Annotated in this window: 50 protein-coding genes, 2 tRNA genes and 7 pseudogenes; 34 read left to right on the top strand and 25 right to left on the bottom strand. The window is 42.2% G+C overall.

The features are described 5' to 3' along the window. Positions 1–137 precede the first annotated feature (137 nt). The 9 genes from AAC853_RS10015 (at position 138) to AAC853_RS09975 (ending at position 6,996) form a co-directional block, all read left to right on the top strand. The gene (locus tag AAC853_RS10015; RefSeq protein WP_340614508.1) at positions 138–929 is read left to right on the top strand and encodes an acetaldehyde dehydrogenase (acetylating); all 792 of its coding nucleotides are present in this window, start codon (positions 138–140) and stop codon (positions 927–929) included. Continuing rightward, positions 926–1,927, top strand: coding sequence for a 4-hydroxy-2-oxovalerate aldolase (gene dmpG / locus AAC853_RS10010; protein WP_340614484.1), 1,002 nt, complete (start codon positions 926–928; stop codon positions 1,925–1,927). Before AAC853_RS10015 ends, dmpG begins: the two co-directional genes overlap by 4 nt. A 33-nt stretch (positions 1,928–1,960) precedes the next feature. Next, positions 1,961–3,508, top strand: a complete 1,548-nt coding sequence (locus tag AAC853_RS10005; RefSeq protein WP_340614483.1) for an amino acid adenylation domain-containing protein — start codon at positions 1,961–1,963, stop codon at positions 3,506–3,508. Positions 3,509–3,541: 33 nt separating this feature from the next. Further along, positions 3,542–4,474 carry a chlorinating enzyme gene (locus AAC853_RS10000; protein ID WP_340614482.1) on the top strand — a complete coding sequence of 311 codons (933 nt, stop codon included), beginning with the start codon at positions 3,542–3,544 and terminating at the stop codon, positions 4,472–4,474. 19 nt (positions 4,475–4,493) lie between these two features. Continuing rightward, the gene (locus AAC853_RS09995; protein ID WP_340614481.1) at positions 4,494–4,700 is read left to right on the top strand and encodes a phosphopantetheine-binding protein; all 207 of its coding nucleotides are present in this window, start codon (positions 4,494–4,496) and stop codon (positions 4,698–4,700) included. Positions 4,701–4,997: 297 nt separating this feature from the next. Continuing rightward, positions 4,998–5,609 (top strand): LysE family translocator, encoded by a 612-nt coding sequence (locus AAC853_RS09990; RefSeq protein ID WP_340614479.1) that lies wholly within the window; start codon positions 4,998–5,000, stop codon positions 5,607–5,609. Positions 5,610–5,621: 12 nt separating this feature from the next. Then, positions 5,622–6,017, top strand: a complete 396-nt coding sequence (locus AAC853_RS09985) for a cupin domain-containing protein (protein WP_340614478.1) — start codon at positions 5,622–5,624, stop codon at positions 6,015–6,017. Further along, a complete protein-coding gene (locus AAC853_RS09980; RefSeq protein ID WP_340614477.1) occupies positions 6,017–6,781 on the top strand; it encodes a thioesterase II family protein in 765 nt (254 codons plus the stop codon). The genes AAC853_RS09985 and AAC853_RS09980 overlap by 1 nt, the downstream gene beginning before the upstream one ends. A gap of 14 nt (positions 6,782–6,795) precedes the next feature. Beyond that, positions 6,796–6,996 (top strand): hypothetical protein, encoded by a 201-nt coding sequence (locus AAC853_RS09975; RefSeq protein WP_340614476.1) that lies wholly within the window; start codon positions 6,796–6,798, stop codon positions 6,994–6,996. Between the two features lie 96 nt (positions 6,997–7,092). Here the strand turns inward: AAC853_RS09975 and AAC853_RS09970 are convergent, their stop codons facing one another. Both AAC853_RS09970 and AAC853_RS09965 read right to left on the bottom strand, forming a co-directional pair. Further along, positions 7,093–7,236, bottom strand: coding sequence for a hypothetical protein (locus AAC853_RS09970; protein WP_340614475.1), 144 nt, complete (start codon positions 7,234–7,236; stop codon positions 7,093–7,095). A gap of 195 nt (positions 7,237–7,431) precedes the next feature. Then, positions 7,432–8,253, bottom strand: a complete 822-nt coding sequence (locus AAC853_RS09965) for an AraC family transcriptional regulator (RefSeq protein ID WP_340614474.1) — start codon at positions 8,251–8,253, stop codon at positions 7,432–7,434. Positions 8,254–8,618: 365 nt separating this feature from the next. Between AAC853_RS09965 and AAC853_RS09960 the strand changes: the two are divergent. Together AAC853_RS09960 and AAC853_RS09955 are read left to right on the top strand one after the other, a co-directional pair. Next, positions 8,619–9,134, top strand: a pseudogene (locus tag AAC853_RS09960) (IS110 family transposase); the annotation flags it as partial. Then, positions 9,121–9,552 (top strand): hypothetical protein, encoded by a 432-nt coding sequence (locus tag AAC853_RS09955; protein WP_340614473.1) that lies wholly within the window; start codon positions 9,121–9,123, stop codon positions 9,550–9,552. The pseudogene AAC853_RS09960 and the gene AAC853_RS09955, both read left to right, overlap by 14 nt. Here AAC853_RS09955 and AAC853_RS09950 read toward each other — a convergent pair. The 6 genes and pseudogenes from AAC853_RS09950 to AAC853_RS09925 all read right to left on the bottom strand — a co-directional run. Continuing rightward, positions 9,498–9,793: pseudogene (locus tag AAC853_RS09950) on the bottom strand (IS982 family transposase); the annotation flags it as partial. The gene AAC853_RS09955 and the pseudogene AAC853_RS09950 sit on opposite strands and share 55 nt — an antisense overlap. A 103-nt stretch (positions 9,794–9,896) precedes the next feature. Then, positions 9,897–10,859 (bottom strand): IS110 family RNA-guided transposase, encoded by a 963-nt coding sequence (locus AAC853_RS09945; protein ID WP_340614230.1) that lies wholly within the window; start codon positions 10,857–10,859, stop codon positions 9,897–9,899. Positions 10,860–11,113: 254 nt separating this feature from the next. Further along, positions 11,114–12,097: a quinone oxidoreductase gene (locus AAC853_RS09940; RefSeq protein WP_340614471.1), complete on the bottom strand. Its 984-nt coding sequence runs from the start codon at positions 12,095–12,097 to the stop codon at positions 11,114–11,116. Between the two features lie 295 nt (positions 12,098–12,392). Beyond that, complete coding sequence (locus AAC853_RS17845; RefSeq protein WP_422824204.1) at positions 12,393–12,488, bottom strand: hypothetical protein; 96 nt, start codon at positions 12,486–12,488, stop codon at positions 12,393–12,395. A 308-nt stretch (positions 12,489–12,796) separates the two neighbouring features. Then, positions 12,797–13,204 (bottom strand): DUF2000 family protein, encoded by a 408-nt coding sequence (locus AAC853_RS09930; protein WP_340614469.1) that lies wholly within the window; start codon positions 13,202–13,204, stop codon positions 12,797–12,799. 565 nt (positions 13,205–13,769) lie between these two features. Beyond that, positions 13,770–13,856: pseudogene (locus tag AAC853_RS09925) on the bottom strand (alkaline phosphatase); the annotation flags it as partial. 71 nt (positions 13,857–13,927) lie between these two features. Between AAC853_RS09925 and AAC853_RS17840 the strand changes: the two are divergent. Beyond that, positions 13,928–14,166 (top strand): annotated as a pseudogene (locus AAC853_RS17840) (IS630 transposase-related protein); the annotation flags it as partial. Between the two features lie 362 nt (positions 14,167–14,528). Beyond that, entirely contained in the window at positions 14,529–14,762 is a 234-nt protein-coding gene (locus AAC853_RS09920) for a DUF1435 family protein (protein WP_340614468.1), read from the top strand. 32 nt (positions 14,763–14,794) lie between these two features. Here the strand turns inward: AAC853_RS09920 and AAC853_RS09915 are convergent. The 3 genes from AAC853_RS09915 to rsmC all read right to left on the bottom strand — a co-directional run bounded on the left by AAC853_RS09915 (position 14,795) and on the right by rsmC (position 16,245). Then, positions 14,795–14,881: transfer RNA gene (locus AAC853_RS09915), tRNA-Leu, on the bottom strand. A 46-nt stretch (positions 14,882–14,927) separates the two neighbouring features. Beyond that, positions 14,928–15,014, bottom strand: a tRNA-Leu gene (locus tag AAC853_RS09910). A 217-nt stretch (positions 15,015–15,231) separates the two neighbouring features. Further along, positions 15,232–16,245: a 16S rRNA (guanine(1207)-N(2))-methyltransferase RsmC gene (gene rsmC / locus AAC853_RS09905; protein ID WP_340614467.1), complete on the bottom strand. Its 1,014-nt coding sequence runs from the start codon at positions 16,243–16,245 to the stop codon at positions 15,232–15,234. Positions 16,246–16,380: 135 nt separating this feature from the next. On the opposite strand from rsmC, the gene AAC853_RS09900 reads away from it, so the two are divergent. Both AAC853_RS09900 and rimI read left to right on the top strand, forming a co-directional pair. Further along, positions 16,381–16,791 carry a DNA polymerase III subunit psi gene (locus tag AAC853_RS09900; protein WP_338883397.1) on the top strand — a complete coding sequence of 137 codons (411 nt, stop codon included), beginning with the start codon at positions 16,381–16,383 and terminating at the stop codon, positions 16,789–16,791. Next, positions 16,760–17,212, top strand: coding sequence for a ribosomal protein S18-alanine N-acetyltransferase (rimI, locus tag AAC853_RS09895; RefSeq protein ID WP_340614466.1), 453 nt, complete (start codon positions 16,760–16,762; stop codon positions 17,210–17,212). The genes AAC853_RS09900 and rimI overlap by 32 nt, the downstream gene beginning before the upstream one ends. A gap of 70 nt (positions 17,213–17,282) precedes the next feature. Here the strand turns inward: rimI and AAC853_RS09890 are convergent, their stop codons facing one another. Next, on the bottom strand, positions 17,283–17,846 hold the full coding sequence (locus AAC853_RS09890) for a hypothetical protein (RefSeq protein ID WP_273558084.1): 564 nt from the start codon (positions 17,844–17,846) through the stop codon (positions 17,283–17,285). A 500-nt stretch (positions 17,847–18,346) separates the two neighbouring features. Between AAC853_RS09890 and prfC the strand changes: the two genes are divergently transcribed. The 15 genes from prfC to AAC853_RS09815 all read left to right on the top strand — a co-directional run bounded on the left by prfC (position 18,347) and on the right by AAC853_RS09815 (position 35,837). Next, positions 18,347–19,936, top strand: coding sequence for a peptide chain release factor 3 (gene prfC / locus AAC853_RS09885; protein WP_273558083.1), 1,590 nt, complete (start codon positions 18,347–18,349; stop codon positions 19,934–19,936). 207 nt (positions 19,937–20,143) lie between these two features. Then, a complete protein-coding gene (locus tag AAC853_RS09880; protein ID WP_340614465.1) occupies positions 20,144–20,542 on the top strand; it encodes a BON domain-containing protein in 399 nt (132 codons plus the stop codon). A gap of 269 nt (positions 20,543–20,811) precedes the next feature. After that, on the top strand, positions 20,812–21,930 hold the full coding sequence (locus AAC853_RS09875) for a patatin-like phospholipase family protein (protein ID WP_338883391.1): 1,119 nt from the start codon (positions 20,812–20,814) through the stop codon (positions 21,928–21,930). Beyond that, entirely contained in the window at positions 21,931–22,701 is a 771-nt protein-coding gene (locus AAC853_RS09870) for a TatD family hydrolase (RefSeq protein WP_340614464.1), read from the top strand. Between the two features lie 300 nt (positions 22,702–23,001). Then, entirely contained in the window at positions 23,002–24,267 is a 1,266-nt protein-coding gene (locus AAC853_RS09865; RefSeq protein ID WP_338885617.1) for a NupC/NupG family nucleoside CNT transporter, read from the top strand. 108 nt (positions 24,268–24,375) lie between these two features. Further along, positions 24,376–25,155, top strand: coding sequence for a deoxyribose-phosphate aldolase (gene deoC / locus AAC853_RS09860; protein WP_340614463.1), 780 nt, complete (start codon positions 24,376–24,378; stop codon positions 25,153–25,155). Positions 25,156–25,239: 84 nt separating this feature from the next. Beyond that, positions 25,240–26,607: a thymidine phosphorylase gene (gene deoA, locus AAC853_RS09855; RefSeq protein ID WP_340614462.1), complete on the top strand. Its 1,368-nt coding sequence runs from the start codon at positions 25,240–25,242 to the stop codon at positions 26,605–26,607. 77 nt (positions 26,608–26,684) lie between these two features. Next, the gene (gene deoB, locus AAC853_RS09850; RefSeq protein WP_338883384.1) at positions 26,685–27,908 is read left to right on the top strand and encodes a phosphopentomutase; all 1,224 of its coding nucleotides are present in this window, start codon (positions 26,685–26,687) and stop codon (positions 27,906–27,908) included. A 73-nt stretch (positions 27,909–27,981) separates the two neighbouring features. Further along, complete coding sequence (gene deoD / locus AAC853_RS09845; protein ID WP_340614461.1) at positions 27,982–28,698, top strand: purine-nucleoside phosphorylase; 717 nt, start codon at positions 27,982–27,984, stop codon at positions 28,696–28,698. A gap of 711 nt (positions 28,699–29,409) precedes the next feature. Further along, the gene (locus AAC853_RS09840; protein ID WP_340614460.1) at positions 29,410–29,949 is read left to right on the top strand and encodes a fimbrial protein; all 540 of its coding nucleotides are present in this window, start codon (positions 29,410–29,412) and stop codon (positions 29,947–29,949) included. A gap of 472 nt (positions 29,950–30,421) precedes the next feature. Continuing rightward, positions 30,422–33,067 carry an outer membrane usher protein gene (locus tag AAC853_RS09835; protein WP_340614459.1) on the top strand — a complete coding sequence of 882 codons (2,646 nt, stop codon included), beginning with the start codon at positions 30,422–30,424 and terminating at the stop codon, positions 33,065–33,067. A gap of 130 nt (positions 33,068–33,197) precedes the next feature. Then, entirely contained in the window at positions 33,198–33,950 is a 753-nt protein-coding gene (locus tag AAC853_RS09830) for a fimbria/pilus periplasmic chaperone (RefSeq protein ID WP_340614458.1), read from the top strand. A gap of 128 nt (positions 33,951–34,078) precedes the next feature. Further along, complete coding sequence (locus AAC853_RS09825; protein ID WP_340614457.1) at positions 34,079–34,642, top strand: fimbrial protein; 564 nt, start codon at positions 34,079–34,081, stop codon at positions 34,640–34,642. Positions 34,643–34,706: 64 nt separating this feature from the next. Then, positions 34,707–35,543: an MrpH family fimbial adhesin gene (locus AAC853_RS09820; RefSeq protein WP_340614456.1), complete on the top strand. Its 837-nt coding sequence runs from the start codon at positions 34,707–34,709 to the stop codon at positions 35,541–35,543. A 54-nt stretch (positions 35,544–35,597) separates the two neighbouring features. Next, positions 35,598–35,837 carry a helix-turn-helix domain-containing protein gene (locus AAC853_RS09815; protein ID WP_422824203.1) on the top strand — a complete coding sequence of 80 codons (240 nt, stop codon included), beginning with the start codon at positions 35,598–35,600 and terminating at the stop codon, positions 35,835–35,837. 152 nt (positions 35,838–35,989) lie between these two features. Here AAC853_RS09815 and carB read toward each other — a convergent pair. The 4 genes and pseudogenes from carB to AAC853_RS09795 form a co-directional block, all read right to left on the bottom strand. After that, positions 35,990–39,213: pseudogene (gene carB / locus AAC853_RS09810) on the bottom strand (carbamoyl-phosphate synthase large subunit). A gap of 17 nt (positions 39,214–39,230) precedes the next feature. Continuing rightward, the gene (gene carA, locus AAC853_RS09805; protein WP_340614454.1) at positions 39,231–40,391 is read right to left on the bottom strand and encodes a glutamine-hydrolyzing carbamoyl-phosphate synthase small subunit; all 1,161 of its coding nucleotides are present in this window, start codon (positions 40,389–40,391) and stop codon (positions 39,231–39,233) included. A gap of 438 nt (positions 40,392–40,829) precedes the next feature. After that, on the bottom strand, positions 40,830–41,651 hold the full coding sequence (gene dapB, locus AAC853_RS09800) for a 4-hydroxy-tetrahydrodipicolinate reductase (RefSeq protein WP_340614453.1): 822 nt from the start codon (positions 41,649–41,651) through the stop codon (positions 40,830–40,832). 142 nt (positions 41,652–41,793) lie between these two features. Continuing rightward, on the bottom strand, positions 41,794–42,777 hold the full coding sequence (locus AAC853_RS09795) for a LysR family transcriptional regulator (RefSeq protein WP_340614452.1): 984 nt from the start codon (positions 42,775–42,777) through the stop codon (positions 41,794–41,796). Positions 42,778–42,870: 93 nt separating this feature from the next. Here AAC853_RS09795 and AAC853_RS09790 point away from each other — a divergent pair, with 93 nt between their 5' ends. After that, positions 42,871–43,512: an alanyl-tRNA editing protein gene (locus tag AAC853_RS09790; protein ID WP_338883368.1), complete on the top strand. Its 642-nt coding sequence runs from the start codon at positions 42,871–42,873 to the stop codon at positions 43,510–43,512. Positions 43,513–43,657: 145 nt separating this feature from the next. Here AAC853_RS09790 and ispH read toward each other — a convergent pair whose 3' ends face one another. The 5 genes from ispH to ribF form a co-directional block, all read right to left on the bottom strand. Beyond that, positions 43,658–44,611 (bottom strand): 4-hydroxy-3-methylbut-2-enyl diphosphate reductase, encoded by a 954-nt coding sequence (gene ispH / locus AAC853_RS09785; protein WP_340614451.1) that lies wholly within the window; start codon positions 44,609–44,611, stop codon positions 43,658–43,660. Further along, the gene (gene fkpB, locus AAC853_RS09780) at positions 44,592–45,062 is read right to left on the bottom strand and encodes an FKBP-type peptidyl-prolyl cis-trans isomerase (RefSeq protein WP_273558062.1); all 471 of its coding nucleotides are present in this window, start codon (positions 45,060–45,062) and stop codon (positions 44,592–44,594) included. The genes ispH and fkpB overlap by 20 nt, the downstream gene beginning before the upstream one ends. 115 nt (positions 45,063–45,177) lie before the next feature. Further along, positions 45,178–45,690, bottom strand: coding sequence for a signal peptidase II (gene lspA / locus AAC853_RS09775; RefSeq protein WP_338803733.1), 513 nt, complete (start codon positions 45,688–45,690; stop codon positions 45,178–45,180). After that, positions 45,690–48,503 carry an isoleucine--tRNA ligase gene (gene ileS, locus AAC853_RS09770; protein ID WP_340614450.1) on the bottom strand — a complete coding sequence of 938 codons (2,814 nt, stop codon included), beginning with the start codon at positions 48,501–48,503 and terminating at the stop codon, positions 45,690–45,692. Before ileS ends, lspA begins: the two co-directional genes overlap by 1 nt. 26 nt (positions 48,504–48,529) lie before the next feature. Next, the gene (gene ribF, locus AAC853_RS09765) at positions 48,530–49,474 is read right to left on the bottom strand and encodes a bifunctional riboflavin kinase/FAD synthetase (protein WP_340614449.1); all 945 of its coding nucleotides are present in this window, start codon (positions 49,472–49,474) and stop codon (positions 48,530–48,532) included. A 348-nt stretch (positions 49,475–49,822) separates the two neighbouring features. Between ribF and rpsT the strand changes: the two genes are divergently transcribed. Beyond that, complete coding sequence (gene rpsT, locus AAC853_RS09760; RefSeq protein WP_038240544.1) at positions 49,823–50,083, top strand: 30S ribosomal protein S20; 261 nt, start codon at positions 49,823–49,825, stop codon at positions 50,081–50,083. A 74-nt stretch (positions 50,084–50,157) separates the two neighbouring features. Here the strand turns inward: rpsT and nhaR are convergent, their stop codons facing one another. Then, positions 50,158–51,084, bottom strand: coding sequence for a transcriptional activator NhaR (nhaR, locus tag AAC853_RS09755; RefSeq protein WP_338883364.1), 927 nt, complete (start codon positions 51,082–51,084; stop codon positions 50,158–50,160). A gap of 213 nt (positions 51,085–51,297) precedes the next feature. Further along, entirely contained in the window at positions 51,298–52,482 is a 1,185-nt protein-coding gene (nhaA, locus tag AAC853_RS09750) for a Na+/H+ antiporter NhaA (protein WP_340614448.1), read from the bottom strand. Positions 52,483–52,689: 207 nt separating this feature from the next. Between nhaA and AAC853_RS09745 the strand changes: the two genes are divergently transcribed. Beyond that, a complete protein-coding gene (locus AAC853_RS09745) occupies positions 52,690–53,535 on the top strand; it encodes an EamA family transporter (protein WP_340614447.1) in 846 nt (281 codons plus the stop codon). Between the two features lie 91 nt (positions 53,536–53,626). Here the strand turns inward: AAC853_RS09745 and dnaJ are convergent, their stop codons facing one another. Beyond that, complete coding sequence (gene dnaJ / locus AAC853_RS09740; protein ID WP_338883360.1) at positions 53,627–54,763, bottom strand: molecular chaperone DnaJ; 1,137 nt, start codon at positions 54,761–54,763, stop codon at positions 53,627–53,629. Between the two features lie 104 nt (positions 54,764–54,867). Next, positions 54,868–56,777: pseudogene (gene dnaK / locus AAC853_RS09735) on the bottom strand (molecular chaperone DnaK). Between the two features lie 343 nt (positions 56,778–57,120). Here dnaK and satP point away from each other — a divergent pair. Next, positions 57,121–57,671 (top strand): annotated as a pseudogene (satP, locus tag AAC853_RS09730) (acetate uptake transporter); the annotation flags it as partial.

Genomic DNA, 57,671 nt, shown 5'->3' with positions numbered 1-57,671 from the left:
ACAGTGATTATTTGAGTTTTTTAAAGGATATCCTATTCGATGAATAAAGAAACGAAAAAACCAAGGATAGCAATAGTCGGTCCTGGTAGTATTGGACTAGACTTAATGTATAAAATAAAAAAAATAACAAATTTGAAATTGCATTCGTTGTTGGAAGGAATAAGAATAGCGAAGGGATAAAAATAGCTCGAAACGAAGGTGTTGAGGTTTCATATGACGGAATTGAATTTATAAAAGAACATATTGATTACTTTGATTTAGTATTTGATGCAACATCAGCTATTTCTCATAGCTATCACAACAAAACATTTTCAGAGCACAATAAATTTGCAATAGATTTAACCCCGGCAAAAATAGGTAAATTATGCGTCCCGGCAATTAATTTAGATGAAACTAAAAATGCACAAAACGTAAATTTAATCACTTGTGGAGGACAGTCCAGTTTACCTATAGCTTGGGCAATATCAAAATTTTCTCAATATATTGATTATATAGAAGTCGTATCTACGATTGCTGCCAAAAGTGCAGGTCTCGCTACAAGACAGAATATTGATGAATATATAACAACAACAGAGTGTGCATTAAAAAAATTCTCAGGTGCTCAAACAGTTAAAGCTATATTGAATATTAACCCGGCAAAACCAGAAATATACATGCAAACGACTTTATACGTAAAAGCAAAGTATGATTGTTTTTCAAAAATAAGTGAAGAGATAAAAAAAATAATAAAGTCTGTCCAATCTTATATACCAGGCTATCAGTTGGAGTACGAACCAATAATTCGTAATGATGAAATTATAATTAATGTTAGTGTCAGAGGTAGTGGTGATTACTTACCGTCTTATGCAGGTAATTTAGACATTATCAATTGTGCAGCTATTTCTGTTGCAGAATATAAGCTCAACCTAAAAAATGAGATCTGCTTATGAAGATATTAATCAGTGACTCCACTTTACGCGATGGCAACCATGCTGTACGTCATCAGTTGACAACCGAGCAGATAAAAGCATATGCAAGGAAAGCTGAAGAATCTCATTTAGATATAGTGGAAGTTGGTCATGGCAATGGTTTAGGGGCCTCATCAAGTTTACTTGGTCATTCCGCAGAATGCGATATTGATATGTTAGCTGCAGCACGTAGTCAGCTAAAAAAAACACTTTTAGGAATTCATTTTATCCCTGGTTTTGGGAAATCATCTGATATAGATGATGCTGTATCGGTTGGAGTAGATGTTCTAAGAATTGCCAGTCATTGTACTGAAGCAAATACCACATTACGATATATAGAACAGGGTAAGAGTAATAACAAACTGGTTTTTGGCGTCTTAATGATGTCCCACATGGCTACCACCGAAATTCTTATCGAACAGGCTTCTTTAATGGAAAAATACGGAGCTGATGGGATTATTTTGATGGACAGTGCTGGGTATTATATTCCTACAATGGTCAGGGAAAGAATTAAGGCATTAGTTAACCATTTAAACGTACAGGTTGGTTTTCATGCTCATAATAATTTAGGCTTGGCTGTAGCAAATTCTTTAGCGGCAGCTGAAGAGGGAGCATCTATTATCGATGCTTGTATTATGGGATTTGGCGCAGGGGCTGGTAATACACAGCTTGAAAATTTAATTGCTGTTTTGGAGCGTTATCACTTTGATATAAACACTTCATTTGAAATAATTACTAAAACATTACCTGATGCAATTAAAATTATATTTCATGAAACTCCTCACATTAAATTTTCTAATATTGCAAGTGGATTATATGGGTTATTCTCAGGTTATGTACCTCATGTTCAACGTGCAGCAAAAGAATTTAACGTAAACGAATTTGATTTATATCGTTCTTTATCAGGGCGAAATTTAATTGCAGGTCAGGAAGATATAATCATAGAAGAGGCAATAAAACTCTCGAATAATAAATCTTAGTATCTATCTGAAAACTGAGTGAGGAGTATAATAATGACTATAGATTTGTTCCAACCAAAGTTAGTTCACTTAATGTTTGAGGAGCAAGCTCTTAAGACGCCACATAGAAATGCAGTCATACAGGGTAGTGAGTCTGTCTCTTATAGAGAATTAAATGAATTATCTAATAAATTGTCTCATCACCTACTAGCCTTAGGTGTTGAAAAAGGTGATAGTATTGGAATTTGTTTTTATCCTTGTATAAATACGTTGGTATGCATCCTTGCTATATTAAAAATCGGTGCGGCATATGTTCCTTTCGACCCCATGAATCCATCTGAAAGATTAATTCTTATTAGCAACCAACTAGATAACTTAAGGTATATTATTACTAATTCCGAAACGCATGATTACTTTAGGTCAGATAAAAAACAAATAATATTGACAGATGATTTGTTTAGCCATATTAAAAGTTGTTCTAATGAAAATCCGGCTATCGATATGGATGAGGATAACATCTGTTATATTGTATTTACTTCAGGAACAACTGGCACACCTAAAGCTGTTGCTGTAAACCATAGTGGTTGGGCGAATCTTTTAAATTGGTTTGAGAAAAAATACAAATTAGATAGCGAATCTGTGAATGTACTAGTCAGTTCATTTGGCTTTGATATTTCTCAACGAAGCATGTTATCTTCACTTTATGTAGGTTCAACTCTTATTATTAGTGAAAGTAAGCACTTTGATCCTATATTAATAGGTGAGTTAATTAATAAGTATCATGCAAAAACATTACATCTTGCACCAAGTTCTCTTTATTCTATTATTGAAGCTTGGGAAGATATTAATAGTTTACCATCCCTACGCCATCTATTTATTGGAGGCGAGGCTCTCTCTGTTCCTCGAATTTCAAATTGGACTGCAAATGAAAACCGACTCCGCAATTTTATTCACCAATATGGTGTTGCAGAATGTACCGATGTAGCAACGTCATATACTATGAATAACTTTAATTCCTATTTGAATAACGGAATACCTTTAGGTGAACCGGTATCTAACTGTAATATATATGTTTTAGACGAAGAACTAAATTCAGTTAATATTGGAGATATTGGCGAGTTAGTGATTACTGGAGATGGTATTGGTGCTGGTTACGTAAATAATAGTGATTTAAACTCAGAGAGATTTATAAAAATTAAAATTAACTCAAAATTAGTCAATGCATATCGCACTGGTGATTTCGCAAGAATAAGGTGCGATGGAGAAATTATTTGCATTGGTAGAAAGGATAATCAGATAAAGATAAGAGGTATCCTTACAAATTTATCAGATATTGAAAGTGTCGTGAAATCATGTAACAGTGAAATTAAAGAAGCCATAGTTGTCCCATATCATGAAAATGAATCGGACATAAGGTTGTGCATTTTTCTTTATACAGATATGAATGAATCTTTAAGGCCAGAAATAAAGAAAATAAAAAATAGCATCATTAATAGATTACCAAAGCACATGCTGCCAAATAAATTTCAATGGCTTGATTCATTTCCTTTGACTACAAATGGGAAAGTGAATAGAAACGCATTATCGAATTTAATAATTTGAACTTAAGACAAACCTAAAAAATGGAAAAATATAATGAATAGTAATAATTTTTCCTCAACAACTGGTCTAGCGAAAAATGCAGAAATTCCAGAAGATATTAAAGAAGATATCGTTAAATTTGAAAAATATGGTTTTATTGGGCCAATAAAACTTTATGAACCGGAAGAGGCTGGAGAAATTCTACGAGCACTCAGATTGGCTAATCATGACCGTTCTCATATTTTGTACGACAACAATATGAATTATGATAGGCATTTTGATATTCCTGAGTTATCAAAACATATCATGCACCCAACAATTGTTAAATACTTAAAGGCTATTCTTGGTCCAGATCTTCTTTGCTGGCGTTCTGAATGGTTTGCAAAGTTCCCAGGTGCAACTGGAACTGAATGGCACCAAGTTCGTGACTATAGCTATACTGATGGTAATCCGTTAATTGTACCTACAGAAACTAGTTGGAACGCATTTATTGATTTAACGGTTTGGACTGCATTTACTCCAGCAAAAATCGAAACTGCTTGCATGCGATTTTTGCCAGGTTCTCATTATAAATATTATTATGATGAGAAAAAGAATGTAAAAACTGGCCGCTCAGGTGACTATAGCCATATGGAAACAGATACGGGTTTCTTTGGTTATGATTTCTCCGAATTTAAGGTTGATCCTTCTTGGGATCCAGAAGGTGCTAACCCCGTCGATATGGAACTTAATGCAGGTGAATGCGTTATTTTTACAGCATCATGTGCTCATGCCTCTCATCCTAATATTACTGACAGGGAAACTCGTTTGGCAATTTCTGGTCGATATGTGCCTACACATGTCAGAGTTTATCCAAATCTAGATTCTTATAATGCTCACGGTGAAACATTTAATCTTGAAAACTATGCAACAGTTTTAGTCAGTGGTGAGGATCGATACGAACACAATAAAATCAGAACTACTAATAATCGTGGTGTTAAATTTTAGTTTAATAAAAGGTTAAATTATGAAAGATAAAATTAAAAAAATATATTCGGAAGAACTCAATTATCCAGAATTATCAGAGCAAGACGATTTTTATGATGTCGGAGGTCATTCTTTAATTATGACTAAGATAAGAAAAAGATTTATATCAGAATTGAATTTAAATGTTCCGATAGATAGTTTATTCAGATATTTGACAGTGGAAAGTTTATATAATCATATAAAATAATGTATGAAAATTGCGGCTTGTCATGCTCAATATACATGCAAGTTGCAATTTTTACTAAATAGCATTTCATAATAGTGAGAGTCTCATTTTTTATGTTTGTTTTAATGTGTCATGTGATTAGTGTTTTAAGAGAATTTTTACATATATGATAAGTGACTAGTTGTGATTAAAAGATTCACAAAAAATACATATGAATTTCAGAGGATTGTTATTATTTTGAAAATATATTTTTGGTAAAATTCTATTTGTAAATTAAATAATTTTTATTGATTTAATCTATTATCTTAGAGAGGTTTTATGGAAATATTTCTTTATACGCTTGGTGTAATGTATAGCCCTGGCCCTGTTAACTTTATGGGTATGAATGCAGGTCTAACAGGTCAATTTAAAAAAACAATTGGTTTTTTTATTGGCGTAGGCTGTGCAATGTTAACGTTATTTATATTGTTGGGGTATGCAGGAGAAGCTATTATCTCTCATAAGTATCTTCCTTATATTTCATTGCTTGGGGCTTTATATACATTTTATCTTTCATTTAAAATGGTGACATCTAATATACAGTTGAATAAAGGAGATGGAAGCATTGGATATGATAAAACTCTGACGTTTTGGAATGGTTTTTTGATTCAAGCGTTAAATCCCAAAGGCGTGCTTGTAGTCTTACCTGTCACTACGATTATGTATCCTGCTGCTCATATTACAGGGCCAATGATATTTTTGGTATCGGTATTGATTTCAATTGGTGGAGCAGGTGCACCTGGACTTTACTCATTCTTTGGAGTAGTTATTGGTAAACAGATAAAAAATGACTCTTGGCTTAATCTTCTAAATAAAGTAATGGGAGCTCTGCTGGCTATTGTTGCCATTTTTATGGCATATGATTTTTTTGTCGGTGTTAACTTAATATAAGGTGTGTGCATCATGTCCTCTATATTTAAAAGTTGCTTGGTTAATTGGGATGACATACCAAGAGAGTATGTTTCAGAATCTATAGGAAGACAAGTTATTCATGGTGACGAATTAACTATTGTTAAACTTTATATGAAATCTGGTGCTTGTGTTCAAACACACTCACATCCAAATGAACAATTTACTTGGATATTAACCGGTTATATTCGGTTTCAGTATGGTGAAGATTTAGAGCATGTTGTTGATTTAAAGTCGGGTGATGTTTTACATTTACCTGCTAATACTCCACATAATGCAACATGTATTGAAGACACGATTGACTTCGATATTTTTACTCCTACACGTGAAGATTGGAAACTTCCGACAGGGAATTGTTATTTTTCATCAACAAAGAATGGTTCAAAATAATGATGCAGAAAAAAAAATGGATTTCACATTTCGATGATGTTAAAAAAATTCGACTTCGAATTATTTGTTTTCCATTTGGAGGTGGAGGTGCTTCATCATATCGTTTGTGGCACGAACTCTTTGATTCCGATGTTGAAATTTGCCCAGTTCACTTACCTGGTCGAGAAAGTCGATATGGTGAAGAACCATGCTTAGATGCAGATATTTTAATCAATAATCTATTACCAGAATTGTTACCATTACTTAATTGCCCTTCTATCTTTTTTGGATATAGCTTAGGTGCAGCATTAGCATATAAAACTATAGTAGAATGTTCAAAAATTGTCAGGGATAATAAAATATTGTCTCTAATATGCTGTGCTAGAACTCCTCCTAGCAAAAAAATTGATAATGAATCTCTTACTCAGTTATCTGAGAAAGAATTCATTGAATATATTATTTCTTTAGGTGGCGTTTCACGTACTACCTTTAATGATCCTGAACTTAGCACAATGGCTTTAAAACTACTGCGTAGCGATTTTATTTTATCTTCAAGCATTATTGAGCCTGAAGATAAAATGGTAAATATCCCTATCTATGCTATTGGTGGGGATGCTGATCCTTCTGTTTCAATTGAGAATTTGCAAGGATGGAAGAGATGTACAAGTGGTGAGTTTAAGTTTTTCACCTTGCCAGGAGGGCATTTCTTCATGAATGAAAACTCTATTAAATTTTATAGATTATTGAATGATATTGTTTCATTTGAAAAGGCAAAGCTAAGTTAGATGTGGAGTTGAATATGATTTTGGTAAATTCTACTTTAACAATGATAACAGGAATTGGTTTTGTTCTTTTAATTCCTGGGCCAACTAATACATTGCTATTGGTTTCAGGGTTGAAAAATGGTGTTTTTAAGGCGTCACCTTTAATTATTGCTGAGGTTTTTGGTTATATTATGGCAATCGGAGTTTGGGGGGGTATCTCTATCTACTATACCTAAAGGTGTGCATTGGGTTCCTGAAATAATTAAGGCTTTATGTTCATTTTATATATTTTACTTGGCAACTAAGGTATGGTCATATGGTCGGACTTCATATTATGAACATAAAATTTCATTCCCACAGATGGTCTTAGCTTCAGCGCTAAATCCAAAAGCTATTTTATTTGTTAGTTTATTTATACCGAAGTATTCATTTAATAGTATAAATGAATTCGCTTTTTTGATTTTTTTATTTATCATGATTGTGATTCCTATCGGTTTCTTATGGATTTCATTAGGTGGAATAATAAGGAAACAATCGTCTCAAAATTTATTATTTATAATATATAAAGTCGCTTCTGTTATTCTTATGGCGTTCAGTTGTATTTTGTTTTTATCTTTATTGGCGTGATAATTCTAAAGCGCCCTGTCAAAAAAGGGCGCAAATTAATTTATTTAAATATACTTTGCTTTATTTACATTTTTCCAATGTGCTGGTGTTATCCCAAATGTTTTTGTGAAATGTCTTGCCATATGACTTTGATCGAAGAAGCCTGCGATCAATGAAGCATCAGTAATGGACTCTCCAACAATTAGACAGGATTTTACTACATCTAACCTTCGCATTGTCATATATCGATGAGGACTGGTTCCAAATAGTAACCTGAAATCTCTCGAAAGACTCCAGCGATCACGATTTGTGTTGCGTTCAAGTTCATCTAATGTTACATTTTTATCTAAATTTGAATGAATATACTCTCTTGCTCTTTCCGCAGCGAAATAATCAAAATTTCTCTTTCTGTTTAAAGGTGCTCCACTTGCTTCAACTAATGAGATAACCAAATCATAAAGAGCATCATCTTCTTCCATAGGGTCTATTCTGCAATCCATATTTTGTAATAATGCGTGTGTAGCCCTAAAAATATTAGGATCTTTGGTTATCCCATTTTTTATAAATGGTAATGGCTTTCCCTTTATTATTTCTTGTATCATTGATGGTTCGATATATATCATTTGATAATGGAAACCAGCACTAGTTCCAGCCTCGCCATCATGAACTTCGTCAGGATGCAATACAATAGTGTTACCAGGAAGGCTGTGTTTCATGCGACCACGATAGTGAAAACTTTGAACTCCAAATAAGGTTTTTCCAATTGCATAGGTGTCGTGTCTGTGAGGGGAATAGGCATGATTTAAAAAATAAGCTTCTATTCTTTCGACTTTCCTAGTCTCGGGTGCCCTGTATACCCAATCTCGTGATGTAGCCAATCCATACATATTAACTCCATATGACAGTTATATTGTAAAATAATTAAAAAAATCACTATTTTTTAATAAATCCCTATTCTAATTACAATACCTTACATGGAGTAATGCTCGGGTCGTTAAGAAGTGAATTGGTTACGGGAACGTCACGCTCAGTGGCACACGTTGTGCAGCATAGGGGTTGTAGATTTTGGCATGAAAAGCAAGTAAAATTATATGGTTATGAAATGAAATATTATATTACCGGCGATTGTGATAAATCGGCAGAATTTATCGCTTATACCATACGCGGTCATTAGGGTGTGTAATGAGATGATCTCTCCCACCCTATAGTAGTAAATTGACAGTGTGTTTTTCTTTTAGAAGAGGCCATCATCATGAACAGTACAGCACTTATCGGTATTGATCTAGGTAAACATATTTTCCACCTGCACTGTTAGGATAAAAATGGAAAAGCGCTTTATCGTAAGAAAATAACCCGAACCAAGCTTCTTGAATTTCTGAACGTGATTCCCTGTGTCACCATCGTCATGGAGGCTTGTGCTGGTGCACATTTCATGGTGCGAAAAATCGCGGCATTAGGCCATGAGACTATATTGATTTCACCGTAGTTTGTCCGGCCGTTTGTCAAAAGCAATAGAAACGATTTCATTGATGCCAAGGCTATTTGTGAAGCTGCCTCTCGGCCTTCCATGCGCTTTGTCCAGCCTCGTACGGAAAACCAGCAAATTATGCGGGCATTACAACATCGTTCGGGAATCTTTATGGGGGATAAAGTGAAAAACACTAACCAGATGCACGTTTTCTTGCTGGAATTTGGCATCAGCATGCCCAAAGGGATCGCGGTGATAAAACGTTTATCTGAGATCATTGCTGAAAATGAATTACCCCCTAACCGATGTCATTAATATTTCAGATCGTAACATGATTTGGTGTTTCGAAAAACGGATGGTTCAGGAAGGTGCCAGGGCATTGTTTGAAGAGGCGAAACATCAGCTTTCTACACAAGGATTTATTCCTGGAGTTGGTCAACTCATTGATGCTACGTTGATTTCAGTTCCTAAGCAGCACAATAAGAAGGAAGAAAATGAACAAATCCGTCAGGGTAAAATCTCTGATAACTGGATAGTAAAGAAACGATGCCAGAAAGACACCGAGGCAACCTGGACGAAAAAGAACGGTAAAAGTTATTTTGGCTGTAAACCGACCATTAATGTCGATACAAAATATAAAGTGATCCGCCACATCGCGACAGGAAACGCACATAAAGGAATCAGTGCCCTTTTCTTCAGGGTGAGCATGCGGGTATAGCTGACTAATCCGGGAAAATCTGCGGTAAGATATTGTTTACATGTTTATTATAAAACGTTTTAAAATCACGATAATGGCTCATATGGAATAAAATGAGGATCATCATGACTTCGCTGAGCGAAAGGGAAGCTTCGCGGTGCCGTTTACGTAATCTGTTTTCAATGAGCTGTTGATGCCAGAGAGGAATAAATTTTTGGCAAAAGTCATCGACGCAGCAGTAAAGTTCTTCTAAATTAGACATGCCTGAGGATCTCCACGATTTTGTTTTCTTTAGCAAAAACTTTGATCGTGCCTCAGGCACTTTAGTTCCCTTCTTAAGCGAAGCTCAGATACCGTCTCCGTCATTAAGCTGCAAGTGGTATTTCTGCGTTAAATAATGTGCCTGATTTCATCACGCCATAGGCCAATCGTAAGAGTTTACGCATCACTGCACAAACACCGACTTTCCCCCCTTTATGGCGTGCTGTCAGCTGTTCCCACTGCTTTTTCACTACTTTATTGCAACTGATCGCTGCCAGTGCAGGCATATAAAGTGCTTTTCGCAGCTCGGCACTTCCCTGCTTCGAGAGATGAGCCCGCCCTTTTAGTTGTCCTGATTCATGTAATTTAGGATTAAGCCCAGCGTAAGCCACCACTTGCCCACTATGATGAAACCGTGAACCATCACCAATATAAGCCAGCAGTGTTGCGCTCAACCGTTCGCCAATACCGGGAATACTTTCCAGTAATCCCTTATTTTTCTTCAGCGAAGGCGAGTCATCAATGTGCTTTTTTATTTTCAATTCGGTGTCTTTGAGCTCTTGCTTTAGCAGGGTGATTATCTTTGCATGAGAATCACAAACAACTTCATCCGCCACGGAGAGGCGATTCTTTTCCGTCAAAAGCATTTCATTCAGCTTATTGCGATGGCGGACTAAAGCCAGTAATTGGCGTTCACAAAGCGGCGCGGGCTGCCATGCCGGTGGATGCTGACTGGCGCAATAACGTGCTATTAGTTTGGCGTCAATTTTATCGGTTTTATTGCGGAGTAATTCCGCTTTACCAAAGGCATGGATTTGTACCGGATTGACAACACTGATAAGAAGCCCCTTATCCGAAAGATAAAGTGCGAGCGGATCCCCATAAATCCCGGTTGCTTCCATGCAAAAATGGTAATTTGAGGCGGGTTTAAGCCAATTAATGAAGGCATCGAATCCCTTAAGGTCATTTGGAAAATGCTTCATTTTGTAATGCTTTTTGCTTGCCCAAACGGCGACATCAAATTTGTGTTTGGCGATATCAATACCGACTACGATGTTATCAGACATAAGGTTATCCTCTTTGTCAGAGACACAGGAGATATCGCCATGATTAGACTTATAAAATAGATGCTCGAGGCACAAGATACCGTTCAATCTTAAAGGCGATAAAGAAGAGGCTGTTGTGGTTTACTCTGAGTTACGAACTCCATTGAATGACCCATTTCAGGTTCAGGTTAATAATAACAAACTCACAACAGCATCCCTGATGATCAGTCAGGGGATTATCGCTCTGTAAAAGTGATAATCAAGATATAAGATAATTAAGGAATAAGCAGGCTGGAACCATGAGTAACGCGGCTTTCTAGCATGCAGTGTGCCTTGATTGCCTCACTGAGTGGGAATTTCTGTCTTTCAGACACGTCAACATTAATTTTTCCGCTGGCAATCAGATCAAATAACGTTTTACTCGCTTCATCTAGCTCTTCACGGGTAGTGACGTAGCCGTTTAACGCTGGGCGGGTTACAAACAGCGAGCCTTGCTGGTTAAGTATTCCCAAATCAACACCAGTCACTGGGCCGGAAGTATTGCCAAAACTGACCATCAAGCCTTGTCGTTTCAGGCAATCCAATGAATCCAGCCATGTAGTCTTGCCAACAGAATCATAAACGACGCTGACTTTTTCCCCTGCCGTGATTTCCGACACACGTTCAACAATATTTTCGCGTTTATAATTGATGGTCTGCCATGCTCCCGCGGCTTTGGCGAGAGCTGCTTTCTCATCCGAACTAACTGTACCAATCAATTTAGCACCCAATACTTTTGCCCACTGGCAGGCAATCAGCCCCACTCCTCCCGCTGCGGCATGGAACAGAAACGTTTCCCCTGCCTGAATTTTATGGGTTTGTCTGAAAAGATAATAAACAGTCAGTCCCTTCAAAAATGATGCAGCAGCTTGCTCAAACGAGATGGCATCCGGCAGCCGTGCTAATTTGCTTTCTGCCACATTATGAACTTCACTGTAAGCACCAAGCCCTGATTGTGCATAAACCACCCGATCGCCAACTTTAAAAGAGGTTACCTCGGTCCCAATCTTGGTGACAATCCCTGCAGCTTCGGTTCCGATACCGCTGGGCAGATTAGCTGTTGGGTATAACCCGCTGCGCATATAGGTATCAATATAGTTAATACCAATGGCTTTATTCTCAACCTGCACTTCGTCAGCAGCTGGGTTAGAAGGGGTAAATTCGCAATATTGGAGTACTTCAGGGCCTCCGTTAGCGGAGAACACGATATGTTTTGCCATGAATAAGTCTCTCATTATGTTATACTTATTGTTTTTCAGGTTACGGTACGTTGTTGGTGGCTGCGCTAGCTCGGTTCAGGGACTTACTCCCTTGCTACTTAAGTATTTCTTCCTAATAGTAGCTCACCAAAGATAAAAATAGAAAAAAGGGAACTCAGTCCAAAATTAGCATTTTAATCAATTGTTAAGCATATTAATTCGCCCCCGCGACTTTATTGGCATCACTTTCAAGAGTCACCACGCCAGGCGCCCATGCTGACGTATCGCCTTTTTAAAGAAACGCAGTGCGGCTTTCTTACCCGTGAGCCATCCGCAAAAAATCAACGGTATTACCACCCAAATCCACTGTCCAGTAAAGGTAGCTCCACTGTTCTTTGATTTTGATATCCATTTGATCCATTCGCCACCGATACCCAACCTCAGGCTTGCTCCGCTGATAGCGTTTAACAATCAACGGAACCAAACGGTGAACTTAACGAGAGAACGTGGAATGATAAATGGCAATCTCCCACTTAGACATCGTTGCTTCCAGATTACGCCTCAAGATGTAGGTCAGATCACCTCGAACGCACTGGATCCTGATATCAACAGGCTAATGCAGGAACTTAAACGCATTTTGAGTCAGAGCCATCTCCAGTTTCCCTAATAAAAAAATACCATATTATCCAGACAGAGATTAATGCGCCAGAACCATAATAGTTACTTATGAAGAGATAGTCCTTTTATTGCTTTATCTACAGCTTTTTTTGAACCATACACAGCAAGGCCAACTAAATTCATATTATCAGCATCTTCTGCTAAAAAAACCTCACGGTTCGCTTCATCATGACCTGTTGAAAACATTGTGTAGACGTAAGGAACTAGAAGTAGATCCCTCTCCAAGCCTTTCCTATGAACACTTTGAAGTGCCTTAAGATCAGCACCAAAAATAAGCATAGGTTGTCCAGACATACTCCCATACTTATGACCAGAAGAGTCGATATATGGGGTACCTATAATCTCAGATGCCGATGAGGCAACACCCGTTGCGAGGAATGCAACTACATTCAGTTTTTGCCACGTTTGTAAGTCATCCCGCACTATAAAGGCAATTTTCGTATCAAACATCTTAAACATCTCTCTACGTGTTGTTATGTGACAGTATATTTAATTAACGATAGAATATTTGTCTTGTACGTTTGTGCATCGGTGCAGGTCATAGTGAAATAGACATCTCCCCAAATCGGCTTTAGTGAGTCATGTTGAAGGTTCTGTCGCATTAAGCGGTAAATGGATAATATGCCGATTTTTTATTAAGTACTACAGCCGTAATTTCCCTGTAATCATAGGATTATCTCAGCGACGATAATGACATTGTTATGCACAATACTGATGTCATCGTCGCCAATAGAACTAAGGCAAACGGGTCTAAATTATAATGACGTAAAACCCATTGTAAGAACTTTCAGCATATAGCCATTATCCTAGCCTGCTTTCTGATGCTTGGTTTTCATACCCACCTTAACGGTTTTCTCATTTTTCAGCAGGTTAAGAACTATTTTATTCATTAAGGCTATAGTTTTCAGCTACATGACTATTTCTCAGACACTGGCTGTTTTCACCAAAACTCACGTCTAATTGCCAATGCAGTTTCGTTTCAATATGTCAATAACAGCGTATCGCACATGCGATTACCAAAGACATCGATTCCCAACGCCCCATTATAGGTTTTTACTCCTGTTGCCCAGGCCATGGCAGAAGCCGCTGAATCTGTAACATATAACAAAATCATATTAATATGGCACAATGTCTACATTCAGATGGCAAGGCATAAAATGAGATGGGCTACATTGTATGACACGTAATAAATCCCCACTCAAATCCGTGATGAGCACCACATCACGGATGTGCAAAATTTCCCTAATGACTATTAATGGGAAAGAGCCAAACGCCTAGGTGTCTCGCAGTCTGCTGTTCATTACGCGTTGAAACGGTTTAATATCACCTGTAAAAAAACGCGAAAACATTCCAAAGCTAATCCTCAGGCTCGCCAAGCATTTGTCGATTGTCGAGTGCATCAGCGACTATGAACGGGCGGGAAAACCAATTGTTTATCTGGATGAAAGCGGTTTTGCCCAGTTAATGCCCCGTCTACACGGTTATTCAGAGAAAGTGGGGTTATGTTTCGGGACACACGATTGGATTGGCACGCTAAAGGCCGTATTAATGTCACTTGTGCGATCATCGAAAAGACCTTCGTTACCATACGTGATGCAATGGCGTTAAAATAATCATATCTTGCTTATAATCCCTGTCATTTACTTTCAACTTGTGATTAATTCGCTACCATATAGGGTATTGAGAATCATTATTGTTATAGTGGGTGGCTACTATGTTTAGCTCAAAGTGGAATTTAAAGCTGTTTTTTTGCCAAAGCATGATGGGATAAGGTATGACGGGATTCTGGGGATTACTGTTATCCAGCTTGATTGTATCGGTAGTGGTTGTGTCAGTACTGGAAATAGTCGGTGCAGGAATAGAACAATTTAAATTTATCATTCAAGGTGCCTTACTGCTGACACTTGTTCTGTTACTGCATCGTAATGCCCGTCATTTTCTATTGATACCTGCTGGCATTGCGGTGATATGCAGCTTGTTTGCCTGCTTGCGTTATCTGGAACATTAAGGAAGATTGGGGAGAGAAGAAAAATGTAACAGTGGTGCGAAGGGGGGGACTTGAACCCCCACGTCCGTAAGGACACTAACACCTGAAGCTAGCGCGTCTACCAATTCCGCCACCCTCGCAGGTACTGCCATTTATCTAGTTTGTTCAACCGATAGCCATCTGATTTGGTGCGAAGGGGGGGACTTGAACCCCCACGTCCGTAAGAACACTAACACCTGAAGCTAGCGCGTCTACCAATTCCGCCACCCTCGCGTTAATCAGATACTATTGCTTAAACGAATAGCATGGAGGCGCATTCTAGAGATTTTATGGCTGGCGTCAATCATTATTTAGGGAGAAAATGTGTGATTGGTGTAAAAACCAACATGTCGATATGTTTGGTAAGGGCAGAAATGACATGCCGGAAAATAGAAATTGCCTGCCTCAATTTAACGGGCAGGCAACACAGGGATTGCGTTTGCTATCCGAATTATTTTTTAGTTGCTTGATATACTTTGAATTTACCTGTTTGCGCAATGACTTCATGGCTGCCAAAGGCATTATCCAGCAAATTAGGGTAAGGTAAGAAAGCGTTTGCAACAATCCTCAATTTACCGCCTGATTTCAGATAATTGGGTGCCATGCGGATCATGTTTTCAGCCGCCGCCAGGTTGGTTTTCAGGCCATCATGGAAGGGAGGATTGGAAATGATCCAGTCGAATTTTTCTTCAATGGCAGAATATACATTACTTGTGACGACATTGCCTTTCAGCTTATTGGCTTGCAGGGTCGCCTTACTGGATACGATGGCGGCAGCATTGACATCGCTTAGTGTCAGGGACAAATCCGGGTTCTTTTTACCCAACACGGCAGCCAATACTCCAGCACCACAAGCCATATCCAATAGACTGCCAGAGATAGGGGTATCGAAAGTAGAAAGCAGCAGACGACTGCCGATATCCAAATTATCCTGGCTAAATACGCCGGGCAGTGTATTAACAGCGATATCTTCCACTTGATAGCTGTTCCACCAATTGTTTTGATCAAATTGAACCTGGCCTTTCAATTGACCATAAAACAGGCTACAACGGCGTGCCGTATCAATTTTGCGGAAAGTAGCGATGCCTTCCATTAACTTATCAATACTGCGTACACCACTACGGTTTTCACCCACAATAAAAATATCCGTACCGGGTGGCAGGATGGAAAACAGGTTGCGTAGTTGAAAACGTGCTTCCTGTTTGCTTTTTGGCCAGTAATAAATCAGCGTATCACATCCTTTGATAAATTCGCTGTCCGCTACAAGGCCAAACCAGACATTATCACCAAGCTGGCGGATCAGGGATTGCCAGTGGTGATATTGGGTAGTATGCACACGCACACTTGCAGCTTCGATTTCCGTTGCCAGGTTATCCTGAAGATCACCGGCAAAAAGCAGATGATGGGAGCGAAATTGCTCATGATGGCGCAGGATAACTTCACTGGCCGGGGTTAATACTGACATCTATGTATAGCTCCTTTTAAATCTTTTTCTAAATATCAATATCAGCGGGCAGTACTGATAGGCTGGTTGGCGCAGAGCTAAGCCCTCTGATAATATATTACCTGTTATTTTTTATGGCAGATGGAATAAAACACGATGACAAAGCGTGACAGATTACTCTCCCGGTTGGGGATCACCCAATGGGTTTTGCGTAACCCAATGGCTTTGCAAGGTGAATTATCTGTCCTCATCCCTGATTCAACCCGTCTATTGATCATTAGCCATGATCACATTGACTTAAGTCATTCATTGTTTGCTGATATTTTTACAGCCATGGGGATCGATGCCTCATCGGTATATTGCATCACGACAAAAGATGTTGAGCTACTTTCGGAATCAATCCACTGCCCGAGTTGGCTGCTGGGGGTTGATATTACCTTACCAGTACAAGGGATTTCTTTGAGAAGCCCGGCATTAAATGATTTATCTCTTGATGGGAATGCAAAACGCGCTCTTTGGCAACAAATTTACCATTATGAAGAATATTTCTCTATTAACTTCCGTTGATCTTCCGGTCGCATTTCAAATAGAACAGGCCAGCCATGCGTTTCCATGGAGTGAAAAGACCTTTTACTCTAATCAGGGGGAACGTTATCTCAATTATAAGATAACGCAGAATGACCAGATTATCGGTTTTGCGATAACACAGTATGTTATGGATGAAGCAACATTGTTTAATATCGCTATTCATCCTGAATATCAATCACGAGGCTATGGCAGGGCATTGCTGACGTATCTCATCAACATATTACCTGAAAAACAGATCAATACATTGTGGCTTGAAGTCCGGCGTTCTAACCAAACCGCCATTCGTTTATACGAGGAGATGGGCTTCAATGAAGTTTCCATCCGCAAGAATTATTACCCGACAGCGGCAGGTAAGGAAGACGCCATTATTATGGCATTGCCGTTGTTTGGTGGAGTTTGAGGATAAAAAAAAGCCATCATTAAGATGGCCAATAATAGTGAGACTTATTGTTTTGAAAGCATTTTGTCAACTACGCAGTGACTGCCTTTAGGTTATTTTTTAATACGTTCATAAACTGAAATACGATATCCATTGAATTCGTGTTTCGGATGGATAGCGCTGTGTTGATAGAACCAGTAATGCGGGCTTGCTCTACCAACTCGCTGTCGATGATCTCATTTTTTGCAAGCCATTCAGCAATATCCGTCCAAGACCATAATGGGCGGCTACTGTCTACGCGCAGAAGAGGCGTAGGAAAATCACCAGCGCCACGGCTTCCCTTACTGTATCGAGATAATGCTGCTTTGGTGATACCTGCCAGTTCAGCCGCATCACTTAAACTGACGACATCACCAATATCGACCGACAGACACATCAAACCTGAAACTGATTCAATGTCAGCGATTGCAGTCATAACTGCTTTGACGTAATTTTCGCTGTTGCGGGTAAAATTTACGTACAATGTCCCATTGTATGCAGCGGGGTGTGCATCACGGCATCCTGCTTCATACAAAGCGTCTGAGATATCAAATAACTCATCATCAGTAGTGATTTTCTTTCCACCTACCACAATACTAAAACTGTATTTTCTCATATCGACTTTCCTATGATTAAGATGTGAGACTTCCGATAAAAAGGCCGTTGTTTGACGGCCTTGATACTATTTGCATTTATCGATTAATGAGATTATGTCTTTCGCGTGGTCTTGAGGACTTTCAGGTGTTCCCCAAACTGATTTTTGGTGGCATTTATTTTCACTACCACAGCGTAAAATCCCAACTGCATGGCCTTTTCCTTTACGTTTTACGTAGATCCAGCCTTGAGACACGGCATAGGAAATAGCCGCATTAATCTCTTTGTTTTTGTGATACGCGATAGACAATACTCCTTTTTAAGCCTCACTTTTTAAAGAACACAGCCAGTCAAAACGACCAACTAACGGTAACAATAGTAACCAGAATGATATTCGTCGTCAACATTTGTTACCACTCTGATCGCATGATAAGTTGTAATTTGCAAAGGTGCTCTGGCAGTGTAAAATTTTCGCAAATTTATTTGCTGTACATGGCATTGTACATAATTGGAAAAATTTCTATGCAAAACCCCATTTTCGCCAGTGAAGTCGCTAAGCGAAGAACATTTGCAATCATTTCCCACCCGGATGCGGGTAAAACAACCATTACCGAAAAAGTATTACTGTTCGGACAGGCGATCCAGAAAGCGGGGACGGTAAAAGGCCGAGGTTCCAACCAACACGCTAAATCAGACTGGATGGAGATGGAAAAACAGCGTGGTATCTCTATTACCACTTCCGTGATGCAGTTTCCCTATGCTGACTGTTTGGTTAACTTACTGGATACCCCAGGGCACGAAGACTTCTCGGAAGATACTTACCGTACTTTGACAGCCGTTGACTGCTGTTTGATGGTCATTGACGCCGCGAAAGGGGTTGAGGATCGTACCCGTAAGTTAATGGAAGTCACTCGCCTGCGTGATACGCCGATCCTGACATTCATGAACAAGCTCGACCGTGATATTCGTGATCCGATGGAGCTGATGGATGAAGTGGAAAATGAGCTGAACATAGCCTGTAGCCCGATTACATGGCCAATCGGCTGTGGTAAATCCTTTAAAGGCGTCTATCATCTTTACCTTGATGAAACTTACCTGTACCAATCAGGTCAGGGACATACCATTCAGGAGGTTCGCGCTATCAAGGGATTGGATAATCCTGAACTGGATGCGGCAGTGGGTGAAGAGCTGGCGGATCAATTGCGTGAAGAGTTGGAACTCGTCAAAGGTGCATCCCATGAATTCGATCTGGAAGCCTTTTTACAGGGAGAATTAACCCCGGTCTTTTTCGGTACTGCATTGGGTAACTTTGGCGTTGATCACATGTTGGACGGCCTGGTTAAATGGGCTCCAACCCCAATGCCGCGTCAGGCTGATGCGCGTCAAGTCTCTGCCAGTGAAGAAAAATTCACCGGTTTTGTTTTCAAAATTCAGGCGAATATGGATCCGAAACACCGTGACCGTGTGGCATTTTTGCGTGTTGTTTCCGGTAAATATGAAAAAGGCATGAAACTGCGTCAAGTTCGCATTAAGAAAGATGTTGTCATTTCTGATGCACTGACCTTTATGGCAGGGGATCGCTCTCATGTCGAGCATGCTTATCCTGGGGACATTATCGGTCTACACAATCATGGCACCATCCAGATTGGTGATACCTTTACCCAAGGCGAAGAGTTGAAGTTTACCGGCATCCCTAACTTTGCCCCTGAATTGTTCCGCCGTATTCGTCTGCGCGATCCATTGAAGCAGAAACAGTTGCTGAAAGGTCTGGTGCAATTGTCAGAAGAAGGTGCTGTGCAGGTATTCCGCCCGCTGTCCAATAACGATTTGATCGTCGGGGCGGTAGGTGTGCTTCAGTTTGACGTAGTTGTTGCCCGTTTGAAGAGTGAATACAACGTTGAAGCGCTGTATGAACCCGTTAATGTTTCTACGGCTCGCTGGGTAGAGTGCAGCGATGCGAAGAAATTGGAAGAGTTCAAGCGCAAAAATGAGCAGAACCTGGCTCTCGATGGTGGCGATAACTTAACCTACATCGCACCAACCATGGTCAATTTAAACTTGACCAGTGAACGCTACCCTGATGTTTCCTTCCGCAAGACACGGGAACATTAATCTCTTTCTGGGCCAGCTATTCTGTTGGCCCTTATTATTTATTCTATCTGTATATGCTGTTTTTCATGACAATAAAAGAATAACTTCCTGTGTTAATGAAAATATACGTTATTTTTTGTAAATCTGATTTTATCACCATTGCCTAATTGACATACTGCATACTGTTTTGATAACTGTGTTTAGGCTGAAATTAAATAAGGTGGTAGGATGAAAAATATTAAGTTTACACATTCACTACTGGCTGTTTTTCTAGGCTCGGTATTGACCAGTAGTGCTCTGGCAGCGGATCTTTCTGTGGGAAAAACGTTGGAGAGTACAGGACAAAAAATCGATAAATCTCTAGACGAAGCAGGGGATAAGATTGATAACTCCTTGCAAAAAGCAGATTCTTATTTAGACGATAGTGCCATTACAGCAAAAGTGAAAGAAAAATTGCTGGAACATAAGGGCATAAATAGCCGTGGCATTGCGGTGAAAACGGAAAAAGGTGTCGTCCATCTTTCTGGTTTTGTCAAAAGCAAACATCAAGCGGCGAAAATAGTTAAGATTGTTCATGGAATAAAAGGTGTCAAATCAGTAAAAAGCACGATAGAGATTAAAAAATAATCTTAATCTGAAAAAATAACAAATATTGAGAATAGAGTGGCCGATAATAGCCACTCTTTCTGCTTCTTTTCCTCAAATAATATCTTGTTAAGTGACGAGATTATGCATAGGAATGCTATTCGCTGGCGGTATTTTGGTAACTTGCTATTCTCATATCAATTTAACTATTGATGCTTTATTTCCTCACTTTTTATAAAAATGTTACAAGCAAGTTGTTTGAGTAACGATATACTGTATAGATATTCGGCGGCTTTCAAAGGGAGAGAAGAGTGGGGAAACATATTCCAATAACACTGGGTAATATTGAACCTTTAGCTTATAAGTCACAGATCAAACCAGGGAAAATTGCACTTGTTTGTGAAGGTGGTGGTCAGCGAGGTATTTTTACCGCTGGTGTTTTGGATGAATTTCTTCGTCTCGGCTTTAATCCGTTTGAACTGTTCCTTGGAACCTCTGCGGGAGCGCAAAATCTTTCTGCCTATATTTGTGGTCAGAGGGGGTATGCGCGCAAAGTAATCAACCGTTATACAACTGACCCTGCTTTTTTTAATCCATTGCGCTTTGTGCGCGGTGGGCATTTGATCGATTTAGATTGGTATATTGATACCATATCTAAGCAATTACCACTCAATATTCCTGTCGCAATGCGTCAGTTTGATGCTGGGCGTGAATTCTACATGTGCGCTTGCCGCGCTGATAATTTTGAGCCGACTTACCTGCATCCTGATGACAAAAATTGGATGGATCTTGTTAAAGCCTCAAGCGCCATTCCGGGGTTTTATCGTAACGGCGTTACCTTTGGTGATGTGGTTTATCAAGATGGTGGCATTTGTGATGCGATCCCGGTTCAGGAAGCCTATCGTCGTGGGGCAGATACTATCGTTGTGATTCGAACAGTACCTTCACAGCTTTACTATACACTTCAGTGGTTCAAGCGCATGGATCGTTGGTTAGAGTCTAGTAGCTTGCAAAAAATGGTCAAGATGCTCAATCTCCATGCTCAGAGTTACCGTCAAACGCAGAAATTTATCGAAAATCCACCGGATGATGTACAAATCTTCGAAATTTATCCACCGGCACCATTGGCAACAATGGCTTTAGGCAGCCGGCTTAGTTCGTTAAATCAGGATTATCATTTGGGACGGCGTTGCGGACGGTATTTTCTGGCAACGATTGGGCATACTTTTGTTGAAGGAGAATTTGGGCATACAGAACGTAACAGCTATGGAGTATGCCGTACAGGGTTAAATTCTGCTCGTCACTGTTTTCGGAGAAACCATTTCCTAAACAGTGGCAAGCATTGCCCACCGCTGGAAGCTCCTGTGCCAGCGGTGGTGGAGAATGTGCAAACGACAGGGACTCTTATGATAGATAACCTGGACAATTAAATGTTTATTGACACACATTGCCATTTTGATTTTTCCCCTTTTGCTGGTGATGAAATAGCGAGCTTGCAACAAGCCAGACAAATGGGTGTGGAAAAAATTATCGTTCCCACGATAAGTCAATTAAACTTCCAGCGGGTTTCTGTGCTGGCTGAGACTTATCCACCAATTTATGCCGCATTTGGTTTGCATCCACTCTATATTGCTGAACACCAAGAGGTTCATTTGGATGAGTTGGCGCAAAAACTACAAGAAAAAGAAGATAAATGTGTTGCAGTAGGTGAAATTGGTCTTGACCTTTATATGCCAGATCCACAGCTTGAAAAGCAGAAAAGCATGTTAGAGGTACAGCTAAAACTCGCTAAACAATATGATTTACCTGTGCTCCTCCATTCCAGAAAAAGCCATGATCAATTGGCGGCAATCTTGAGAAAACATAGATTACCACGAACAGGGGTTATTCATGGTTTTGCGGGGAGTTTATCCCAAGCTCAGGCCTTTATTCGCCTGGGATTTTACATTGGTGTTGGGGGAACAATTACCTACGATAGGGCGCAAAAGACACGTAACACTATTTCGCAATTACCTCTGTCATCTTTGGTATTGGAAACGGATGCGCCTGATATGCCGTTATCGGGATTTCAGGGGCAGCCAAATCGGCCAGAAAAAGTTGCACAGATTTTTTCCGTATTGTGTGAGTTGCGTCGAGAAGCAGCAGATGAAATTGCCAACCAAATTTACCAAAATAGTGTGAGCCTATTTACATTGAGTTGATATATAATACATTAATAATGCTTAACTTGTATTCCGTGCTTATTTATCCTGTTTTTTACCTTTTTCTCCGTTAAATTATCTAATACCCCCCGAAACCTGATGGTTTTTTGTGATTTATATCTCATTTTTCGTTTTTATATTACTTTTTGTTGTATTAATTTGTGATGTTAGTTGCTTGTTCCTTTTTAGTCCTAGGTATAATCGCCCCACACATAATGTCAGTGGAAACTTATGGAATAACTGACATATTTTCTTATTATTTTTATTCAGTGAACAGGGATTCTTCCAATGCAACTCCTTATGAGCCTGATCGGGATGGCAGTGCTGATTCTTATCGCAGTACTCTTCTCTAGTAATTATCGAGCTATTAAAATCCGCACTGTCCTAGGCGCCTTTCTGATTCAGGTTGCCATGGGGGCATTTGTACTTTACGTACCAGCCGGTAAAGACGTTCTGGAGGGAATGTCCTCAGGCGTTTCCAATGTGATTGGATATGGAAAAAAAGGGATAGATTTTATTTTTGGTGGCCTGGTTTCCGACAAAATGTTTGAATTGTTTGGCGGCAGTGGCTTTATCTTTGCTTTGCGTGTCTTGCCAGTCATTGTTTTCTTCTCATCACTCATTGCGGTGTTGTACTACATGGGTATTATGCAGCTCATCATCAAAATATTGGGTGGTGCATTGCAGAAACTATTGGGAACATCACGGACTGAATCTTTGTCTGCAACAGCAAATATTTTCGTGGGTCATACTGAAGCCCCTCTGGTTGTGCGCCCTTATATCGCGACGATGACCCAATCTGAGTTGTTCGCTGTGATGTGTGGTGGTTTGGCTTCTGTTGCTGGCTCTGTATTGGCGGGATATGCATCTATGGGTGTTCCATTGGAATACCTAATTGCGGCTTCATTTATGGCAGCTCCAGGTGGTTTACTGTTTGCGAAATTGATGGTGCCAGAAACAGAAAAAACTCACGATACTGCTGATGTGGCATCGTTGATTGCGGCAGAAGATCGTCCTGCAAATGTGATTGATGCTGCGGCATCGGGTGCGGCATCGGGTATGCACTTGGCTCTGAATGTCGGCGCAATGCTTCTGGCATTCACCGCACTGATTGCTTTACTGAATGGTATCTTGGGAGGGATTGGCGGCTGGTTTGATTATCCTCAATTGTCGATGGAACTGGTTTTGGGATGGGTTTTTGCACCAATCGCCTACCTGATCGGCATTCCGTGGAATGAAGCAACCATTGCGGGTTCTTTCATCGGGCAGAAATTAGTTGTCAATGAGTTCGTGGCATTCATGAACTTTAGTGAATATCTGAAAGCGGATAATGTCGTTCAGGCTGCGGGTCTGCAAGTGCTTTCTGACCATACTAAAGCCATTATCTCTTTTGCTTTGTGTGGCTTCGCTAACCTGTCTTCCGTTGCGATTCTTTTGGGCGGTTTAGGTAGCATGGCACCAAGCCGTCGCGGTGACATTGCCCGTTTCGGTTTGAAATCTATATTGGCGGGTTCACTCTCTAATTTAATGAGTGCAACAATTGCTGGATTCTTCCTCTCGTTGTAAGCCATAGAGAATATATATCCAATTGAATGCAGGTGAGGGATCTCACCTGCTTTTGTTTTAAATCTGTTGTCTGATTCAGTCACGATAATCATACCGTTGGAGAGTTTTATGACCGATTTAATTGTCACCGCTCAGCGTGCGCTGGGTTTGATAGATTTAACTACACTTAATGATGATGATACAGATGAGAAAGTAATAGCACTTTGTCGTCAAGCAAACAGTCCCGCCGGACATACGGCCGCGCTTTGTATCTATCCGCGTTTTATTCCCGTGGCACGTAAGATATTACGCGAACAGGGAACCCCTGATATTCGCATTGCCACGGTGACTAATTTCCCACATGGCAATGATGATATTGACATTGCGCTGGCTGAAACTCGTGCCGCCATCGCCTATGGTGCCGATGAAGTGGATGTTGTTTTCCCTTATCGCACCTTGATAGCTGGTAATGAACAGATTGGTTTTGACTTGGTAACAGCTTGTAAAACAGTCTGTGCTGAATCAGGTGTCTGGCTAAAAGTCATTATTGAAACGGGGGAATTAAAAGAAGCCGCTCTGATTCGCAAAGTATCTGAAATTTCAATTAAGGCTGGAGCGGATTTCATCAAAACCTCAACGGGTAAGGTTCCGGTTAATGCAACATTGGAAAGTGCCGAAATTATGTTGAGTGTGATCCGTGATATGGGGGTAGGTGATCGCGTTGGTTTTAAACCGGCGGGTGGCGTGCGCACGACTCAAGAAGCAGCAGAATATTTGGCGTTGGCCGAACGCATTATGGGCGACAAATGGGTTGATTCCCGCCATTTCCGTTTTGGTGCTTCCAGTTTGTTGGGCAGTTTGCTGACTACGCTTGGACACCAGAACCAAAAACAGAGTAGTGGTTATTGAGATCAATAATGACTGATTGCACATAGGCTAAGCTAGTGTGCATTACTGCCATTCTTTTCAGATAATAATGATTGGGAGGTAGCTTTGTTTCTGGCACAGGAAATTATCCGCAAAAAACGTGATGGTCATTCATTGAATGAAGAAGAAATACGCTTTTTTATTAACGGCGTCCGTGATAACACAGTTTCCGAAGGGCAGATTGCTGCACTGGCAATGACCATCTATTTCCATGACATGACGATGGAAGAACGTGTTGCTCTAACATTAGCGATGCGTGATTCTGGTACTGTTTTAGATTGGAAAAAATTGAATTTACCCGGCCCGATTGTCGATAAACACTCGACGGGCGGTGTAGGGGATGTCACTTCCTTGATGTTGGGTCCAATGATAGCGGCCTGTGGGGGCTATGTGCCGATGATATCGGGGCGTGGCTTGGGGCATACCGGAGGAACACTGGATAAATTAGAAGCTATTCCCGGTTTTGACATTTTCCCTGATGAACACCGCTTACGTGACATTATTCGTGATGTAGGCATTGCCATTATCGGACAGACAAGTTCACTGGCACCTGCGGATAAACGCTTTTATGCGACACGTGATATTACGGCGACCGTTGATTCTATTCCTTTGATTACCGCCTCTATCTTGGGTAAAAAATTGGCTGAAGGACTGGATGCATTGGTCATGGATGTGAAAGTGGGTTCTGGGGCATTTATGCCGACCTACGAGCAATCGGAACGGCTGGCCGAAGCCATTGTTGAAGTTGCCAATGGTGCGGGATGTAAGACTACGGCGCTATTGACAGATATGAATCAAGTTTTGGCATCCAGCGCAGGTAATGCTTTGGAAGTGCGTGAAGCTGTCCAATTCTTGACGGGGGAATACCGTAACCCTAGGTTATTTGAAGTTACCATGGCATTGTCCGCTGAAATGCTGGTTTCAGGTAATTTGGCCATTGATCATGATGATGCATATTATAAGTTACAAACAGTACTGGACAGTGGCAAAGCGGCGGAAACATTTGGTCGCATGGTGGCTGCACAGAAAGGGCCGACTGATTTTGTCGAAAATTACACTCGCTACCTCTCGACTGCGGAATTCATCAAACCAGTATTGGCTGGAGAGGTGTTAACTGGGCAAATGTTAGCTGAAAAGAGTTGCATCGTTACAGAAATGGATACCAGAGCCCTAGGAATGTCTGTTGTTGCATTGGGAGGAGGACGCCGTAAGGCGACAGATCCTATTAATCACAGCGTGGGGCTGAGTGATATCATTGCTCTTGGTACAAAAGTGAATGCGGATACCCCTTTGGCCATGATTCATTCTCGCAGTGAGCAGGCTTGGCATGAAGCCGCAGAAGCAATACGTAAGGCATTTATTTTTAAAGAAATTTCTAAGGAAAGAGAGATACAAGCCACTACACCGATGGTTTATCGTTATATCCGTGGATAAAGCATATAAGCATTAAAATTGATTTTAATAGCTGGCAGTTTCCGCATTGATAGCGTGAATTGACGCAGGAGAAAATTATGAAACGTACATTCATCATGGTATTGGATTCCTTTGGTATTGGTGCAACTGCTGATGCTGAAAAGTTTGGTGATAAGGGATCTAACACTTTGGGTCATATTGCAGAACGATGTGCCCGTGGTGAAGCTGATATTGGCCGTAATGGGCCACTACATTTGCCAAACCTGAGCCGTTTGGGATTGGGTAAGGCAGCGGAAGAGTCTTGCGGAACGTTCCCGATTGGCCTGGATAAAGAAGCTGAAATTATTGGTGCTTATGGTTATGCGAGTGAGCTTTCTTCTGGTAAAGACACGCCGTCAGGACATTGGGAAATTGCAGGTGTTCCGGTTCTGTTTGACTGGGGATATTTCCGCGATGAAGAAAACAGTTTCCCACAGGAATTGCTGGATAAACTGGTCGAACGAGCAAATCTGCCAGGCTACTTGGGTAATTGTCACTCTTCCGGTACTGTTATTTTAGACAAGTTAGGCGAAGAACACATGAAAACCGGTAAACCGATTTTCTATACTTCTGCGGATTCTGTTTTCCAGATTGCGTGCCATGAAGAGACATTTGGCTTGGATCGTCTATATGAGCTATGTGAAATCGCTCGTGAAGAGTTGAACATTGGCGAATATAACATTGGCCGCGTTATTGCCCGTCCATTTGTGGGGGATAAGGCTGGGAGTTTCCAACGCACTGGCAACCGTCATGATTTGGCCGTTGAGCCACCAGCCCCAACTATCCTAAAAAAACTACTTGATGAAAAGCAAGGTGAAGTGGTTTCCATTGGCAAAATTGCAGATATCTATGCGAATGTCGGGATCACCAAAAAGGTCAAGGCGACAGGCATTGATGCCCTGTTTGATGCTTCTCTGATTGAAATGGAGCAGGCGGGGGATAACACCATCGTATTTACCAACTTTGTTGATTTTGACTCTTCCTACGGTCACCGCCGTGATGTTGCCGGTTACGCGGCAGCCTTGGAGTTGTTTGATCGTCGTTTACCAGAAATGCTGAAATTGGTAAAAGAAGATGACATTCTGATCTTGACCGCTGACCATGGTTGTGACCCAACTTGGGCGGGAACAGATCATACCCGTGAACATGTCCCGGTTCTGGTTTACGGACCTAAAGTCAAACCAGGTTCATTAGGACATCGTGAGACGTTCGCCGATATGGGGCAGACAGTAGCAAAATACTTTGATCTGACTCCAATGGATTACGGTAAAGCGATGTTTTAAGTTTTGGTGGAGATCTATGGATCTCCCCCTTTTCGTCTATTTTGATACGTAATAAAAACAAGGAAATAAATTTATGGCCACCCCACATATTAATGCTGAAATGGGCGATTTTGCTGATGTTGTTTTGATGCCTGGTGACCCACTGCGTGCAAAATACATTGCGGAAACTTTTCTGGAAGATGCTCGTCAGGTTAACAATGTTCGCGGTATGCTGGGTTTCACCGGTACTTATAAAGGCCGCCGCATCTCTGTTATGGGCCATGGAATGGGTATCCCATCCTGCTCTATTTATGCCAAGGAGCTGATCACTGAATTTGGTGTGAAAAAAATCATCCGTATTGGTTCCTGTGGTGCGGTTAGCGAAGACGTTAAAATCCGTGATGTTGTGATCGGTATGGGGGCATGTACTGATTCCAAAGTAAACCGCCTGCGTTTTAAAGATCACGATTTCGCTGCTATTGCTGACTTTGATCTGGTTCGTCATGCCGTGGATGCGGCTAAGGCAAAGAGTGTCAACGTACGTGTTGGTAATATCTTCTCTGCGGATCTATTTTATACACCAGACCCTCAAATGTTCGACGTAATGGAAAAATACGGTATTTTGGGTGTTGAAATGGAAGCAGCAGGTATTTATGGTGTTGCTGCAGAATTTGGCGCAAAAGCATTGGCAATTTGTACTGTTTCTGACCATATCCGTACTGGTGAACAAACCACTGCTGAAGAGCGGCAAAATACATTTAATGACATGATCGAAATTGCGCTTGAATCCATTTTGCTGGGTGATAATTAAAAAAGCGTCAATAGTTTTAGCATTTTATTAAAAAATTATAAGCCCTTTTCGTTATTGGAAAGGGCTTTTTGTTTATAAATTATAGGCCAATTTATACGTATTATTAAGAATAGTCTTTAGTCGTTTATTTAATTGGTGTTTTCTCTTTTTCTAATTTGATTGGGAAATCAATAAAAACAATACAGTTAATATAACCTTAATGGTTTTTTATGAAATGTTTTCAATTGATAATTATGTCATTTAGATAAATATTCTGTTTTATATTAACTATCCAGATTATCATGATAATAAAAACCAAATGTTATGGTTATATCAGGATAATAAAATGAAACATCCTTTTTGGCAGATAAAATAGAACAATAAAACAACGCCAATTAAGATACTAAATTACTAAACATTACTCGATATAACTCAGGGGAATAATCCAAAATTAAAAAATAATTAGTAAAATATACTACTCATTATGCGTACTTTTTTGCAAAAATTCATATTTCATATGATGTTAAGAAGCATAAGCAGTTTTATCGGCTAAAATTTGACTTAGGGTTTATTATGTAGAATGATATTGCCGGTTTGGTTTATTTTGACAGGTTATGATCTATGTCAAAAAACTAAATAATCATTTGCCTAAGTGTCAGAAATTAATTTCTGGTCTTCGGCTTCCTTTTGGTTATTAATATCTACTTTTTGATTAAAGGAATAAGTAACATTATGAAACTGAATAAATTAGCGATGGTTGTAGGTTTTAGTGCAGTTTTGGCTGCTGGTGCTGCAAGTGCGGCTAACCAAGGTAGTGGTACAGTTAAATTCAGAGGTTCCATCATTGATGCACCTTGCTCAATCAAACACACCAATGTCGAAGTTGATATGGGCGCCGTTTCCAGCCACGTTCTGAAAGATGGTGGCCGTTCAGCTTCCAAGCCTTTCAAAATTGAATTAGAAGGTTGTACTGCTGAGACTAAAAATGGCGTGAAAACAACCTTTACTGGCGCAGAAGCGAGTGAGAAAGGTTTGCTGGCTATTGAAGGTACAGCACAAGGTGCAGCGATCGCAATCACTAACCACGGCAATGACGTTATTCCTTTGGGTACAGAGTCAGGCGTAATGTCCCTGCATGAAGGCAACAATGATCTGAACTTCGCAGCATACCTGAAAGGTCTGACAGTAGTAGGAGAAGACGGTAAAGGTACTGGAGAAGTGAAACCAGGTGATTTCACTGCTATCGCAAACTTTACTTTAAACTACCTATAATATTGCAAGCTATCTGATAATTTTTATTATTTGAATATCAGGAAATTCACTTTAATTGTTAACCTTGACTTTCCTGATAATATATTTAGGGTATTTCTGGGATATAACGGGTCAGTAAGGTATGACTACAATATTCTGTAACAAGAACTATTTTATTGATGTAAATCAATATTATTAATGCTTGAATAAGCAAATTGTGTCATTAAAAAATCTATCCCTATAGAGGTAAATTGAAATACCCTTTTTTATTTAATCAGTGAAGCACAAACAGAGAACGTAACATATTACAGCTAGGCAGGACATGTGGCTATCTCTGCAACCTCAGTATCGGTCAGACTCCTCAATTTAGATCGATGAACTTTAATGACGCCATGTATGAGGTAAGAACTCCTGTACGCATACAGGCTTGGTTATGTTTGACAGCGGCTAATTTCAAACTGGATGATTAACGATTCATTGTTCAGAGGATGCTATGGCTTTGTTTTCAGATTCTATGAATCATGATGTTTTATCTAATAATAGAAAAATAATCAGTAATAAAAATAATGTGATTAATAAAAATAGAATAGCTAATAAAATAAAAACAGAACGCCTACTATTCGGAATTAATCCTCTTTTTGCTCTTATACTGTTTGCATTGTCTGGTATTCAGGTTACTCATTCCAAGCCATCAATTGAATTCAATATTGGTGCACTGGATGTCAATGAACGAGCCAATATTGATTTGGATAAGTTTGCACGTGCTGGTTATATCATGCCGGGCAATTATATGATGAGTGTCCGGATGAATCAGCATGAACTCCAGGATACCTATTCCATCGATTTCATAGCCCCGCCTGATGAGCCAACAGAGAGTGAAGCCTGTATATCCCCTGAATTGGTGAAACAAATCGCACTGAAACAACAGTGGGTAGAAAAATTAGGTTGGCAGCATGAAGGTAAATGCCTTGATCTCACTACCTTACCGGGTACATCAGCCAGAGGTGATCTCGCTACTTATAAGCTTTATTTAATCATACCTAAAATTTACCTGGAATATGACTTACCAGATTGGGATCCTCCTTCTCGTTGGGATAATGGAATACCTGGATTATTGTTTGATTATAACGTTAACGCACAAACCTCTAAACCCGTTCACGGTAATAGTAGCCAACAGATAAGTGCTATCGGAACAGCGGGTATGAATGTCGGGGAGTGGCGTTTTCGGGCTGATTGGCAGGCCAAATATAACCGTTTCAAAAACCAGGGTGGTGATAAATTGAGTTCTTCTAGGGGGAAAGAACGTGATTGGGATTGGAGCCGTTACTATGTGTATCGTGCGATCCCTCGTTTGGAAGCGAAATTGACATTGGGTGAGGATTACCTCAATTCCAGTATCTTCGATAGTTTCCGCTATACGGGTGTCAGTTTAGTGACTGATGAAAATATGTTGCCACCGAATTTACGTGGATATGCACCTGAAGTCACAGGTGTAGCACGGACTAATGCCAAGGTGACAGTGAGGCAACAGGGGAGAGTGCTGTATGAAACCCAGGTCGCTTCTGGTCCATTCCGTATTCAGGATCTTAGTGATGCGGTAGTAGGAACACTGGATGTCAGGGTCGAAGAGCAAGACGGTGGTGTGCAAGAGTTTCAGGTTAATACTGCGACTATTCCCTATCTGACCCGCCCTGGACGAGTACAGTATAAATTTGTTGGTGGTCAATCCACTAATGATAAGCATCGTCGTGAAGGGCCTGCGTTCGGTCTGGGTGAATTTTCGTGGGGAATTAACAACGGTTGGTCGCTGTATGGTGGTCTCTTAGCTGCGGGAGATTATAACGCCTTGTCACTGGGGATTGGCCGCGATTTGATGATGTTTGGTGCATTGTCGCTTGATATGACGGAGTCGAGGGCAAGATTACCGGGAGAAAACAAAACCCTGACAGGTGGATCTTATCGTCTTAGTTATTCGAAACGTTTTGATCAATATAACAGTCAGGTGACGTTTGCCGGATATCGTTTCTCTGAGCGTAATTTCATGAATATGGGACAGTATATCGATCGCCGCTATCGCAACGTTTCTTCCAATAGCGGTAAGGAGATGTATACCATTACCTTCAACAAACAATTTACAGATATTGGTTTAAATGCCTACCTTAACTATAGCCATCAAACTTACTGGAATCGGCCAACAAACGATCGCTATAACATTTCATTATCCAAGTATTTTGATATTGGGCGTTATAAAAATATCAGTGTCAATCTGTCAGCCTATCGTAACAATTTTGACAATAAAAAAGATGACGGCATGTATCTGAATCTTTCCATTCCGTGGGGAGAAAGTGGCACTGTCAGCTACAATGGGTTGGTTAATCGTCAGGGCAATGCACATACAGTGGGTTATTTTGATCGTATTGATGACCGCAATAACTATCGTATTTCAATGGGTACGAGTGTCGATGGTAGGGCATCAGTTGATGGCTATTACAACCATTATGGTGACCAGACATTACTCACTGCCAGTGCCAGTTATCGGGATGGTGGCAATACTACGGCAGCCCTTGGCCTGCAAGGTGGGGTGACTGTAACGGCAAAAGGGACTGCACTGCACCGTACTAATATGCCTGGCGCAACTCGCTTGATGGTAGATACAGAAGGGGTTAGCAATGTGCCTATTCGAGGATTTGGTTCAGCGGTACATACCAATTACTTTGGTAAAGCTGTGCTGGCCGATGTGAATAACTACTATCGCAACAGGGCAAATATTGACTTAGATAACTTACCTGATGATGTAGAGGCACTGCGTTCTGTTCAGCAGGCAACATTAACGGAAGGTGCGATTGGTTATCGTAAATTCCAAGTGATATCAGGCAGTAAAGCGATGACAGTCATCCGGTTACCTGACGGTTCATTCCCACCTTTTGGTGCTTCTGTCTTAAATTCTGCTCAGCGTGAAATAGGGATTGTCAGTGATGATGGATACGCCTATCTGAGTGGAATAAATCAGGGGGAAAAACTGCAAGTGCATTGGGATGGACAAGCTCAGTGCGAGATTACAGTGCCAGATGAAATGACGCCAGAGTCTTTAACATCACTTTTGCTACCTTGCCAGTTCTTAACAGACGATGGTGAGTGAATTGTAATCAAACTATCTGAAAAATCGTTATTTAATAAAGTATTATGTTTGTTTGATTTGAAAAATGCGGCGATTAGCTAGTGCAGCAAATATAAACATGAGTCTCTTTTGAGCTTGAGCAAATGACACTATGAAACTGAAAAATATTCTAATGATAACCGCTATGACGGTAAGTTGCTTGATGCCAATTCATCAGGCAACGGCAGCGATAGCGTTAGATCGTACTCGCGTGATTTTTAATGGCAATACAAAATCTGTCAGCTTGAACATTGAAAATCAGCATCTTGATTTGCCTTATTTGGCACAGGCATGGATTGAAGATGATAAGGGAAATAAGATCAATGGCCCGATTGTGGTTGTTCCTCCAGTACAACGTGTTGAAGCTGGAGCAAAGAGCCAAGTCAAAATTCAAACACTTCCGACGATAACCCAATTGCCACAAGATCGGGAAAGTCTGTTCTATTTCAACATACGTGAAATTCCACCACGTAGTGAAAAATCGAATGTGCTGCAAATCGCTTTGCAAACACGTGTCAAGCTGTTCTACCGTCCGGAAGCTGTGATTGCACGGCGTATTGATCTTGATAATCCCTGGCAGGAAAAACTCACCTTAACCCGCGAAGGCAATCAATATGTGGTGAATAACCCAACACCTTATTATGTCACTATTTCAGAAGCATCGAATAAGGTAAACGGTGAAAGTGTAGAGGCATTTAAGCCCCTAATGTTAGCCCCCAGAAGCAGTGAAAAACTTGGAGGAACCGCAAACTCATTAGGCAATTCACCAGTACTGACCTATGTCAATGATTATGGTGGACGTCCACAGTTAACATTCAACTGTAGTGGCAATAACTGCGTAGTGACAAAAATTGTGACTAATTAATGAAAGCTGATTGAGTTGTATTGATGACGCTCCGTCAATCTAGGTGTTGACGGGGCATCAACATAGAATTAGCCGAAATATGGTGAGTTTTTTCGGTAACTAGTTGGATAAATGTAGGGTAAATAATAATGAATCCGTTAAGCATCAGATTATCCAGACATATACTGCCAATGCTGTTTCTTTTCGGCATTGGTAGCCAGCAAAGTGCATCTGCACGGGATAATCTGCGTCAGGATGTCAGAATTACGCTAACTGTACTTGCTCCCACTTGTTCGATTAAGACAGAAGATCAAAACATAGAAGTGGATTTTGGCAACATTCTTAACAGCGATCTTTATCTGAGGCATCGTACAAAAGGCAAGCCATTTTATCTGTATTTAAAGGATTGTGATCCTCAGATGATAAAACGTTTAAGGATAAAATTTTTGGGGGAGATGAGTCAAGAACTACCGGGGTTGCTGGCAGTGAGATCCAACGATCGTCTTCATGGCATTGCTATTGGTATGGAAAAAATTGATGGTACACCGATGCCGTTTAATAAAACCAGTGAATTCCCGTTATCAGCTAATAGCAGAGATAACGTGATTACATTCCAGGCATATGTACAAGCTACTCCCCGCTCTATTCAAGAAAAAAAGATTGGTGTTGGTCCATTTACTGCAATCGCGACTTTTGAAGTTAATTACGACTAGTCATGCTGACTGGTTTTTCATCCACGATCTTTAATCAGAGTTTGATGCTATTGGAAAATAAGTTATGCGCCATATTAAAAAATCGTTGTTGAAGCTAGCAGCCCTGTTGCTTTTGGTCAGTGCCACACATGCTTATGGTGGGGCTTATGTTATGCCGGTTGATACGCTCTCCTCAGGAGACCAAGCTATTACGACTATGGAAATCATTGCATGGACAGAGGAAGAAGGGATACCCAATCCTTGCTATGGAGATACCGCATGCTATGTTGGCCCAGATGTGATGTATAAGAGTGGACATCGGCCAGGAATGTACGGCTCCTGCATGGATGCAGGGGTATGTTTGGATGCACATAATTATCAGACAACTGCTGACGTTATGCGAGCTTATAAACACAAATTTGGTATTCCTAAACGGGTAACATTTACCATCATGACCATAGATGCGGATTGTATCGGTTTGTTTTATACAACTAAGATAGATCCGGGATATGGTGAAGCTCAACAATTTCCAAATTCCACTTGCAACAAAATGCCGCCCCCGAACCAAGTTTGTAAAATTGAATTACCTTCTGAAATTGCTTATGGGGAATTAACTGCTACAGAAGTGAATAATGCGACCAAAACAATTGAAGGTAAATTTAAATGTGCTGTTAGTAGTAACAGTATTATGTTGCATGCCAGATCAACTAATAATGAAGCAAAAGTTTATCTTGATTCCGATAAGCAAATATATTCGACGTTTCAGATTGATGGACAAAATGCGGAAAGTGGGGTGAAGGTTACTACTAATGGAGAGAATGAGGTCAAGGATTTCAAATTGACGTCAATATTGCACACGCTAACTCCCCCGAAAGCTGGAAAATATGAAGGCACCGCAATAGTTTATTTAACTTATTTATAAATTGAGAGCAAAGATATTATGCAAGTCAGTATGCTGGTAGGAAAAAGAATCCAAATGAAAAGAAAAGAAATTAGAGTGACAGCAGCAGAGCTGGCAGACAAAATTGGAGTTAGCCATCAGCAATTGTCACGTTATGAACGCGGAACCAATAAAATTAGCCTGGAGCATTTGGTTGCTATTTCGATCGCCCTGGAAACACCGGCAAATTGGTTTTTAGAGGATTGTTTTACTCCTCCTAAAGTTCATATGAATAATCAATATACCTGTGTAGCAGAAACAATTCTGGGTTTATAACATTGAATTTAATTAATAGTGGCCATTCCAATTCAGGAGTGGCTTTGTTTTTTTATTCGTTAGATTTCCAAACTTTGGGGAAGTCGTTTTTTTCAGAAAGATACCGCCAAAAATGACGGTATCTTATTTGGTAGAGTTATTTTAAGGTTTATTTATTTGGCAATTTTAGCATGCATTTCTTGTACAGAAATAACCTGTTCAGTAGGATCAGCACTAAGTGCCATAGTCGTTGCAAAGCCACCGTTCAGGGTTGTGTCATAGTGCACTTTATATTGCAGCGCGCTGCGACGTAGCAGTTTTGAATCTTCAATCGCCTGACGACCCGCAGTGGTATTAACGATATAGTCGTATTCACCATTTTTGATCCTATCCTGAATATGCGGGCGTCCTTCATGAACTTTATTCACCAAACGTGGGTTGATCCCTGCTTCACCCAATACAATTGCTGTACCGTGCGTCGCATCCAGTTCAAATCCGTGTTTAAGTAATTTAGCTGCCAAATCGACAACACGTTCTTTATCACCTTCGCGTACAGACAGTAGTGCCCGGCTTTTCTTACGCAGGGTAGAATTACTGCCTAACATTGCTTTTGAAAAGGCTTCGGCAAAGGTACGGCCAACACCCATTACTTCACCGGTAGAACGCATTTCTGGTCCCAGAATTGGGTCAACGCCTGGGAATTTATTAAATGGCAGTACGACTTCTTTCACGGAGTAGTAAGGTGGGATGATCTCTTCAATTGTACCTTGCTCAAGCAGAGACTGACCTGCCATCACACGTGCTGCTATTTTTGCCAGCGGCATACCCGTTGCCTTGGAAACAAATGGGACGGTACGTGCTGCACGTGGGTTCACTTCAATCAGGTAAACTTCGTTGTCTTTCACCGCATACTGAACGTTCATTAGACCGCGGACACGCAGTTCAAAGGCCAGTTTTTCAACTTGCTGGCGCATAACATCTTGAATTTCTTTGCTCAAAGTATAAGCAGGTAAAGAACAGGCTGAGTCACCGGAGTGAACACCCGCTTGCTCGATATGTTCCATAATGCCGCCAATCAGGACACGTTCACCATCACAGATAGCATCCACATCAACTTCAACAGCATCATCAAGGAAGCGATCCAGTAGGACTGGCGCATCGTTAGATACGCTAACCGCAGTCTGGAAGTAACGGCGTAAGTCTGACTCGTCGTATACGATTTCCATTGCACGCCCACCCAGCACATAAGATGGACGAACGACCAGCGGATAACCAATCTCATTACCTTTTTCAACTGCTTGCTCGATGGTGGATACGGTGGCATTGGCGGGTTGTTTCAGGCCAAGACGATTAACGGCTTGCTGAAAACGTTCACGGTCTTCAGCACGATCAATGGCATCAGGGCTGGTGCCAATAATGGGTACACCGGCGGCTTCCAGTTCACGAGCCAGTTTCAGGGGGTCTGGCCGCCATACTGGACGATAACGCCTTTTGGTTGTTCAATACGCACGATTTCCAGCACGTCTTCCAGTGTAACAGGTTCAAAATAAAGACGATCGGAAGTGTCATAATCGGTAGAAACGGTTTCTGGGTTACAGTTCACCATGATGGTCTCAAAACCATCTTCACGCAGAGCCAGGGCAGCATGTACGCAGCAATAATCGAACTCAATGCCTTGTCCGATGCGGTTCGGTCCTCCGCCCAATACCATGATTTTCGGTTTGTCATTGTTCGGGTTGGCTTCACATTCGTCTTCGTATGTGGAATACATGTAAGCAGTATCGGTAGCAAATTCTGCCGCACAGGTATCAACACGCTTATAAACTGGGTATAAGTTGTAGTCATAGCGTAGCTTACGGATCTCTTTACCAGAGACACCTACCAGTTTCGCCAGACGCTCATCAGCAAAGCCTTTGCGTTTCAGATGACGCAAGAAATCAGGGGTCAGGCTGTTAACACCTTGTTCAGCAATTTGTTCTTCCAGACGGATCAATTCTTCAATTTGCACCAGGAACCAGCGGTCGATATTGGTCAAGTTGAAAAGCCCATCAACAGACATGCCAGCGCGGAAAGCATCAGCGATATACCAAATACGCTCGGCGCCGGCATCTTTCAATTCACTACGGATTTTGGTCAGGGATTGTGGATCATCCAGATTGACTTTAGGATCAAATCCGGTCGCACCGACTTCCAGACCGCGCAGGGCTTTCTGCATGGACTCTTGGAAAGTACGGCCAATCGCCATCACTTCACCAACAGATTTCATCTGGGTGGTTAGGCGGTCATTACTGCCGGCAAATTTCTCAAAGTTGAAGCGAGGAATTTTCGTCACAACATAATCGATGGAAGGCTCGAAAGACGCAGGGGTGCGTCCGCCCGTGATGTCGTTCATCAATTCATCAAGGGTATAACCGACTGCCAGTTTTGCGGCGATTTTGGCGATGGGGAAACCTGTTGCCTTAGACGCCAGTGCCGAGGAACGGGAGACACGTGGGTTCATTTCAATGACGATCAGGCGGCCATTTTTCGGGTTCACTGCGAACTGAACGTTGGAACCACCGGTTTCTACGCCGATTTCACGCAATACCGCCATCGAAGCGTTACGCATGATTTGGTATTCTTTATCGGTCAGTGTCTGTGCTGGCGCTACGGTGATGGAGTCACCAGTATGGATACCCATTGGATCGAAGTTTTCAATGGAGCAGACGATAATACAGTTATCGTTTTTATCCCGCACCACTTCCATCTCATACTCTTTCCAGCCAATCAAAGATTCATCGATCAGCAATTCATTGGTTGGAGAGAGGTCTAAGCCGCGTTCGCAGATTTCTTCGAACTCTTCACGGTTGTAAGCGATACCACCGCCGGTTCCGCCCATGGTAAAAGAGGGGCGAATAATGCAAGGGAAACCCACATCTTCGGCTACCGCCAGCGCTTCTTCCATCGTGTGCGCAATGCCAGAACGCGCGGTATCCAGGCCAATTTTCTTCATCGCCTTGTCAAAGCGTTGGCGATCTTCTGCTTTATCAATGGCATCAGCGGTTGCACCAATCATGGTGACGCCAAATTCTGCCAGGACACCTTGGCGCTCCAACTCCAATGCGCAGTTTAGTGCCGTTTGCCCACCCATTGTTGGCAGGATGGCATCTGGGCGTTCTTTTTCAATGATTTTGCGTACCACTTCCCAATGGATCGGCTCGATATAAGTTGCATCAGCCATCTCAGGGTCGGTCATTATCGTTGCTGGGTTCGAGTTTACCAGAATGACACGATAACCTTCTTCTCGTAGCGCCTTACAAGCCTGCGCACCAGAGTAGTCAAATTCACAAGCCTGGCCGATAACAATAGGGCCAGCACCTAAGATCAGGATACTTTTAATATCAGTACGTTTTGCCATTTTTCTTCTTCTCCTGATTATTTAGTGCTCTGAACGTTTGTCTGGCGATATTGCTCAATTAACTCGATAAAATGATCGAACAGTGAAGCGGCTTCATGTGGACCAGGGCTGGCTTCAGGGTGCCCCTGAAAACTGAATGCTGGTTTGTCGGTACGATGAATGCCTTGCAGGGTGCCATCAAAGAGTGATTTATGTGTTACACGTAAATTGGCTGGCAGTGAGCTTTCATCAACAGCAAAACCGTGGTTCTGTGCCGTGATCATGACAACATTGCGATCCAGATCTTTGACAGGATGGTTGCCACCATGGTGACCAAACTTCATTTTTATGGTTTTTGCACCACTGGCCAGCGCCAGCAACTGGTGCCCTAAGCAGATGCCGAATACAGGAATTTCGGTCTCCAGGAAGGTTTTAATCGCTTCGATAGCATAGTCACACGGTTCTGGATCACCAGGTCCATTGGATAGAAAAATGCCATCTGGTGCCATTTTCAGCACTTCATCGGCGGGAGTTTGTGCCGGTACAACGGTAACGCGGCAGCCGCGATCAACCAGCATACGCAGGATGTTGCGCTTCACTCCAAAATCATAGGCCACAATGTGGTAAGGCAATTCTTGTTCTTTGCGAGCTTCAGGTAGCTCATCTGCTAATGTCCAGCTTCCTTGTACCCATTGGTAAGATTGTGCTGTCGTGACTTCTTTTGCCAAATCCATGCCTTTCAAGCCCGGAAATGCTTTTGCTTTTTCCAGTGCAATTTGGGCATCGGCCGCATTACCCGCAATGATACAGCCATTTTGTGCCCCTTTTTCTCTTAACAGGCGGGTCAGTTTGCGTGTATCGATATCCGCGATGGCGACGATATTATGACGTTTCAGGTAATCAGACAGGTTTTCTTCACTGCGGAAGTTACTGGTCACTAAGGGTAAATCACGAATAACTAAGCCTTGGGCTTGAATGGCGGGGGATTCTTCATCAGCGGCATTGATGCCGACATTACCAATATGGGGATAAGTAAGAGTAACAATTTGGCGGGAATAGGAAGGGTCGGTAAGTATTTCTTGATATCCGGTCATTGAAGTATTGAAGACCACTTCCCCAACAGCCACACCCTCTGCACCAATTGCGCGACCGTGAAATTGGGTTCCATCTTCCAGAACCAATATAGCTGACTTAATCAAAACGCCCTCCAAGATGAATAATTAGTCGCATCCTATGCATATTAATTCAGAGTTAATCCTTAAAATCAATGCCAATCATGGATTTTTGTCAAAATTTTGGCAAATTGCGCGCATTCTAATGATGAGAGTGGGGGTTGTCTACAAAAAATGGCATTTTTATTGGCTTTTTTACAACTCTCACTCTTGTTTTAAGTTAATGTAGCTGAAAAACATAAGGAAAGTGGGAGCAGATAAACGATTATGGTGAGAGAAAACTTAAGAACAGAAAAAATATAGGGCTTTTTTCGTGTTTATAGGAAAAAGGTCACAAAAAGACTAACTATTCTTATAAAAATGGTGATTAATTTTGGTTTTTTTTAATAAAATTTATCTATATCAATATTACGCAACTATTTAAAAAATAGTTACGTAATTACATATAGTTATATTTTTTAAATATTAAATACTGTCAAGATTGAGTACATCTTTCATATTATAAAGCCCACTATTTTTTCCTTTTAACCACATTGCTGCCTTAATTGCGCCATTAGCAAAGGTCATTCGGCTTGAAGCCTTGTGGCTTATCTCTACACGTTCACCGATATCGGCAAAGATTGCTGTATGTTCCCCAACAATATCGCCCGCCCGGATGGTGGCAAATCCAATACTTTTAGGATCGCGTTCTCCGGTATAGCCTTCGCGGGCATAAACAGCGCTGGTTTTGAGATCACGGCCTAATGCATTGGCGATAGATTCTCCCATTGCCAGTGCGGTTCCTGATGGTGCATCCACTTTGTGGCGATGGTGGGCTTCAATAATCTCGATGTCGGAATATTCACCCATCACTGAGGCAGCTTTTTCCAGCAGTTTTAGTACCAAATTGACGCCAACACTAAAATTTGCGGCAAAAACAATAGGGATCTCACGGGAGGCTTCTGTAATCGCTAGCTTACCGGCATCATCAAAACCGGTGGTGCCGATGACCATTGATTTGTGATGCTGCCGACAAATGGAGAGGTAGGCTAATGTGCCTTCAGGACGCGTAAAATCGACTAAAACATCAAATTGTTCAATGACTTGATGCAGATCATCATTAATCATCACACCATTTTTACCTATCCCTGCCAGTTCTCCCGCATCGGTTCCCACCAATGAAGAGCCGGAACGCTCTAATGCTGCGCCCAGTGTAACACCATCCAACAGCTGGACGGCCTGAATAAGATTGCGTCCCATACGTCCGCCAGCGCCCACGATAGCAACGCGAATATCTGTATCAGCCATAAGGCCCTCTCTGTAAATCGTTTTTAATTGAGGTGACAAAGGAAACTGTTCTACAGCTTAACTGGCAAGGACTGGCAGCGCCAGATTTATAGCCTGCTCATAAGAAAAACAGAGATCAGGTTGGAAATTATAAAAAATTTATCTATTCTCCTGCTTCTGGTAATTCGTAATAATTGGTTGAACTATATTTAGCCATTATTTTGTCCGGGCTGGCTTCGTCACGGAGGCATTTAGCTAGAAATTCTATGAATACACTAAGTTTTGGTGGTAAATGTCGTGTTGGTGGATAGAGTATCCAGAGCTCTCCAGTGTAGTTAGTCTTAAAGTTCCAATTAGGGAGTACTTGAAGTAGTTGTCCCTGTTGTAAGGCATGCTTAGCAGTAAAGTAAGGTAAGCTGCCGATACCGATATGTTGTAATATTGCGTCAAGCCTGACTCCCGTATGATTAGCAGCATAACGCCCATGTATATTGACGTTAGCAACTTTGCTTCCCTGACTAAATTTCCAGCGCGAATCACCTGGCTCTTCTCCAAGATAGATACAGCTGTGATTTTTCAGGTCGTTTGGGTGTTGTGGGATGCCATGTTTTGCAAGGTATTCCGGTGTTGCGCATAACATATGCCAAATGTTCAATAAACGTCTCCCCATAAGGCCCGGAGGAGGTTGATCAGTAATTCGTATAACGAGATCAATCTGATCATCTATCAAATCCACATACCGATCATCAAGCCGTAGGTTCACGTCTACTTTGGGATACTGGGCAAGGAAAGCAGGTATATGAGGATGAACAACGAAACGCCCTACCGCTTTAGGAACACTGACTCGGATTATTCCTTGTGGCTCATGGTTAAAATTTCCTGATACAGCCATAACTTCTTGGGCAGCATTTATCATGTCCAGGCAACGCTTGTAAACTTCCTGTCCACTTTCACTCAAACGTAGCTTGCGTGTTGTTCTCTGTAAGAGGCGAGTTCCAAGTGCTTTTTCCAGTTTGGCTACAGAGCGACTGATGGCGGAAGGAGTCGCTGCAAGTTGACGCGCTGTTTCTGAGAAGCTACCTGTTTCAACTACTTTTGCGAAAATGGCCATCTCCCGCATTAAATTTATCGTGTTATTTATGCTCATAAGTCAAAAGTTATTTGATTTTTTGATGGATTATCACAATTAGGTCTATTTAATACAATCAAGGGAAATGTTTTGATACCCGAGAATATGATTATGTCTGAACGTCTTTATTTATCGAGCTCTATATTGGCAGGTGAAGTTGAAATTCTGGATTGTTCACTCTGTGACGATCAACGGTATGCGATCCAATTAAAAGCAACTCCATTTCATCCTCAAGGTGGCGGTCAACCCAGCGATATTGGCTGGCTTAATGATGTAGAGGTCATTTATGTCGCGTCAGAAAACGATAGAATAGTCCATTACACAACCCGCCCAGTAAACAGAGGGATTGCCTTTGCCCGTGTTGATGAGAAACGTCGCCAATTACATTCACAGCTGCATTCTGCGGGACACCTTATCGGACATATTGCCGAACTTCTGGGTTGGCATCCTATCAAGGCACATCACTGGCCTGGAGAAAGCAGTGTTACCTTTAAGCCAGGACCTCATGCACAAACCTTTTCAATTGAAAATCTCCAAGAAAAATGTGACCAATTTATTGATGAAAACTTGCTTTGCCAAATAACTATGTATGATGATGGATTTAGGAAAGTCGGTTTTGGCGAATTTATACCTTATCCTTGTGGTGGAACACATGTATCGTCATTAAGGCAAATTCAAGGGCTACAGATACAGGCTATACAAGAGAAGAAAGGTAAGTTATCAGTGCAATATGATGTAATATTGCCATCGTAATTCACTAAATAATAAATATTTTCTTCTTGTGTTTTTGATATAGCTCTCAAGATAACATTGAAACTCAGTTTTTATTGGAAATCGTATCAAGATAAATCGATTATACGTTCCAATCTAGAAAAACCGAGTTTCAATAAAACGGAAGTTAACTAACTTCTTTCACTTCAACCCGTAACTCTTTTGGTACTTCAAAAACAATATTTTCCTCTCGGCCATGTAGCTCGTTAACTGTTTTTGCGCCGAAATTTTTCAAGCATTCAATCACTTGTTGTACCAAAATATCAGGTGCCGATGCACCCGCTGTGACACCTACTGCGCTCACACCTGTGATCCACTCTGCTTGGATATCCTCGGCAGAATCAATCAAATAGGCAGGCTTGCCTACGCGCTGTGCAAGTTCGGCCAGGCGATTTGAATTTGATGAGTTTTTAGAACCAACCACCAGCACGACATCAGCCTCTAATGCCAAATCACGCACGGCTTCCTGACGGTTAGTTGTGGCATAGCAAATATCATCTTTGCGTGGACCGACAATACTGGGGAACCTTGCATTAAGCGCATCAATCACTTCTGAGGTGTCATCAACAGAAAGTGTCGTTTGGGTCATAAAGCAGAGGTTATTTTCATCCTTAACTTGCAGTTTCCATACATCTTCCGGTGATTCCACCAGATACATGCCACCGTTGGGATTATTGTATTGCCCCATGGTGCCTTCAACTTCGGGATGACCAGCATGCCCGATTAAAATCGCCTCTTTGCCTTTGCGACTTGCCCTAGCGACTTCCATATGAACTTTGGTGACCAGCGGGCAGGTCGCGTCAAACAGCATAGTTAAATTACGGGAGCGGGCTTCTGCACGAATGGCTTGGGAAACACCATGGGCAGAGAAGATCAAAATAGCGCCATCAGGCACTTCTGAAATTTCTTCAATAAAAATGGCGCCACGCTTTCTCAGGTTGTCAACCACATAACGGTTATGTACCACTTCATGGCGAACATAGATGGGAGCACCGTACAATTCCAGTGCACGCTCTACGATGCTGATAGCACGATCAACACCCGCACAGAAACCACGAGGGTTAGCCAGCAATATTTGCATGGGTTTCCTCCAACTGAGGGTCAATTTCCAACACTTCAATCTCAAAAGTGATGTTTTGTTCAGCCAGTGGATGGTTAAAATCAACAGTAATGGAACCTTCAGCCACTTCTTTGATAAATCCAGGCATTTCACTGCCGTTCATGGCGGTAAATAACATGATGGTTCCCACTTCTGGCACACCGGCATCGGAAAAATCACGAGGAGTGAAATATTGGATTAAATCAGGATTGTGTTTGCCAAAAATGGTTTCTCCAGCCAGAGTAAATTGATGTTTATCACCGACTTTCAAACCAAGAAGCTGCTCTTCCAGTGGGGCTGAGAGACTACCATTACCGAGGCGGAATAATGCGGGTTTACCTTGGTTGTAAGTTGAGTCCGCTGTAGAGCCATCATCCAGCTTTAAGGTGAAATGTAATAAAACTGCACTGTGCGTTTGCACCTGCATTGACATGTTGCTCAAGCCTTTTACTTAAAAATGATTACAAATATACCGCTATTGGGTATAGACGAAGTTACCATCCCCGGTTAACTAAGCTGGGGATGGTTTATTATCATTCTTTCAATGACTAAGTTTTCGAGACTGCTTGTTTGTCCTTGCCATCAGGGCTGATAAAGCTCTCAATGATAATGAGAGCAGCCCCGATGCAAATTGCAGAATCAGCAATATTAAAGGTAGGCCAGTGCCATTCTCCGACATAAAAGTCGATAAAATCAACAACAAAGCCGTGCACCAGCCTATCGAACAAATTTCCCAAAGCACCACCAATCACTAAAGCGTAGGCAATATTGCTCAGTTTTTGCCTGGCATGGGAACGATACATCATTACCAACAGTACAACCGTAATGACAACGGCCACCAATGCAAAGAACCAACGCTGCCAGCCGCCCTTATCGGCCAGAAAACTAAAGGCTGCCCCTAAATTCTGGGCATAAGTCAGATTGAAATAAGGTATCAATGGCATGGATTCGTACAGCGTAAAATGCTGCAATACTAAATGCTTGCTTCCCAAATCCAGTATTAATACCACAACAACCAGCCAAAGCCAGCGAAGTCCGGTGGAACAAATGGGTTTACTCATCAGGCAAATTTACGCTTTTCACCGTTACCGGCAACGTTAGTCACACAGCGGCCGCAAAGTTCTGCATGTTCCGCCACCTGGCCCACGTTTTTAGCATAATGCCAGCAACGTGGACATTTTTCTCCGTCTGCTTTGCGCAAGGCGATTTTCAAGCCTGCAATTTCGCTTTGCTGTGCATTCTCATCGGCGGCTGCATAAGCAGCAACTTCAACCTGAGAGGTTAGCAGGACAAAGCGCAGTTCGTCAGACAGTTTGTTGAGTTTTTCTGCCAGTGCTGCATCGGCATAGAGTGTGACAGCCGCTTCCAGTGAACTACGGATATGTTTGTCATTACGCGCCTGTTCCAGAACTTTGTTCACTTCGCTACGTACCGTTAGCAGATCAGCCCAGAAAGTATCGTTCATATCTTCGCCATCTGCCAGACCAAATAATCCGTCATACCACTCTTCGGTAAAGACGTATTGAACACGTTTGCCTGGCAATTCATGCCAAATTTCATCAGCAGTGAACGACAGAATCGGCATCATCCAGCGAACCAAGGCTTCTGCAATATGGAACAAGGCAGTTTGGCAGCTACGACGAGCAAGGCCGTCACTTTTCGCGGTATACTGGCGATCTTTGATGATATCCAGATAGAACGAGCCCATTTCCACGGAACAGAACTGCATCAAGCGTTGAACGACAGAGTGGAAATCATACTCTTCATAGTATTTAAGGATATCAGCTTGTGCGGCCTGAGCACGACCGACAGCCCAGCGATCCAGAACCACCATATCTTCCGCTTTTACCATGTGCTCTTCTGGGTTGAAACCATTCAGGTTTGCCAGCAGGAAACGGGCGGTATTGCGGATACGACGGTAAGCATCAGCCGAACGTTTCAAAATCTCGTCAGAAACAGCGATTTCACCAGTATAATCAGTGGCTGCCACCCATAAACGCAGGATATCTGCCCCCAGTTTGTTCATCACATCTTGCGGGCTGACGGTATTGCCGATGGATTTGGACATTTTACGCCCTTGTTCATCAACGGTGAAACCATGAGTCAGAACCTGGCGATAAGGGGCTTTGCCTTTGATCGCAGTGGACAGCATCAGTGAAGACATGAACCAGCCACGGTGCTGGTCAGAACCTTCCAGATACAGATCGGCTGAATTGCCGTTGAATTCTGGACGGGCATCCACAACCGAAGAGTGGGTACTGCCTGAATCAAACCAAACATCCAGAGTATCTGGCGCCTTGGTGTAATCTGCGGCCTCATCACCCAGCAGGTCTGCTGTGTCCAGATCCCACCAGGCTTGAATGCCATCGACTTCAACACGCTTGGCGACTTCTTCGATCAATTCAACGGTACGAGGATGTGGTTCTTGTGTCTCTTTATGAATGAACAGAGACATTGGTACGCCCCATGTACGCTGGCGAGAGATACACCAGTCTGGACGGTTTTCTACCATTGATTCGATACGTGCTTGTCCCCAGCCTGGGATCCACTGGACATCTTTGATCTCTTTCAGCGATTGTTCACGCAAACCATTTTTGTCCATGCTGATAAACCATTGTGGTGTTGCACGGAAGATAATGGGTTTTTTGTGGCGCCAGCAGCACGGGTAGCTGTGTTGGATTTTTGCCAGACTCAGTAATGCACTTTTCTCTTTCAGCAATTCAACGATGATGTCGTTAGCTTTAAAGACAAATTGTCCATCCAGAGAAGGATAAGTGCCAGAGAGATAGCAGCCATTCGGCCCAACCGGGTTGGCGATTTCAAGACCATATTTTAAGCTGATAGCGTAATCATCTGGACCGTGACCACCCGCGGTATGGACTGCCCCTGTACCAGCTTCAAGCGTGACGTGATCACCGAGGATAGCAGGCACATCGTAGCTCATGAATGGATGATTGAAGCGCAACAGTTCCAGAGCCTCACCCGTACAATCGCTTAAAACTTCCCATGCAGTGATACCCGCGCGCTGCATAACGCTCTCGACAAGCTCAGCCGCCAGAATGATGCATTCATCATCGATTTTGACCAATTGGTAGGTGATTTCTGCACCCAAGGCAATCGCACGGTTTGCTGGCAATGTCCATGGGGTGGTGGTCCAGATGATTAAAGAAACAGGCAGACCTTGGGGTTGTACATCAAATTTGGTGTACACGGCATCAGCATCAACAGCCGTGAAGCGCACGTCGATGGAAGGGGAGGTTTTATCGTAGTATTCCACTTCCGCTTCGGCGAGGGAGGAACCACAGTCAGTACACCAGTGAACGGGTTTTACCCCTTTCAGTAAGTGTCCATTCTTGATAATACGGCCTAGTGCACGAATGATGTCAGCTTCAGTTTTGAAGTCCATGGTCAGGTAAGGTTTATCCCAATCACCCAGAACACCCAGACGTTTGAAGTCCGCTTTCTGTGCTTCGACCTGAGTCATGGCATATTTACGGCACTCAGCACGAAATTCAGCGGCGGAAAATTTTTCCCCAGGCTTGCCGATAATCTGCTCAACCTTAAGCTCAATAGGCAAACCGTGGCAGTCCCAACCTGGAATATAAGGCGAGTCGAAGCCTGACAGCCCTTTGGACTTAATAACAATATCTTTGAGAATTTTATTAACTGAGTGACCAATATGAATATCGCCGTTTGCATATGGAGGGCCATCATGCAAAATAAACGTTTTCTTGCCAGATTTTGCTTTTCTAATTGCCTGGTACAAACCTTCTTTGTACCAACGTTTTAACATATCTGGTTCGCGCTTTGCTAAATCCCCGCGCATAGGGAACCCTGTTTCCGGTAAATTCAGGGTGTCTTTATAGTCACTCATTATAGATTCTCAGTTCCAATTTTCCGCTAGATACATGACTTGGATCGCTGCAAGAGATAGTCTCTCGCTGCAACCACATCATTTGCGATTTGCTGTTTCAGCGCATCAAGCGAAGCAAATCGCTGCTCATTACGCAATTTTTTACGTAATACTACATCGATATGACGCCCATACAGATCCATTTGGGTATCAATCAAATGCACTTCAAGTTGCAGGCCCAGGCCTGCAACCGTAGGGCGATTGCCTATATTTGCAACACCCGGTAGGGGGTTATCACCTAATCCATAGACTTCTACAGCATAAACGCCATTAACAGGCGCCACGAGACGTTTCAACGGTAAATTGGCAGTGGGAAAACCGATGGTGCGTCCCAATTGCTTACCGTGAACAACTCTGCCACTTATACTGTAAGGATGCCCCAGTAATATTTCGGCCAAAGTCAGGTCATCATTTTGCAGTGCCTGACGAATGATTGTACTGCTGATCCTAAGACCGCTGTCACAAAAACTGTCTGTGCTGGCGACATCAAAACGGTATTGTTTACCTGCTTGCTGCAAATAGTGGAAATCTCCGCGGCGATTTTTGCCAAAACGGAAATCGTCTCCTATTGCCAAAAACTTAACACCCAGTTTTTCAACGAGCAACTGTGAAACAAAGGCTTCAGGTGAGTTGGCTGCAAAATGTTTGTCAAATTTCACACATAACAGATAATCAACGCCATTTTGGGCTAGATATTTTATTTTATCTCTCAGCCTGGTGAGGCGAGCTGGGGCTTTATCTGCCACAAAAACTTCCAGAGGCTGCGGTTCGAAAATCATGACCATCGTCGGTAATCCGAGACGCTGCCCTTCTTGTTTCAAGTGTTTTAATAAAGCCTGATGCCCGCGATGGACACCATCAAAATTACCAATCGTCAGCACGCAACCATGGTGACGCGCCCGGATATTGTGTATACCGCGAATTAGCTCCATAGCTGGCTCAATACCGTGGAAATTGCCGGATTATACCTTGTACAAAGCACAAGGTTAACCCACGATCACAAAGGGTTTTAATTAATAACCTGATTCATACAATAAAAATAGGCTAGATGCTCGAAAAATATTTAATTTATCGCATTTCTCTGTGATTCATTCAGTTTTTTATTGCGAAAGACTGTATTCCCTCTGAGTAAGCTGATAAAATCCTGCCCCATCACAACGTAACCAGCGTCGCTGTACAACGACGCTTATTTGCACAAATCCATTGACAAAAGAAGGCTGAACAGGCATATTCCTCGGCCTTTGAATTGTCCTCGATAGAATATATTTGGGAGTTGGACCTTGGCTAATATCAAATCAGCTAAGAAACGCGCCGTACAGTCTGAGAAACGCCGTCAGCACAATGCGAGCCGTCGTTCTATGGTGCGCACTTTTATCAAGAAAGTCTACGCGGCTATCGCTGCTGGCGACAAAGAAGCTGCACAGAAAGCATTCAATGACATGCAACCAATTGTTGATCGTCACGCCTGCAAAGGTCTGATCCACAAAAACAAAGCAGCACGTCATAAATCTGCTCTGGCAGCACAAATCAAAGCAATGTAATTATTGGTTTTGATGATGCTAAAAAAACCGGCTTTAAGCCGGTTTTTTGTATCTTCGGGTTTTAGATCAGAATATTAATATAATTTTTCAGGGCGACTTTTTGGTGGCGAGTTAAACAAAGCGGAAAAATCTTTGTTACACACGCGCTGAACTGCCGGATGCTGAATCATACGCTCGGCAAAGATAACGTAATACTCTTCCTGTACCGTATCCAATCGACCTATTTCAACAATATCACTATCAGCGAAAATATCATTGGCGTAGAAAGAGGGAGCAATGAAAATAGCGTTGTGATACAGACCAAATGCTTTCATCAAAGCGGCATCATCAAATTCGCCCAGCACTTCAACTTCAAGATTTTTATTGCGTATCCATGTCAGGAGCTTTCTGCCTAACATCGAGCGGCGGCCTGGGATTAATAAACGACGCTCTTCCAAACAGGCTGGAAAGGGCTTTTCTGGGATCGGCTGGCGGCAGTAAAAACTGATATTGCATTCGCCCAATTTCACTGAAAACAACCCTTCCTGCTGAGACGAATCCACTGGGCAATCGGATAGGATCATATCCAATTTATGCTGGCTGAGCTGTTCAAGCAGCATTTCATGTGTCGATTCAAAGCAACGCAAATGGATCTTTTCGTGCTCCACAACGGTTGTTTCCAGTACTTTACTCACTAAACGTTTGGACAGTGCATCAGCGACACCTACATCAAACAGCAGATTTGATTCTCGGCTGTAAGTCACGATGTCCATCATTTCCTGGCTGAGTGTAAACATCTTATCCGCATAGCGAAAAATTAATTGCCCCAACTCTGAAGGAACTAATCCTCTTCCTTGGCGCTTGAATAACTTCCCTCCCAGACGCTCTTCCAACGCTTTTATCTGCCCTGTAATGGTTTGTGGTGTCAGGTATAGCGCTTCTGCTGCCCCTACAACCGAACCTTCCTTGCAAACATGCCAAAAATAATAGAGGTGATTAAAATTTAAATGTGAAACCCGCATATATTTATCCTTGTGTATTGCCTCACATCTGTATAACAGTCGTGACCATACATTTCAGGTTGCCAAATTATGGCGTTTTCCTATTTTTCTATTGTTATTTTCTATGACGATGAAAATATTCGCGGCATCGCAGTTATAAACGCTTTGCCGCGAATATTAAGAGAATGAGTTACCTCGGAAATTCTTTCTATATCTGTGCTTAAATTAGTCTATTCATCTGTTTTTGACTACGTTTTTTTTCTTCGGTAACAGTATGGTTAGTAATCCATAACCAGCAACGGCTGCGGTGGTAGAACCTATCAATATACCTAAGCGGGAATATGTGCTGAAAGTGTCATTGAGACCTTCAAATGCCAGACCTGAGATAAAAATAGACATGGTAAAACCGATCCCACACAGTACGGAAACAGCGAAGATTTGTCTCATGCCAATTTTTTCCGGCAATTTAGCCATTCCCAGTTTTACCGAAATCCAGCTAAACAGAAAAATACCTAATGGCTTGCCAATAAACAGGCCAAGGGCAATGCCGATAGGCAATATACTGGTTAAGCCATCTAATGTGACACCTTGTAATGAAACACCAGCATTGGCAAAAGCAAATAGTGGCAGAATGAAATAAGCAACCCAGGAATGCAGTTCATGCTCCAAAGTTTCAGAAGGTGACTCGCCTTTTTTATTTCGAAGAGGGATCAGAAACCCGACAATAACGCCAGCCAATGTGGCATGGACACCTGATTTTAAGATACACACCCATAAAACCGCACCCACAATCAGATAAGCGGATGTTCTAGCGATGCCTTTCCAATTCATCCAGGCCAGTAGCCCAATCATGGCGGTAGCCAAGCCTAATGCAGCCAGGGACACTGTTTTGGTATAGAACAGTGCGATAATGATGATGACACCTAAATCATCAATAATCGCCAGCGCAAGCAAAAATACTTTTAATGCGGTGGGAACACGTTTCCCCAGCAACGCCATGACCCCTAATGCAAAAGCGATATCTGTTGCGCAGGGAATTGCCCAACCTTGTTGGGTGATCTCGTCACTGCCATTAAACAGCAGATAGATCAATGCCGGCGCCAACATTCCTCCTAATGCTGCAATGGCTGGGAAAATGGCTTTATCACGGCCCGCAAGTGAGCCTTCCATGAGTTCTCGTTTCACTTCCAGCCCGACAATGAGAAAAAAGACCGCCATTAATCCATCATTTATCCATAGTAATAATGGCTTGTTGATTTCCAACGCTGCAAATTGTACTGCAACAGGAAGATTGAGAAAGTGATGATAGATACCCTGCAATGGCGTATTCGCCATAACCAGCGCAATGATGGCCGCTATAATGAGAAGGATCCCCCCTGCGGCCTCTAATTTCAAAAATTGGCGAATGATTGCAGTCATGGATAAATTAACCTATGAAATTGCTCAAGGTTACGCATGTTATTATAGTCATGACATCGGAAAAAGTAGATTATTTGTGCAGAATTGATCGTGATATTCGAATTGTAACATATTGAAATAATATTTTTTAAAATTTTGATAAATTACACTGTATAGAAGAAGAAATTTTAATCATTATTTGTAATAACGAGATGAGTAAGATACTCCATGACAACATTACTTTTCCTGTTTGTCCTTGGCGCTGCTTTGTTACATGCCAGTTGGAATGCCTTAGTTAAGATTAGCGCTGATCGGTTCCTGGGCATTTCAATTATTGTCTTTTTTGCCGGAATTATTGCCACATCAGGGCTGTTTTGGGTTGGATTACCGTCATTACCTTCTGTGCCGTGCTTAATCTTATCTGCTGTTTTACATACGGCTTATTGTCTGTTTTTAAGTCGCTCTTATGCGACGGGAGATTTGGGGCAGGTATATCCTATTGCCAGAGGTTGTGCGCCACTCATTACCGCGTTATTGAGTTGGATAATTTTGCAGGAAATGTTACCGCCTCTAGCCATGCTGGGAGTGGCGCTTATTATCGTGGGGATTATGTTAATTGCTTTTCCACATGGGAAAAATGCTCTTCATCTGGATCGTAAAACGTTACTTGCGGCAATCACAACATCGGCATTTACCGCCGGTTATACTTTGTCCGATGGCGCTGGCTCCAGAGCTGGCGATAATACCTTGGCCTATATCTTATGGCTGTTTGCTATTAATGGTTGGATCATGGGCGTGATGATGTATTTCAGGTATTGGAATACGGCCGGAAGGAAGCTTCATCAATATTGGAAACAGGGGTTATTGGGTGGGCTGATGCAATTACTCAGTTATGGCATAGTGATTTGGGCGATGAGTCATGCCCCCATCGTGCTGGTTGCGGCATTACGTGAAACTAGCGTGTTATTTGCGATGTTATTGTCTGTTGTTATCTTGCGAGAGCCGTTTAGCAAAATGCGTTTATTGGCTTGTATTGTGATTGTGGTTGGGGTGATTGTCACGAAGCTGGGGTAACTTCCCGTTAAAATTGAAGGTGGCTTAATAAATTAGAAATCCCGCCAATACATTAGAAAAATAATCAGGCGGGATTTATGAGAGATCTAAATTACTTGGTCAGATCATCAAAAAATTTCTTCACGCCATCAAGGAAACTTTTGGAACGAGGGCTATTGGTTTCACCGCTTTTCCCGCCAAAAGATTCGCCCAATTTGCGCATCAGCTCTTTTTGTTCTTCATTCAGCTTAACCGGTGTTTCTACTACGACACGGCACAGCAAGTCGCCTTGAACACCGCCACGGACGGATTTAACACCTTTGCCTTTCATACGGAACAGCTTGCCAGTCTGGGTTTCCGCAGGAATTTTCAGGCTGACACGACCATCAAGGGTTGGAACTTCAATTTCGCCACCCAATGCCGCTGTTGCGAAGTTGATCGGCACTTCACAATAGAGGTTGCTGCCGTCACGCTCGAAGATATGGTGAGCCTTGACTTGAACCTGAACGTACAAATCGCCGGATGGGGCGCCGTGTTCACCTGCTTCTCCTTCACCACTCAAGCGAATGCGATCACCAGTATCGACGCCCGCTGGAATTTTAACGGACAGTGTCTTGTATTTTTCAACACGACCATGTCCATGACATTTGCCGCAAGGCTCTTTGATGATTTTTCCGCGTCCATGACACTGCGGACAAGGTTGTTGAACCGCGAAAAATCCTTGGCGCATTTGTACCTGGCCAGCCCCATGACAGGTTGGGCATGTTTCTGGGCTGGTTCCTGCTTTGGCTCCGCTGCCATGGCAGGTATCGCAAGATTCAAGGGTTGGAATGCGGATCTCTTTGGTCACACCACGGACAGCTTCTTCCAGGGTTAATTCCATGTTGTAACGCAGGTCTGAGCCACGGCTAGGACGCTGCTGACGACGGCCACCACCGAAAATATCGCCGAAAACGTCACCAAAGATATCGCTAAAGTCAGCTCCATTACCGAAACCACCTGCGCCGCCGCCCATGCCGCCCTGTTCAAAGGCAGCATGACCATATTGGTCATAAGCAGCACGTTTTTGAGGATCTGTCAGGATCTCATACGCTGCTTTAATTTCTTTGAATTTACTTTCTGATTCTTTATCACCTTGGTTACGGTCAGGGTGATATTTCATTGCTAGCCGTTTATAGGCTTTTTTGATCTCTTTTTCGTCTGCGGTTTTGGAAACGCCCAAAACTTCGTAATAATCTTTTTTTGCCATCGTATTGTTTACCCTTAACACGCACACACGGGCGTGGAGTTACCTCAACGCCCGTGCCAGTTAACAAGTAACAGGCGCCCTGTTACTTTGCCCGCTAAGGGCTATTATTTTTTGTCTTTAACTTCTTCGAATTCAGCGTCTACAACATCGTCATCTTTCTTCGCGTTGTTTGCGCCAGCATCGGTAGCACCAGCCTGGGCTTGCTGTTGGGCAATTTCCAGTAGTTTCTGGGATGCTTCAACCAGAGCTTGGATTTTCGCTTCAATTTCAGCTTTATCTTCGCCTTTTGCCGCGGTCTCCAGCTCAGAAGTTGCTTTCTCGATAGCTGCTTTATCGTCTGCTGCCAGTTTATCACCCGCTTCTTCAACTTGCTTACGAGTGCCGTGGATCAGTTGGTCAGCTTGGTTACGGATCTGAACCAGCTCTTCAAACTTACGGTCAGCTTCTGCGTTTGCTTCTGCGTCACGTACCATCTGTTGGATTTCTTCTTCGTTCAGACCAGAAGAGGCTTTGATGGTGATGTTTTGCTCGCGACCTGTGTTTTTATCTTTCGCAGAAACATGCAGGATGCCGTCAGCATCGATATCGAAAGTCACTTCGATCTGCGGAGTACCGCGCATTGCTGGTTGAATGCCATCCAGGTTGAACTGACCCAGAGATTTGTTATCGCTGGCACGTTTACGCTCACCCTGTATTACGTGGATCGTTACCGCAGATTGGTTATCTTCCGCTGTAGAGAACACCTGGCTATGTTTAGTTGGAATAGTGGTGTTCTTGGAAATCAGGGAAGTCATCACGCCGCCCATGGTTTCAATACCCAGAGACAGTGGCGTGACGTCCAGCAGCAGAACGTCTTTCACGTCGCCAGCCAGTACACCGCCCTGAACCGCAGCACCCATTGCTACTGCTTCGTCTGGGTTCACATCTTTACGTGGCTCTTTGCCGAAGAAGTCTGCAACGGCTTTCTGCACCATTGGCATACGAGTCTGACCACCAACCAGAATGACATCGTGGACGTCAGATACAGACAGACCGGCGTCATTAAGTGCGACTTTCAGAGGCTCGATTGAACGTTTAACCAGGTCTTCAACCAGAGATTCCAGTTTTGCACGGGTCACTTTAATGTTCATGTGCTTAGGACCGGTTGCATCTGCTGTGATGTATGGCAGATTTACATCAGTCTGCTGTGCAGAAGAAAGTTCGATTTTCGCTTTTTCTGCTGCTTCTTTCAGACGCTGCATTGCCAGTGGGTCATTACGCAGATCGATGCCTTGTTCTTTTTTAAATTCGTCAACCAGATAGTTGATCATACGGCTATCGAAGTCTTCACCACCTAAGTGGGTATCACCATTGGTTGCCAGAACTTCATACGTTTTTTCGCCGTCAACTTCATCGATTTCGATGATAGAGATATCGAAAGTACCACCACCCAGGTCATAAACCGCGATAGTGCGGTTACCAACTTCTTTATCCAGGCCATAAGCCAGCGCTGCCGCAGTTGGTTCGTTGATGATGCGCTTAACTTCCAGACCTGCGATACGGCCCGCATCTTTAGTCGCCTGACGCTGTGCATCGTTAAAATATGCAGGAACAGTGATAACAGCTTCGGTTACTGGTTCACCCAGATAGTCTTCCGCTGTTTTCTTCATTTTTTCAGAACTTCAGCAGAAACCTGAGGTGGTGCCATTTTCTGGCCTTTCACTTCCAGCCATGCGTCGCCATTATCTGCCGCAATGATTTTGTATGGCATGATAGCTACGTCACGTTGCGCTTCTTCGTCTTGGAAACGACGGCCAATCAAACGCTTAATGGCAAACAACGTGTTTTGCGGGTTAGTAACAGCCTGACGTTTAGCCGGTTGACCAACCAGAGTTTCACCATCCTGGGTATAAGCAATGATGGAAGGGGTTGTGCGATCACCTTCGCTGTTTTCCAGCACACGAGCTGTCGTGCCATCCATAATAGCTACACAAGAGTTGGTAGTTCCCAGGTCGATACCAATAATTTTACCCATCTAAACGCCTCCACAAAAAATTCATATATTCGGTCAAGTTACTAGCTATATGAGGATGAATGTTTGCTTTTCAATGGCACTGTTTGCCAGAAATTCCTCATTTTGTTTTCCAGCTAATGCTGAACTATTCAGTAGTAACTGTAGTTGAGACTTAGATGGGGTCATTCAAACATCATCAAGGGGGAGATTGAAAAAAAATTGAGATTTAATAAAAAAATTTTTCTGAGGTCATTGTGTAGTTGATGTCATCACATTATGATCCGCCGCCTTTTATGGTTTTTGGTGCAGGAAAGTGCCACGACTTTTTTAATATTTTGTTTTATTTGAATTTTCTAGGGGAAATATGAGTTCTAATCAGTTGGCGAACCCAGGCCCATTGGGTTTGATGGGTTTTGGCATGACAACCATTTTATTGAATCTGCATAATGCGGGTTTTTTCCCATTAACGTCTGTTATTTTAAGTATGGGAATTTTTTATGGTGGTTTGGCTCAGGTGCTGGCAGGCATCATTGAGTACAAAAAAGGAAATACATTTGCCGCAACCGCATTTACCTCTTATGGAATGTTCTGGCTGAGCCTGATCGGTGTGCTGTTCCTGCCAAAAATGGGTCTGGCAGAAGCAACCAGCAGCTGAGTTCCTAGGCGTTTATCTTGCACTGTGGGGTATTTTCACGCTGTTTATGTTCTTTGGCACTCTGAAAGCTAACCGCACTTTGCAGTTCATTTTCGGTAGCCTGACTGTACTGTTCGCTCTGCTGGCGATTGGTAACATCACTGGTAACGCCAGCCTTCTGACTTTTGCCGGTTTTGAAGGTGTTATTTGTGGGGCAAGTGCTTTCTATCTGGCAATGGCTGAAGTTCTGAATGAGCAATATGGCCGTACTATTCTGCCAA

This window comes from Xenorhabdus thailandensis, from assembly GCF_037996785.1.
Lineage (GTDB): Bacteria > Pseudomonadota > Gammaproteobacteria > Enterobacterales > Enterobacteriaceae > Xenorhabdus > Xenorhabdus griffiniae.
The sequence above is the reverse complement of the archived record's forward strand: the minus strand, read 5'-3'. Positions and strand labels throughout refer to the sequence as shown.

Bases quoted from the DNA above. Each gene is read 5' to 3' on its own strand.
- dmpG (WP_340614484.1), top strand. From the start codon at position 926: ATGAAGATATTAATCAGTGACTCCACTTTACGCGATGGCAACCATGCT.
- AAC853_RS10005 (WP_340614483.1), top strand. From the start codon at position 1,961: ATGACTATAGATTTGTTCCAACCAAAGTTAGTTCACTTAATGTTTGAG.
- AAC853_RS10000 (WP_340614482.1), top strand. From the start codon at position 3,542: ATGAATAGTAATAATTTTTCCTCAACAACTGGTCTAGCGAAAAATGCA.
- AAC853_RS09995 (WP_340614481.1), top strand. From the start codon at position 4,494: ATGAAAGATAAAATTAAAAAAATATATTCGGAAGAACTCAATTATCCA.
- AAC853_RS09990 (WP_340614479.1), top strand. From the start codon at position 4,998: ATGGAAATATTTCTTTATACGCTTGGTGTAATGTATAGCCCTGGCCCT.
- AAC853_RS09985 (WP_340614478.1), top strand. From the start codon at position 5,622: ATGTCCTCTATATTTAAAAGTTGCTTGGTTAATTGGGATGACATACCA.
- AAC853_RS09980 (WP_340614477.1), top strand. From the start codon at position 6,017: ATGATGCAGAAAAAAAAATGGATTTCACATTTCGATGATGTTAAAAAA.
- AAC853_RS09975 (WP_340614476.1), top strand. From the start codon at position 6,796: ATGATTTTGGTAAATTCTACTTTAACAATGATAACAGGAATTGGTTTT.
- AAC853_RS09970 (WP_340614475.1), bottom strand. From the start codon at position 7,236: ATGATAAATAAAAAAATCAAAAAAGCGAATTCATTTATACTATTAAAT.
- AAC853_RS09965 (WP_340614474.1), bottom strand. From the start codon at position 8,253: ATGTATGGATTGGCTACATCACGAGATTGGGTATACAGGGCACCCGAG.
- AAC853_RS09955 (WP_340614473.1), top strand. From the start codon at position 9,121: ATGAATTACCCCCTAACCGATGTCATTAATATTTCAGATCGTAACATG.
- AAC853_RS09945 (WP_340614230.1), bottom strand. From the start codon at position 10,859: ATGTCTGATAACATCGTAGTCGGTATTGATATCGCCAAACACAAATTT.
- AAC853_RS09940 (WP_340614471.1), bottom strand. From the start codon at position 12,097: ATGGCAAAACATATCGTGTTCTCCGCTAACGGAGGCCCTGAAGTACTC.
- AAC853_RS17845 (WP_422824204.1), bottom strand. From the start codon at position 12,488: ATGGATATCAAAATCAAAGAACAGTGGAGCTACCTTTACTGGACAGTG.
- AAC853_RS09930 (WP_340614469.1), bottom strand. From the start codon at position 13,204: ATGTTTGATACGAAAATTGCCTTTATAGTGCGGGATGACTTACAAACG.
- AAC853_RS09920 (WP_340614468.1), top strand. From the start codon at position 14,529: ATGACGGGATTCTGGGGATTACTGTTATCCAGCTTGATTGTATCGGTA.
- rsmC (WP_340614467.1), bottom strand. From the start codon at position 16,245: ATGTCAGTATTAACCCCGGCCAGTGAAGTTATCCTGCGCCATCATGAG.
- AAC853_RS09900 (WP_338883397.1), top strand. From the start codon at position 16,381: ATGACAAAGCGTGACAGATTACTCTCCCGGTTGGGGATCACCCAATGG.
- rimI (WP_340614466.1), top strand. From the start codon at position 16,760: ATGAAGAATATTTCTCTATTAACTTCCGTTGATCTTCCGGTCGCATTT.
- AAC853_RS09890 (WP_273558084.1), bottom strand. From the start codon at position 17,846: ATGAGAAAATACAGTTTTAGTATTGTGGTAGGTGGAAAGAAAATCACT.
- prfC (WP_273558083.1), top strand. From the start codon at position 18,347: ATGCAAAACCCCATTTTCGCCAGTGAAGTCGCTAAGCGAAGAACATTT.
- AAC853_RS09880 (WP_340614465.1), top strand. From the start codon at position 20,144: ATGAAAAATATTAAGTTTACACATTCACTACTGGCTGTTTTTCTAGGC.
- AAC853_RS09870 (WP_340614464.1), top strand. From the start codon at position 21,931: ATGTTTATTGACACACATTGCCATTTTGATTTTTCCCCTTTTGCTGGT.
- AAC853_RS09865 (WP_338885617.1), top strand. From the start codon at position 23,002: ATGAGCCTGATCGGGATGGCAGTGCTGATTCTTATCGCAGTACTCTTC.
- deoC (WP_340614463.1), top strand. From the start codon at position 24,376: ATGACCGATTTAATTGTCACCGCTCAGCGTGCGCTGGGTTTGATAGAT.
- deoB (WP_338883384.1), top strand. From the start codon at position 26,685: ATGAAACGTACATTCATCATGGTATTGGATTCCTTTGGTATTGGTGCA.
- deoD (WP_340614461.1), top strand. From the start codon at position 27,982: ATGGCCACCCCACATATTAATGCTGAAATGGGCGATTTTGCTGATGTT.
- AAC853_RS09840 (WP_340614460.1), top strand. From the start codon at position 29,410: ATGAAACTGAATAAATTAGCGATGGTTGTAGGTTTTAGTGCAGTTTTG.
- AAC853_RS09835 (WP_340614459.1), top strand. From the start codon at position 30,422: ATGGCTTTGTTTTCAGATTCTATGAATCATGATGTTTTATCTAATAAT.
- AAC853_RS09830 (WP_340614458.1), top strand. From the start codon at position 33,198: ATGAAACTGAAAAATATTCTAATGATAACCGCTATGACGGTAAGTTGC.
- AAC853_RS09825 (WP_340614457.1), top strand. From the start codon at position 34,079: ATGAATCCGTTAAGCATCAGATTATCCAGACATATACTGCCAATGCTG.
- AAC853_RS09820 (WP_340614456.1), top strand. From the start codon at position 34,707: ATGCGCCATATTAAAAAATCGTTGTTGAAGCTAGCAGCCCTGTTGCTT.
- AAC853_RS09815 (WP_422824203.1), top strand. From the start codon at position 35,598: ATGAAAAGAAAAGAAATTAGAGTGACAGCAGCAGAGCTGGCAGACAAA.
- dapB (WP_340614453.1), bottom strand. From the start codon at position 41,651: ATGGCTGATACAGATATTCGCGTTGCTATCGTGGGCGCTGGCGGACGT.
- AAC853_RS09795 (WP_340614452.1), bottom strand. From the start codon at position 42,777: ATGAGCATAAATAACACGATAAATTTAATGCGGGAGATGGCCATTTTC.
- AAC853_RS09790 (WP_338883368.1), top strand. From the start codon at position 42,871: ATGTCTGAACGTCTTTATTTATCGAGCTCTATATTGGCAGGTGAAGTT.
- ispH (WP_340614451.1), bottom strand. From the start codon at position 44,611: ATGCAAATATTGCTGGCTAACCCTCGTGGTTTCTGTGCGGGTGTTGAT.
- fkpB (WP_273558062.1), bottom strand. From the start codon at position 45,062: ATGTCAATGCAGGTGCAAACGCACAGTGCAGTTTTATTACATTTCACC.
- lspA (WP_338803733.1), bottom strand. From the start codon at position 45,690: ATGAGTAAACCCATTTGTTCCACCGGACTTCGCTGGCTTTGGCTGGTT.
- ileS (WP_340614450.1), bottom strand. From the start codon at position 48,503: ATGAGTGACTATAAAGACACCCTGAATTTACCGGAAACAGGGTTCCCT.
- ribF (WP_340614449.1), bottom strand. From the start codon at position 49,474: ATGGAGCTAATTCGCGGTATACACAATATCCGGGCGCGTCACCATGGT.
- nhaR (WP_338883364.1), bottom strand. From the start codon at position 51,084: ATGCGGGTTTCACATTTAAATTTTAATCACCTCTATTATTTTTGGCAT.
- nhaA (WP_340614448.1), bottom strand. From the start codon at position 52,482: ATGACTGCAATCATTCGCCAATTTTTGAAATTAGAGGCCGCAGGGGGG.
- AAC853_RS09745 (WP_340614447.1), top strand. From the start codon at position 52,690: ATGACAACATTACTTTTCCTGTTTGTCCTTGGCGCTGCTTTGTTACAT.
- dnaJ (WP_338883360.1), bottom strand. From the start codon at position 54,763: ATGGCAAAAAAAGATTATTACGAAGTTTTGGGCGTTTCCAAAACCGCA.